The 57,671-nt window shown below is 64.7% G+C and carries 41 protein-coding genes, 1 tRNA gene and 2 pseudogenes (2 of these 44 cut by a window edge); 26 read left to right on the forward strand and 18 right to left on the reverse strand.

The annotated features are described in order from the left end of the window. Positions 1-498, forward strand: partial view of a 3'(2'),5'-bisphosphate nucleotidase CysQ gene (gene cysQ / locus EN862_RS12855; RefSeq protein WP_189401803.1) — the 3' portion only. It extends 285 nt beyond the left edge of the window; 498 of the gene's 783 nt are visible here — the last part of the coding sequence; its start codon lies off the left edge, out of view; its stop codon occupies positions 496-498. A gap of 200 nt (positions 499-698) precedes the next feature. Here the strand turns inward: cysQ and EN862_RS12860 are convergent, their stop codons facing one another. The 4 genes from EN862_RS12860 to EN862_RS12875 all read right to left on the reverse strand — a co-directional run bounded on the left by EN862_RS12860 (position 699) and on the right by EN862_RS12875 (position 4,710). Then, positions 699-1,868 (reverse strand): DegT/DnrJ/EryC1/StrS aminotransferase family protein, encoded by a 1,170-nt coding sequence (locus EN862_RS12860; protein WP_127867132.1) that lies wholly within the window; start codon positions 1,866-1,868, stop codon positions 699-701. A 249-nt stretch (positions 1,869-2,117) separates the two neighbouring features. Continuing rightward, positions 2,118-3,041 carry a carbohydrate kinase gene (locus EN862_RS12865; RefSeq protein WP_127867133.1) on the reverse strand — a complete coding sequence of 308 codons (924 nt, stop codon included), beginning with the start codon at positions 3,039-3,041 and terminating at the stop codon, positions 2,118-2,120. Then, on the reverse strand, positions 3,038-3,484 hold the full coding sequence (locus EN862_RS12870; RefSeq protein ID WP_127867134.1) for an RbsD/FucU domain-containing protein: 447 nt from the start codon (positions 3,482-3,484) through the stop codon (positions 3,038-3,040). Before EN862_RS12870 ends, EN862_RS12865 begins: the two co-directional genes overlap by 4 nt. Before the next feature lie 2 nt (positions 3,485-3,486). Continuing rightward, positions 3,487-4,710: an ROK family transcriptional regulator gene (locus EN862_RS12875; protein ID WP_127867135.1), complete on the reverse strand. Its 1,224-nt coding sequence runs from the start codon at positions 4,708-4,710 to the stop codon at positions 3,487-3,489. Positions 4,711-4,975: 265 nt separating this feature from the next. Between EN862_RS12875 and EN862_RS12880 the strand changes: the two genes are divergently transcribed. The 10 genes from EN862_RS12880 (at position 4,976) to EN862_RS12925 (ending at position 21,497) form a co-directional block, all read left to right on the forward strand. Then, on the forward strand, positions 4,976-5,953 hold the full coding sequence (locus EN862_RS12880) for a sugar ABC transporter substrate-binding protein (protein ID WP_189401805.1): 978 nt from the start codon (positions 4,976-4,978) through the stop codon (positions 5,951-5,953). A gap of 158 nt (positions 5,954-6,111) precedes the next feature. Beyond that, a complete protein-coding gene (locus EN862_RS12885) occupies positions 6,112-7,176 on the forward strand; it encodes an ABC transporter permease (protein ID WP_127867136.1) in 1,065 nt (354 codons plus the stop codon). Between the two features lie 2 nt (positions 7,177-7,178). Beyond that, positions 7,179-7,961: an ATP-binding cassette domain-containing protein gene (locus EN862_RS12890; protein ID WP_189401809.1), complete on the forward strand. Its 783-nt coding sequence runs from the start codon at positions 7,179-7,181 to the stop codon at positions 7,959-7,961. A 138-nt stretch (positions 7,962-8,099) separates the two neighbouring features. After that, complete coding sequence (locus tag EN862_RS12895) at positions 8,100-10,562, forward strand: glycogen/starch/alpha-glucan phosphorylase (protein WP_127867137.1); 2,463 nt, start codon at positions 8,100-8,102, stop codon at positions 10,560-10,562. A gap of 155 nt (positions 10,563-10,717) precedes the next feature. Beyond that, positions 10,718-12,931, forward strand: coding sequence for a 1,4-alpha-glucan branching protein GlgB (gene glgB, locus EN862_RS12900; RefSeq protein WP_127867292.1), 2,214 nt, complete (start codon positions 10,718-10,720; stop codon positions 12,929-12,931). 63 nt (positions 12,932-12,994) lie between these two features. Further along, positions 12,995-14,260, forward strand: coding sequence for a glucose-1-phosphate adenylyltransferase (gene glgC / locus EN862_RS12905; protein WP_127867138.1), 1,266 nt, complete (start codon positions 12,995-12,997; stop codon positions 14,258-14,260). A gap of 136 nt (positions 14,261-14,396) precedes the next feature. After that, the gene (gene glgA / locus EN862_RS12910) at positions 14,397-15,842 is read left to right on the forward strand and encodes a glycogen synthase GlgA (protein ID WP_127867139.1); all 1,446 of its coding nucleotides are present in this window, start codon (positions 14,397-14,399) and stop codon (positions 15,840-15,842) included. Between the two features lie 3 nt (positions 15,843-15,845). Further along, positions 15,846-17,474, forward strand: coding sequence for an alpha-D-glucose phosphate-specific phosphoglucomutase (locus tag EN862_RS12915; RefSeq protein WP_127867140.1), 1,629 nt, complete (start codon positions 15,846-15,848; stop codon positions 17,472-17,474). Between the two features lie 367 nt (positions 17,475-17,841). Beyond that, positions 17,842-19,842 carry a glycogen debranching protein GlgX gene (glgX, locus tag EN862_RS12920; protein WP_127867141.1) on the forward strand — a complete coding sequence of 667 codons (2,001 nt, stop codon included), beginning with the start codon at positions 17,842-17,844 and terminating at the stop codon, positions 19,840-19,842. Then, positions 19,839-21,497, forward strand: coding sequence for an alpha-glucosidase family protein (locus tag EN862_RS12925; protein ID WP_189401764.1), 1,659 nt, complete (start codon positions 19,839-19,841; stop codon positions 21,495-21,497). Before glgX ends, EN862_RS12925 begins: the two co-directional genes overlap by 4 nt. A 7-nt stretch (positions 21,498-21,504) precedes the next feature. On the opposite strand, the gene EN862_RS12930 is transcribed toward EN862_RS12925, so the two are convergent. Together EN862_RS12930 and EN862_RS12935 are read right to left on the reverse strand one after the other, a co-directional pair. Further along, positions 21,505-23,247, reverse strand: a complete 1,743-nt coding sequence (locus EN862_RS12930) for a pilus assembly protein TadG-related protein (protein ID WP_245519565.1) — start codon at positions 23,245-23,247, stop codon at positions 21,505-21,507. 20 nt (positions 23,248-23,267) lie between these two features. After that, positions 23,268-23,633, reverse strand: coding sequence for a TadE/TadG family type IV pilus assembly protein (locus EN862_RS12935; RefSeq protein WP_245519566.1), 366 nt, complete (start codon positions 23,631-23,633; stop codon positions 23,268-23,270). Positions 23,634-24,009: 376 nt separating this feature from the next. Here EN862_RS12935 and EN862_RS12940 point away from each other — a divergent pair, with 376 nt between their 5' ends. From EN862_RS12940 to EN862_RS12955, 4 genes are all read left to right on the forward strand, one after another. After that, complete coding sequence (locus tag EN862_RS12940) at positions 24,010-25,602, forward strand: peptide ABC transporter substrate-binding protein (protein WP_127867143.1); 1,593 nt, start codon at positions 24,010-24,012, stop codon at positions 25,600-25,602. A 178-nt stretch (positions 25,603-25,780) separates the two neighbouring features. Continuing rightward, entirely contained in the window at positions 25,781-26,704 is a 924-nt protein-coding gene (locus EN862_RS12945) for an ABC transporter permease subunit (RefSeq protein ID WP_127867144.1), read from the forward strand. Next, positions 26,697-27,821: an ABC transporter permease subunit gene (locus EN862_RS12950; RefSeq protein ID WP_127867145.1), complete on the forward strand. Its 1,125-nt coding sequence runs from the start codon at positions 26,697-26,699 to the stop codon at positions 27,819-27,821. Before EN862_RS12945 ends, EN862_RS12950 begins: the two co-directional genes overlap by 8 nt. Position 27,822: 1 nt before the next feature. Continuing rightward, a complete protein-coding gene (locus EN862_RS12955; protein WP_127867146.1) occupies positions 27,823-29,439 on the forward strand; it encodes an ABC transporter ATP-binding protein in 1,617 nt (538 codons plus the stop codon). A gap of 27 nt (positions 29,440-29,466) precedes the next feature. On the opposite strand, the gene EN862_RS12960 is transcribed toward EN862_RS12955, so the two are convergent. Beyond that, the gene (locus EN862_RS12960; RefSeq protein WP_127867147.1) at positions 29,467-29,802 is read right to left on the reverse strand and encodes a hypothetical protein; all 336 of its coding nucleotides are present in this window, start codon (positions 29,800-29,802) and stop codon (positions 29,467-29,469) included. A gap of 198 nt (positions 29,803-30,000) precedes the next feature. Here EN862_RS12960 and EN862_RS12965 point away from each other — a divergent pair. Next, a pseudogene (locus EN862_RS12965) lies at positions 30,001-30,293 on the forward strand (type II toxin-antitoxin system ParD family antitoxin). 4 nt (positions 30,294-30,297) lie between these two features. Continuing rightward, positions 30,298-30,663 carry a type II toxin-antitoxin system RelE/ParE family toxin gene (locus EN862_RS12970; protein WP_127867148.1) on the forward strand — a complete coding sequence of 122 codons (366 nt, stop codon included), beginning with the start codon at positions 30,298-30,300 and terminating at the stop codon, positions 30,661-30,663. Between the two features lie 30 nt (positions 30,664-30,693). Here the strand turns inward: EN862_RS12970 and EN862_RS12975 are convergent. Beyond that, positions 30,694-30,770: transfer RNA gene (locus EN862_RS12975), tRNA-Pro, on the reverse strand. A gap of 202 nt (positions 30,771-30,972) precedes the next feature. Here EN862_RS12975 and EN862_RS12980 point away from each other — a divergent pair. Further along, on the forward strand, positions 30,973-33,210 hold the full coding sequence (locus EN862_RS12980) for an AGE family epimerase/isomerase (protein WP_127867149.1): 2,238 nt from the start codon (positions 30,973-30,975) through the stop codon (positions 33,208-33,210). 34 nt (positions 33,211-33,244) lie between these two features. Here the strand turns inward: EN862_RS12980 and EN862_RS12985 are convergent. From EN862_RS12985 to betI, 6 genes and pseudogenes are all read right to left on the reverse strand, one after another. After that, positions 33,245-33,939: pseudogene (locus EN862_RS12985) on the reverse strand (YoaK family protein). Positions 33,940-34,032: 93 nt separating this feature from the next. Continuing rightward, the gene (gene betB, locus EN862_RS12990) at positions 34,033-35,496 is read right to left on the reverse strand and encodes a betaine-aldehyde dehydrogenase (protein ID WP_127867150.1); all 1,464 of its coding nucleotides are present in this window, start codon (positions 35,494-35,496) and stop codon (positions 34,033-34,035) included. Positions 35,497-35,545: 49 nt separating this feature from the next. Continuing rightward, positions 35,546-37,198 (reverse strand): choline dehydrogenase, encoded by a 1,653-nt coding sequence (betA, locus tag EN862_RS12995; protein ID WP_127867151.1) that lies wholly within the window; start codon positions 37,196-37,198, stop codon positions 35,546-35,548. Further along, positions 37,191-38,195 carry a threonine/serine dehydratase gene (locus tag EN862_RS13000; protein ID WP_189401767.1) on the reverse strand — a complete coding sequence of 335 codons (1,005 nt, stop codon included), beginning with the start codon at positions 38,193-38,195 and terminating at the stop codon, positions 37,191-37,193. Before EN862_RS13000 ends, betA begins: the two co-directional genes overlap by 8 nt. After that, a complete protein-coding gene (gene betC / locus EN862_RS13005; RefSeq protein ID WP_127867152.1) occupies positions 38,192-39,721 on the reverse strand; it encodes a choline-sulfatase in 1,530 nt (509 codons plus the stop codon). The genes EN862_RS13000 and betC overlap by 4 nt, the downstream gene beginning before the upstream one ends. Beyond that, a complete protein-coding gene (gene betI, locus EN862_RS13010; RefSeq protein WP_127867153.1) occupies positions 39,718-40,308 on the reverse strand; it encodes a transcriptional regulator BetI in 591 nt (196 codons plus the stop codon). The genes betC and betI overlap by 4 nt, the downstream gene beginning before the upstream one ends. A 188-nt stretch (positions 40,309-40,496) precedes the next feature. Here betI and EN862_RS13015 point away from each other — a divergent pair, with 188 nt between their 5' ends. The 3 genes from EN862_RS13015 (at position 40,497) to EN862_RS13025 (ending at position 43,619) form a co-directional block, all read left to right on the forward strand. Next, positions 40,497-41,663: an acetyl-CoA acetyltransferase gene (locus tag EN862_RS13015; RefSeq protein WP_127867154.1), complete on the forward strand. Its 1,167-nt coding sequence runs from the start codon at positions 40,497-40,499 to the stop codon at positions 41,661-41,663. Positions 41,664-41,709: 46 nt separating this feature from the next. Next, a complete protein-coding gene (locus EN862_RS13020; protein WP_127867155.1) occupies positions 41,710-42,711 on the forward strand; it encodes an asparaginase in 1,002 nt (333 codons plus the stop codon). 95 nt (positions 42,712-42,806) lie between these two features. Next, positions 42,807-43,619: a methyltransferase domain-containing protein gene (locus EN862_RS13025; RefSeq protein ID WP_127867156.1), complete on the forward strand. Its 813-nt coding sequence runs from the start codon at positions 42,807-42,809 to the stop codon at positions 43,617-43,619. Here EN862_RS13025 and EN862_RS13030 read toward each other — a convergent pair. Beyond that, the gene (locus tag EN862_RS13030) at positions 43,616-44,992 is read right to left on the reverse strand and encodes a TIGR03808 family TAT-translocated repetitive protein (RefSeq protein WP_127867157.1); all 1,377 of its coding nucleotides are present in this window, start codon (positions 44,990-44,992) and stop codon (positions 43,616-43,618) included. The two genes, EN862_RS13025 and EN862_RS13030, sit on opposite strands and share 4 nt — an antisense overlap. Before the next feature lie 106 nt (positions 44,993-45,098). Here EN862_RS13030 and greA point away from each other — a divergent pair, with 106 nt between their 5' ends. Next, positions 45,099-45,581 (forward strand): transcription elongation factor GreA, encoded by a 483-nt coding sequence (greA, locus tag EN862_RS13035; RefSeq protein WP_127867158.1) that lies wholly within the window; start codon positions 45,099-45,101, stop codon positions 45,579-45,581. 376 nt (positions 45,582-45,957) lie between these two features. Here the strand turns inward: greA and EN862_RS36825 are convergent, their stop codons facing one another. The 3 genes from EN862_RS36825 to EN862_RS13050 all read right to left on the reverse strand — a co-directional run bounded on the left by EN862_RS36825 (position 45,958) and on the right by EN862_RS13050 (position 49,815). Beyond that, the gene (locus EN862_RS36825) at positions 45,958-46,104 is read right to left on the reverse strand and encodes a hypothetical protein (protein ID WP_245519567.1); all 147 of its coding nucleotides are present in this window, start codon (positions 46,102-46,104) and stop codon (positions 45,958-45,960) included. A 148-nt stretch (positions 46,105-46,252) separates the two neighbouring features. After that, entirely contained in the window at positions 46,253-48,376 is a 2,124-nt protein-coding gene (gene scpA, locus EN862_RS13045) for a methylmalonyl-CoA mutase (protein WP_127867159.1), read from the reverse strand. Next, the gene (locus EN862_RS13050; protein ID WP_127867160.1) at positions 48,373-49,815 is read right to left on the reverse strand and encodes a methylmalonyl-CoA mutase subunit beta; all 1,443 of its coding nucleotides are present in this window, start codon (positions 49,813-49,815) and stop codon (positions 48,373-48,375) included. Before EN862_RS13050 ends, scpA begins: the two co-directional genes overlap by 4 nt. A gap of 256 nt (positions 49,816-50,071) precedes the next feature. Between EN862_RS13050 and EN862_RS13055 the strand changes: the two genes are divergently transcribed. The 4 genes from EN862_RS13055 to EN862_RS13070 all read left to right on the forward strand — a co-directional run. Continuing rightward, the gene (locus tag EN862_RS13055) at positions 50,072-51,595 is read left to right on the forward strand and encodes a helicase HerA-like C-terminal domain-containing protein (RefSeq protein ID WP_127867161.1); all 1,524 of its coding nucleotides are present in this window, start codon (positions 50,072-50,074) and stop codon (positions 51,593-51,595) included. A 443-nt stretch (positions 51,596-52,038) separates the two neighbouring features. Next, positions 52,039-52,461, forward strand: a complete 423-nt coding sequence (locus EN862_RS36830; RefSeq protein ID WP_245519568.1) for an AraC family transcriptional regulator — start codon at positions 52,039-52,041, stop codon at positions 52,459-52,461. Between the two features lie 197 nt (positions 52,462-52,658). Continuing rightward, positions 52,659-53,114 carry a hypothetical protein gene (locus EN862_RS13065; RefSeq protein ID WP_127867162.1) on the forward strand — a complete coding sequence of 152 codons (456 nt, stop codon included), beginning with the start codon at positions 52,659-52,661 and terminating at the stop codon, positions 53,112-53,114. After that, positions 53,111-57,671: the 5' portion of a YadA-like family protein gene (locus EN862_RS13070; protein WP_127878546.1), read on the forward strand. Its footprint extends 98 nt past the window's final position; the window shows 4,561 of its 4,659 coding nt (coding positions 1-4,561); its start codon is at positions 53,111-53,113; the stop codon falls past the right edge of the window. Before EN862_RS13065 ends, EN862_RS13070 begins: the two co-directional genes overlap by 4 nt.

Genomic DNA, 57,671 nt, shown 5'->3' on the forward strand with positions numbered 1-57,671 from the left:
GACTTCACCGTCAACATCGCGCTGGTGCGCCATGGCGTGCCGGAAGTCGGCGTTGTCTACGCGCCGTGCACTGGGCGCTTCTTCAGCGGACGGCCTGGCAGGGCCGAGGCGCTGGAGGTCGATGCCGATTATCGCATTGCTGGCCGCCGGCCGATTAGCGTGCGGGAAGGGGGCAGCCCGCTCGCCGTCGTCGCCAGCCGCTCGCACAACACGCCTGAAACCGACGCCTTCATCCGCGACCTCGGCGCAGCTGAGATCGTCTCGGTCGGCTCGTCGCTGAAATTCTGCCTGCTCGCCGCGGCAGAGGCGGACATCTATCCGCGCTTCGGCCGCACGATGGAATGGGACACGGCGGCGGGCGACGCGGTGCTGCGCGCCGCGGGCGGCATGACCCGCACGCTGGACGGCCTGCCGCTCGTCTACGGCAAGCGCAACCAGGCCAGCGACAGCGATTTCGCCAACCCGCATTTCATTGCGACGGGGAAGGGGGCGGCTTAAAGCATTAGCGATTGGCGCCGCCAGTTGTCGCGTCGTCATCCTAGGGCGGAGCAAGGAGCGAAGCGACGCGCGCAGACCCTAGGATCCATGCCGTTACGCTAAAGCATTGCAGCGGTTACAGAATTCTGCACCGTTGTGCTCCACGCTTCAGGTCACGGCATGGATCCTCGGGTCAAGCCCGAGGATGACGAAGGTGCCGTTCAAGCCGCCGCGACATGCGCCGAGTTCGAGCCGATGTAGTTGCGGATCGTCTCGATGATGCGGTCCTGGTCGGCTTCGCTGAGATAGGCGTGCATCGGCAGGCAGAGGATCTGCTTCGGCAGCGTTTCAGAGACGGCAAGGCCGGTGGGCGTGCGCGGATAGTCCTTGTAGGCCACCTGCTCATGCAGCGGCTTCACATAGTAGATCACCGACGGGATGCCCTTTTCGCCGAGATGCGCTTTCAGCCCGTCGCGCTTCGGGGTCTCGATCGCGTACTGCGCCCAAGCCGAGCGGCTGTGGCCCAGGTTGCGCGACGCCTTGACGATGTCGCCGAGACCCTTGGCGTAACGGTCCGCCACGACTTGCCGCGCCACCATCTCATCCTCGAGGATGGCGAGCTTCTCGATCAGGATCGCCGCCTGCAGCGTGTCGAGGCGCGAGTTGATGCCGATGCGGACATTGTCGTATTGCGTCTCGCCCTTGCCGTGGAAGGCAAAGGACCGCAGCTTGTCGGCCAGCGCGCCGTCATTGGTGAACATGGCGCCGCCGTCGCCGTAGCAGCCAAGGGGCTTGGCCGGATAAAAACTGGTCGAGCCGACATGGCCGAAGGCGCCGCACATTTTGGCGTCGGCGGAACCGCCGATCGCCTGGACGTCGGCCGAACCGCCCATTGACTGCGCGGCGTCCTCGATCACAAGGAGGTTCTCGCGCTTGGCAATCGCCATGATCGCGTCGTAGTCGGCGGCGAGCCCGAACAGGTCGACCGGGATGATCGCCTTCGGCTTCAGCCGTCCTTCCTTCTTGATCATCTCGATCGCCGCCTCGAGGCTGGCGATGTCGATATTGTAGGTGCTTTGATCGACATCCACGAATACCGGCTCGGCCTTGGCCAGCGCCACGACTTCGGCCGTGGCGGCGAAGGTGAAGCTCGGCACGAACACCGCGTCGCCCGGGCCGATGCCGGCGGCAAACAGCGGCAAAAGCAGCGCGTCGGTGCCGTTGGCGCAGGCGACCACATGCTTGACGCCGATATAGGCCGCGAGCTTGTTCTCGAATTCGGTGACCTGCGGGCCGAGGATATAGCGGCCGTCCTCGACCACACGGTCGATCGCGGCCTTCAGCCGGTCGTGGATTCGTTCGCGCTGCGCGCCTAGATCGATGAACTGCATGTCGGCCTCAAAATGCCAATAAACCGGCCCGCTGGTATCAGACTTGGCGCGGCTGAGAAAGCCGGCCGGGTCCGGGGCAAATTGCTTATGTGTCGCAGCCTGTTACCGCTCTTTGCCGGCGCAATGCCCGAAGAAGCCGGAAAACCGGGCTAAAACGAGCATTTTCAATGGTTTTTATCGCGCCGTTCCCAGCTTTGGAAACATAAAGTGATCGGCTGCGGAGGCCTTTCGGCCAATCCGGACAACCGCTTACGCGATCTCGTGCCGCCAGGGCGGGTTGGCGCCGGCCCGCGAAACCGTCACCGCCGCCGCCCTGGCGCCGAGCTCCAGCGCCTTGCGGATGGCGTCTTCGGAGAGCTCGCCGATCGCCGCCTTGGTGAGCAGGCCCTGCTCATGCAGCGAGGCCAGGATGCCGGCATTGAAGGTGTCGCCGGCGCCGACCGTGTCGACCACCTTCACCTTCTGCGGCATGACCGTGACCTTGTGCGCCTTGCTGTAGCCGACGGCGCCTTCGCTGCCATGGGTGACGACGATCAGCTTCGGCCCGCGATCCAGCCAGTTGCGCACGACATCCTCATGCGAGCCCGCCTCGTCGAACCATTTGAGGTCCTCGTCCGACAGTTTGACGATGTCGGCCATCGCCATCATCTCGCGGATGCGTCTGAGATGCTTGGCCTTGTCCGGGATGAAGTTCGGCCGGATGTTGGGGTCGAGCATCATCACGCGGCTTTCGTGCTCGCGGCGCATGAATTCCTCATAGGCCGAGCCCGCCGGCTCCGAGATCAGGCTGATGGCGCCGAACAGCATCGCCTCGATCTCCGCGCCGAGCTTCGGCAGGTCCTCGATGGTCAGCATGCGCCCGGCGGTGTTCTCGTCATAGAAAGTGTAGGTCGCCTGGCCGTTGGTGAGCCGCACGAAAGCGAGCGTCGTCGGACGCGGCGAGGTGTGCGCATAGGTGGAGCTCACCTTGCTGGCGCCGAGCGCGTCGCGGAACTGGCCGCCGAACAGGTCGGAGGAGAGGCCCGAGAAGAAGCCCGCCGGGGCGCCCAGCCGTCCAAGCGCGATCGCGGAGTTGAACACCGCGCCGCCGACATAGGGCGCGAAGGCGGCTTCGCCTTCCGTCGTGATGCGCGGCAGCATGTCGATCAGGGCTTCGCCACAGCAAAGGATCATGTCGTCTTGGTCTCCGGCGGATGGATCACGCCCTTGCGGATGATGATGTTGGCAAAGAGCCTGGGTTCGCTGGTCGCCACGATCGCGTGCGCGGCCTTGACGCGTGCATAGAAGTCAGGCCCGGCCAGCGCAACCACCTTATGGCCCGGCGCGCGTCTGGCGCAAACCGCTTCCATCTCGCGATGCACGGGGTCGGCCAGCGCCGGGTCGCCGTTGACCGAGGCGCGGAACAGCGCTTCCGGCACCGCCTCGTCCACCGGCAGCACGCTGAGCACGGCGTCAAGCACCGGGATGATAGGGTGGCCATCCGCGCGGATCAGCCGGCGCGCCTGTTCCTCGGCCGGATAATTGCCGTCGACGATGGCGATCTCGTCGCCATGGCCCATGGCCCTGAGCGTCGCCAGGAACTGCGGCCCGAGCAGTGAGGGGATGCCGATCAGCATGGTCAGGCGCCCCCGGATGTGTTCGGCCCGATCAGGAAGCGCTCCGAAAGCGGCAGGCTGGCGCCGCCCAGCGCCCGCGCATGGATGCCGACGGTCCCCTCGCGCACGAAGGGCAGCTTCAGTCCCTCGGCGTCGATGCCGGAAATGGCTTGCCGGATCGCCTCGACAAGACGGCGCCGCACATCGAGCGGCATCCAGCCGTCGATCACCGCCGCTTCGAAATCGATGACGGACGAGGCCGCGACGATGGCATAGGCAAGCGCGCGCGAGGCGCTGACGATCCATTCGTCGAGCTCGGCGCCGATGTCGCCCCATTCCTGCGGCGAAGTCCATAGATAGGAGCCGTCGATGCCCTTGGCGGAAAGCGCCTTCTCCAGCATCGCGATCGAGGCGACGTCGATGAGCTGCGTCGGCTTGCCGTCCGGCCCCGGCACCGGCATCGAGCCCAACGCGCCGGCGTTCCCCTTCGGCCCGCTGTAAAGACGGCCGTTGAGAACGATGCCGCCGCCGGCAAAGGCGCCGATATAGAAATAGACGAAGTCGCGCGCCGCGCCCGCCTGGCCGAAGACAAGCTCGGCGCCGCAGGCCGAAGTCGCGTCATTCTGCAGGTAGACGGGGAACTCGCACTGCGCCTGGATGTCGGCGCGTATGTCGCGATGGCGCCATTCCTCCATCACGTCGCGCGGGGCGCCGGCCGTGTCGGCCCAGTTCCACAGTTCGAACGGCATGGCGACGCCGAGCCCGGCAATGCGCTTGTCCTGCGCCGGCGTCAGTTCGCCGCGCATAGTCCTGATGCCGGCGGTGACGAACTCGACGGTCTCGCGCGGCGCGGGATAGCGGTAGGAGTGCTGCAGCATGGCGCGCACATTGCCGAGGAAGTCGATCAGCACCAGCTCGGCGCTGCGGCGACCGATCTTGAGGCCGATGAAGAAGGCGCCTTCCGGGTTGAGCGCCATCGGGATCGAAGGCTGGCCGATCTTGCCGCGCAGCGGCGCCTGGCGGACCAGCAGCTTGTCTTCCTCGAGCTCGCGCATGATGACCGACACCGTCTGGGCCGACAGCCCGGTCATGCGCGCGATATCGGATTTGGCCAGGCTGCCGTGCTGGCGCACCAGGGACAGCACCAAGCGCTCGTTGTGGTCGCGCATGCCGCTTTGGTTGGTGCCGCGATGCAGCCGGCGCTCCAAAGCCTCGGGCGAACCGTGCCTCGCAATGCCGGTCTCCACCCTGTTCCTCCCGTTTGTTTCCCCGCGATGCTTTTCGTTCAGAATGAGTGAACGACGCAAGAGTGTCAATAATAAATAAGAGTGATTTAATTATTGACAGCCGTTCTGTCCTGGTGTTTTTTGAGATGTGTCCACGCTGGGAGAAAAGGTGGACGCGCTTGAGGCGCCGGGTGGCCGGCGTCCGCAACAGTTCCATTGGGAGGAAATCGTGACCAAGAAATCACTGCTGAAGTCTACCGTGTTTGCGGCCGCCGGCTTGGGCCTGATGGCGTTCGCTTCGTCGGCATCGGCCGCCGGCGTCGGCGCCTGCCTGATCACCAAGACCGACACCAACCCGTTCTTCGTCAAGATGAAGGAAGGCGCGACCGCCAAAGCCAAGGAGCTTGGCGTCGACCTCAAGACCTATGCCGGCAAGATCGACGGTGACAGCGAAAGCCAGGTGGCGGCGATCGAAAGCTGCATCGCCGACGGCGCCAAGGGCATCCTGATCACCGCGTCCGACACCAAGGGCATCGTCCCGACGGTAAAGAAGGCGCGCGACGCCGGCCTGCTGGTGATCGCGCTCGACACGCCGCTCGATCCGATCGATGCCGCGGACGCCACCTTCGCCACCGACAACCTCGAAGCCGGCAAGCTGATCGGTGCCTGGGCTGCCGCGACGCTCGGCGACAAGGCCAAGGACGCCAAGATCGGCTTCCTCGACCTCACCCCCTCGCAGCCGACCGTCGACGTTCTGCGCGACCAGGGCTTCATGATGGGTTACGGCATCGACGTGAAGGACCCCAACAAGATCGGCGATGAGGACGATCCGCGCATCGTTGGCCATGACGTCACCAACGGCAACGAGGAAGGCGGCCGCAAGGCGATGGAGAACCTTCTCCAGAAGGACAACACCATCAACGTCATCCACACCATCAACGAGCCCGCCGCTGTCGGCGCCTATCAGGCGCTCAAGGCCGTTGGCCTCGAAAAGCAGGTGCTGATCGTTTCGGTCGACGGCGGTTGCCCGGGCGTGAAGTCGGTTACCGAAGGCGTGATCGGCGCTACCTCGCAGCAATATCCGCTGCAGATGGCCGCGCTCGGCATCGAGGCCATCGCCAAATACGCCAAGGACGGCACCAAGCCGAAGCCGACCGAAGGCAAGAACTTCTTCGATACCGGCGTCAACCTCGTGACCGACAAGCCGGCCAATGGCGTGAAGTCCATCGACACCAAGGAAGGCCTCGCCAAGTGCTGGGGCTGATGCCCGCCTGAGCGCACAAACCTTGCGGCTGGGGGCTTGATCCCCGGCCGCATCGGGTGGACGATGCATTTTCGTAAGCGCTGATAAGCCCGGCGAGAGACCGGAATGCGTAAACGCGGCACGGAGCCATGACGAAGTTCCGTGAGACGGGAGGAGATATGTCCCAGATCCAGGAATTCGAGAAGGTTCTCTCGGGCAGCGATACCAACGTCGCCGCCTTCGAGGAGCACGGCAAATCGTTTGTGAAGCGCGCCCAGCATTTCCTGCATTCCACGCCGGCGGCGGTGCCGCTGATCGTGCTGGTGCTGTCGATCATCATTTTCGGCATCGCTATCGGCGGGCGCTTCTTTTCGTCCTACACGCTGACGCTGATCCTGCAGCAGATCGCCATCGTCGGCATCCTGGGCGCCGCCCAGACGCTGGTCATCCTGACCGCCGGCATCGACCTTTCGATCGGCGTCATCATGGTGATCTCGGCTGTGATCATGGGCAACTGTGCCATCACCTACGGCATGCCGACCCTCCTGGCCGTGTTGCTCGGCCTTGCCGCGGGCGCGGCCTGCGGCCTGCTCAACGGCCTGCTCGTCGCCTATATGAAGCTGCCGCCTTTCATCGTCACGCTCGGCACCTGGAACATCGTCATGGCGACGAATTTCATCTATTCGGCCAATGAGACGATCCGCGACGCCGATGTCGACGCCCAGGCGCCGCTGCTGCACTTCTTCGCGCTGAGCTTCAGGGTCGGTTCCGCGGTGTTGACGGCCGGCGTTATCGCCATGGTCCTGCTGGTCCTGCTGCTTTGGTATGTACTGAACCACACAGCCTGGGGCCGCCACGTCTATGCCGTCGGCGACGATCAGGAGGCCGCGAAACTGTCCGGCATCCAGACCAAGAGGGTGCTGGTGACGGTCTACGTCCTTGCCGGGCTGATCGCCGCCTTCGCGGCCTGGGTCTCGATCGGCCGCAACGGCTCGATCTCGCCGTCCGCCGCGGTCACCGACTACAATCTTCAGGCCATCACCGCGACGGTGATTGGCGGCATCTCGCTCTTCGGCGGCCGCGGCTCGATCCTCGGCACGCTGTTCGGCGCCATGATCGTCGGCGTCGTCTCGATGGGCCTCAATATGCTGGGCGCCGATCCGCAATGGAAAGTGTTGCTCACCGGCGTGCTGATCATCGGCGCCGTGGCGGTAGATCAATGGATCAGAAAGGTTTCGGCATAGCCATGACCCAGGACCCAATCCTCACTGCGCGCGGTCTTACCAAGCGCTATGGCCGCGTCACCGCCCTCGACAATGCCGATTTCGACCTCTATCCGGGCGAAATTCTGGCGGTGATCGGCGACAACGGTGCCGGCAAATCATCGCTGATCAAGGCGATTTCCGGCGCCGCTGTGCCCGACGAAGGTGAAATCCGGCTTGAAGGCAAGCCCGTTGCCTTCAAGTCGCCGATGGAGGCACGAGAAGCCGGCATCGAGACCGTCTACCAGAACCTGGCGCTGTCGCCGGCGCTGTCGATCGCCGACAACATGTTTCTCGGTCGCGAGATCCGTAAGTCCGGCCCACTCGGAAGCTGGTTCCGGATGCTCGATCGTCCAGCGATGGAAAAGCGCGCCCGCGATAAGCTGACCGAGCTCGGGCTGATGACCATCCAGAACATCAGCCAAGCGGTGGAGACGTTGTCCGGCGGCCAGCGCCAGGGCGTGGCGGTGGCGCGCGCGGCCGCCTTCGGCTCGAAAGTGGTGATCATGGACGAGCCGACCGCGGCGCTCGGCGTCAAGGAAAGCCGCCGCGTGCTGGAGCTGATCCTCGACGTCAAGAAGCGCGGGCTGCCGATCGTGCTCATCTCGCACAACATGCCGCATGTCTTCGAGGTGGCCGATCGCATCCACATCCACCGGCTCGGGCGCCGGCTCTGCGTCGTCGACCCCAAGCAGATTTCGATGTCGGATGCCGTCGCGCTGATGACCGGCGCCAAGAAGCCGCCGGAGGATGCACTGGCGGCCTGATCTCCAGGATAGGTCAATTGCAGCAGGCAGCTGACGGCTCGATCACCAAATCGATTGAACGCATGTTGCAATGCGATAGGATAGGCTGGGAGGAACGGCGAAAGCCGCTATGATCAGGCCAAATGAACGAGAGGCGAAATGACATCCGCCATGACGATCGAAGTCCCTGTCCTCGACCATCCCGATCCCAAGACGCTCGCCGAAGAAGTCTTGATGTCGCTCAAATACCGGGTCGGCAAGGACACCACCGTCGCCACGCCCTATGACTGGCTGACCGCCTCGATCAAAGTGGTGCGCGACCGCATCGTCGACCACTGGATCCAGGCGACCAAGGAAGCCTACGACCAGCAGGAAAAGCGCGTCTATTACCTTTCGCTCGAATTCCTGATCGGCCGCCTGATGCGCGACGCCTTCTCCAATCTCGACTTGATGGAGAACATGCGCGAGGCGCTGTCCTCGCTCGGCGTCGATCTTGACCTGATCGCCGGCCTCGAACCCGACGCGGCGCTCGGCAATGGCGGCCTCGGCCGTCTCGCCGCCTGCTTCATGGAAAGCATGGCGACCGTCGACATCCCCGCGCATGGCTACGGCATCCGCTACGCCAACGGCATGTTCCGCCAGGAAATCCAGGGTGGCTGGCAGGTCGAGCTGCCGGAGACCTGGCTCGACCACGGCAATCCCTGGGAGTTCGAGCGGCGCGAACGCTCCTTCGAGGTCGGCTTCGGCGGCTCGGTGGAATCGATCACCGCGAAGGACGGCCGGCTCGAGCGCCATGTCTGGAAGCCGACCGAGCACGTGCTTGCCGTCGCCTATGACACGCCGGTGGCCGGCTGGCGCGCCAGGCGCGTCAACACGCTGAGGCTCTGGTCCGGCATGCCGATCGACCCGATCCTGCTCGACAAGTTCAATGCCGGCGACCACATCGGCGCGCTGGCCGAGAGCAACAAGGCCGACGCGCTGTCGCGCGTGCTCTATCCGGCCGATTCCCACATGGCCGGCCAGGAGCTGAGGCTCAGGCAGGAGTATTTCTTCTCCACCGCTTCGCTGCAGGACATCGTCCAGCGGCATTTGAGCCAGTATGGCGACCTGAAGTCCTTGCCTGACAAGGCGGCGATCCATCTCAACGACACCCATCCCGCGGTCGCCGTGCCGGAGCTGATGCGGCTGCTGATGGACGTCCATGGCATGGATTTCGACCTGGCCTGGGACATCACCAAGCGCACCTTCGGCTACACCAACCACACGCTGTTGCCCGAGGCGCTGGAAAGCTGGCCGGTGCCACTGTTCGAACGGCTTTTGCCGCGCCACATGCAGATCGTCTACGCCATCAATGCGCAGGTTCTGCTGGAGGCGCGGGCCACCGGAAAATTCTCGGGCGAGCAGATCGCACGGATTTCGCTGATCCAGGAAAATGGTGACCGCCGCGTGCGCATGGGCAACCTGGCCTTTGTCGGCTCGCATTCGATCAACGGCGTCTCGGCGCTGCACACCGAGCTGATGAAGGAGACGGTGTTCGCCGATCTCCACAAGCTCTATCCCGACCGCATCAACAACAAGACCAACGGCATCACGCCCCGCCGCTGGCTGATCCAGTGCAATCCGGGGCTGACCTCGCTTGCCCGCGAGGCGATTGGCGACCGCTTCATGGACGACATCGAGAAGATCAAGGATCTCGATCCGCTCGCCGAAGACGCGGCCTTCCGCGAAAAATTCGCCGCCGTGAAGCGACAGAACAAGGCAAGGCTGGCCAATCTCGTCGCCGACCGGCTCGGCATCAGGCTCGACCCGTCGGCCCTGTTCGACATCCAGGTCAAGCGCATCCACGAATACAAGCGGCAGCTGCTCAACATCCTCGAGGCGATCGCGCTTTACGACCAGATCCGCTCGCATCCCGAGCGGGATTGGATGCCGCGCGTGAAATTCTTCGGCGGCAAGGCGGCGCCGAGCTACCACAACGCCAAGCTGATCATCAAACTGGCCAACGACGTCGCAAAGGTCATCAACGGCGATCCGTCGGTGCGCGGCCTGCTGAAGGTCGTGTTCGTGCCGAACTACAATGTCAGCCTGGCCGAGGTGATGATGCCGGCCGCCGACCTTTCGGAGCAGATCTCGACCGCCGGCATGGAAGCTTCCGGCACCGGCAACATGAAGTTCGCGCTGAACGGCGCGCTGACCATTGGCACGCTCGACGGCGCCAATGTCGAGATCAAGGAACATGTCGGCGACGACAACATCTTCATCTTCGGCCTCACCACGGCCGAAGTCGCCGAGCGACGCAACAACGGCTACAATCCGCGCGAAGTGATCGAGGCCTCGCCGGAACTGTCACAGGCGGTGTCCGCCATCTCCTCCGGCGTCTTCTCGCCCGACGATCCTGGCCGCTACCGCGACTTGATGAACGGCCTCTACCAGAGCGACTGGTTCATGGTGGCGGCCGACTTCGATTCCTACGCCGCCTGCCAGCGCGAGGTCGACGCCGTCTGGCGCAACAGCCCCGACTGGTACGCGCGCGCCATCCGCAACGTCGCTCGCGTCGGCTGGTTCTCGTCCGATCGCACAATCCGCCAATATGCGAAAGACATCTGGAACGTGCCCGTCTGATATGATTGCATGAGCCACAAGAAGTGTGGCCCCGGTGCATGCCGCCCAAAAGTGCAGAGCGGTTTTGGGATCACGGCATGCACCAAGACAAAGAACAGCGCATGCCGCACCAAGGCATGCGCCAGAACAAGATGCCCGGGGAGGGCGACCGCTTGATGAGGAAGCCGCGCGCGACCGCTGCGACAAGCGGGCCGGACGGACTGGCGCCAGCCGGAGATGTCGCGGCGATTGTCGCCGGAACGCATGGCAATCCTTTCGCGGTTCTGGGCGTGCATGAGGCCGGCAAGGGCTTCGTCGCCCGCTGCTTCGTGCCCAACGCCGAATTCGTCACCGCCTATACGTTGACCGGCAAGGAGGCGGGCGAGCTGTCGCGCCGCGACGATGCCGGCTTCTTCGAGGGCAAGGTCTCCATCCGCAAGCGCCAGCCGTTGCGCTATCATGCCAGGAATGCCGGCGGCGACTGGTGGCTGACCGATCCCTATTCCTTCGGCCCGGTGCTGGGACCGATGGACGACTATTACATGGCCGAGGGCTCGCACTTACGGCTATTCGACAAGCTCGGCGCCCACATCATCGACCATGAAGGCGCCACCGGCGTGCATTTCGCGGTCTGGGCGCCCAATGCCAGGCGCGTCTCCGTGGTCGGGACCTTCAACGACTGGGACGGCCGCCGCCACACCATGCGCGACCGCAAGGACACCGGCATCTGGGAGCTGTTCATTCCCGATATCGGCGCGGGCCAGCCCTACAAGTTTGAGATCATCGCGCCCGACGGCGTGCGCCTGCCGCTCAAGGCCGACCCGTTCGCCTTCGAATCGGAACTGCGACCGGCGACCGCCTCGGTGACGGCGCCGCCGATGGCGCATCAATGGGGCGACGAGGCGCATCGCGGCTACTGGCGCAAGGCCGATCCCCGGCGCGAGGCGATCTCGATCTACGAGGTCCACGCCGGCTCCTGGCAGCGCCGCGACGACGGCACGTTCCTCTCCTGGGACGAGCTTGCGGCGCGGCTGATCCCTTATGCGGTCGACACCGGCTTCACCCATATCGAGTTCCTGCCGATCTCGGAGCATCCTTACGACCCGTCCTGGGGCTATCAAACCACCGGCCTTTACGCGCCGACGGCGCGCTTCGGCGACCCTGACGGCTTCGCCCGTTTTGTCGACGGCGCGCACCGCGCCGGCATCGGGGTCATCCTCGACTGGGTGCCGGCGCATTTCCCGGTCGACGAGCATGGGCTGGTGAAGTTCGACGGCACCGCGCTCTACGAGCATGCCGATCCGCGCCAGGGTTTCCATCCCGACTGGAACACCGCGATCTACAATTTCGGCCGCCGCGAGGTGGTATCGTTCCTCGTCAACAACGCGCTGTTCTGGGCCGAGAAATACCATGTCGACGGATTGCGCGTCGACGCGGTCGCCTCGATGCTCTACCTCGATTATTCGCGCAAGGCGGGCGAATGGATCCCCAATGAGAAGGGCGGGCGCGAGAACCTGCAGGCCGTCAGCTTCCTGCAGAAGATGAACAAGGAGCTCTACGGCCACCACCCCGGCGTGATGACGATCGCCGAGGAATCGACCTCATGGCCGAAAGTGTCGCGTCCCGTGCATGAGGGCGGGCTCGGCTTCGGCTTCAAGTGGAACATGGGCTTCATGCATGACACGCTGGAGTACCTTTCCAAGGAGCCGATCTTCCGCAAGCACCACCACAATGACATCACCTTCGGCCTGGTCTACGCTTTCTCGGAGAACTTCGTGCTGCCGCTGTCGCATGACGAGGTCGTGCACGGTAAAGGCACGCTGCTCCACAAGATGGCCGGCGACGACTGGCAGAAGTTCGCGACGCTGCGCGCCTATTATGCCTTCATGTGGGGCTATCCCGGCAAGAAGCTCCTGTTCATGGGCCAGGAATTCGCCCAGCGCCGCGAGTGGAGCGAGGAACGCGCGCTCGACTGGAACCTGCTCGAATTCGCGCCGCATCGCGGCGTCTGGCAGACGGTGCGCGACCTGAACTATCTCTACCGTTCGCGCCCGGCGCTGCACGCGCGCGACTGCGAGCCGGAAGGCTTTTCCTGGCTGATCGTCGACGATCGCGACAATTCGGTCTTCGCATGGTTGCGCAGCGCGCCGGACGGCAACCCGATCGCCGTCATCTCCAACTTCACGCCGGTGCCGCGCGAGAACTATCGCGTGCCGCTGCCGAGGGCGGGAAAGTGGCGCGAGATCATCAATACGGATGCCGCCGACTATGGCGGCTCCGGGATGGGCAATGGCGGCGCGGTCAAGGCGAGCGGGGAAGGGGGCGGCGTATCGGCGACGATGCTTCTGCCGCCGCTCTCGACGATCATGCTGGAATTCGTCACGGATTGAAGCAGATGATGTGCCATCCTGCTCTTGCAACGATCCGGGCAGCTTATTTGGGAGGGTAACAAAATGGCAGAACTCAAAAGAACCCAGCCGCTGGCGCGCGACGCCATGGCCTATGTGCTGGCCGGCGGCCGCGGCAGCCGCCTCAAGGAGCTGACCGACCGGCGCGCCAAACCCGCCGTCTATTTCGGCGGCAAGACGCGCATTATCGACTTCGCGCTCTCCAACGCGCTGAACTCCGGCATCCGCCGCCTCGGCGTCGCCACCCAGTACAAGGCGCATTCGCTGATCCGCCACCTGCAGCGCGGCTGGAACTTCCTGCGGCCTGAGCGAAACGAAAGCTTCGACATCCTGCCCGCATCGCAGCGCGTTTCGGAAACGCAGTGGTACGAAGGCACTGCCGACGCCGTCTACCAGAACATCGACATCATCGAGGCCTATGGCCCCGAATACATGGTCATCCTTGCCGGCGACCACATCTACAAGATGGACTACGAGCTGATGCTGCGCCAGCATGTCGATGCGGGCGCCGACGTCACCGTCGGTTGCCTGGAGGTGCCGCGCCTAGAGGCGACCGGCTTCGGCGTCATGCATGTCGATGCCAAGGACAACATCATCGCCTTCGTCGAAAAGCCGGCCGATCCGCCGGGCATCCCGGATAAGCCGGAATTCGCGCTCGCCTCGATGGGCATCTATGTCTTCAAGACCAAGTTCCTGATGGAGCAGCTGCGCCGCGACGCAGCCGAACCCGGCTCCAGCCGCGACTTCGGCAAGGACATCATCCCCTATATCGTGCAGCACGGTAAGGCGATCGCGCATCGCTTCGCAAAGTCCTGCGTGCGCTCCTCGCATGAGTCCGAGCCCTACTGGCGCGACGTCGGAACCGTGGACGCCTATTGGGAAGCCAATATCGACCTCACCGACGTCACACCGGAACTCGATCTCTACGACCGCGACTGGCCGATCTGGACCTATGCGGAATTGAAGCCGCCGGCAAAGTTCGTGCATGACGAGGACGGCCGCCGCGGCGAGGCGATCTCCTCGCTGGTCTCCGGCGACTGCATCGTCTCCGGCGCCTCGCTGCGCCGCAGCCTGATCTTCACCGGCGCGCGCATCAATTCCTACTCCAAGCTCGAGGAGGTGGTGATGCTGCCCGACGTGACTGTCGGCCGCAACGCGCGCCTCAAGCGCGTCGTCATCGACCATGGCGTGCAGATCCCGGAAGGACTGGTGGTCGGCGAGGATGCGGCGCTCGACGCCAAGCGCTTCCGTGTTTCGGAGAAGGGCATCTGCCTGATCACGCAGGATATGATCAACAAGTTGTCGACCTGATAGGGTTGATCAAGCCGTCCACCCGCTAGGGTTGATCGGCAAAGTTGTCGACCTGATAAGGTCGATCAGCAAGCCGACGACTTGATCAACAGATTGTCACTTTGACCTGTCACGTTGAAATCGGAATGTGGAGCGCATGCAGGTTCTGTCGGTCACGCCCGAAATCTTCCCGCTGATCAAGACCGGTGGTCTCGCCGACGTGACCGGCGCCTTGCCGATCGCGCTGGCCGGGAAGGGCGTGGCGATGCGCACGCTCGTTCCCGGCTATCCCGTGGTGATGGCGGCCTTCGCCAAGAAGAAACCCGTCTACCAGTACCCGCTGCTGCAAGGTGGCAAGGCCTCGGTCCATGCCGTCAAGATCGGCGATCTCGACCTCTTCGTGTTGGACGCGCCGCATCTCTTCGATCGTCAAGGCGGCCCTTACGGCACGGCATCCGGGGCCGACTGGCCGGACAACTGGCGTCGCTTCGCGGCGCTGAGCCAGGTCGGCGGCGATATTGCCGGCGGCGCGATCTCCGGCTACCAGCCTGACATCGTCCATGCCCATGACTGGCAGTCGGCGATGACGCTTGCCTATATGCGCTACGGCAAGGCGGTCGGCGTGCCGTCGCTGATCACCGTGCACAACCTTGCCTTCCAGGGTCAGTTCGGCGCCGGCATCTTCGGCGAGCTCGGCCTGCCGGGCGTGGCGATGCAGCTCGACGGCGTCGAATATTATGGCGGCGTCGGCTATCTGAAGGCCGGCCTGCAGGCCGCCTGGGCGATCACCACGGTGAGCCCGACCTATGCGCAGGAAATCCGCTCGCCGGAATTCGGCATGGGCCTCGACGGCCTGATCAACATGCGCGCCACCGACCTCTACGGCATCGTCAATGGCATCGACGTCGACATCTGGAATCCTCAGACCGACAAGCATCTGGTCGCCAAATACTCTGCGGCGACTCTCGAAGCCCGCGCCAAGAACCGCAAGGCGGTCGAGGACCGTTTCGGCCTTGCGGCGGACGGCAGCCCGATCGTCTGCGTCGTCAGCCGGCTGACCTGGCAGAAGGGCATGGACATTCTGGCCGCGGTCGTCGACGGCATCGTCGCCGCCGGCGCGCGCCTCGCCATTCTGGGCTCCGGCGACGCCGGCCTCGAAGGCACGCTGCTTGCCGCCGCGGCTCGCCATCGCGGCCGTGTCGGCGTCGTCGTGGGTTATGACGAGGGGCTTTCGCATGTCATGCAGGGCGGCTGCGACGCCATCATCATCCCGTCGCGCTTCGAGCCTTGCGGGCTGACCCAGCTCTACGGCCTGCGCTATGGCTGCGTGCCGGTCGTCGCCCGCACCGGCGGCCTCGCCGACACCATCATCGACGCCAATGAAGCAGCGTTGTCGGCCGGCGTCGCCACCGGTTTCCAATTCGCGCCCAACAATGGCGGCGCAATGCTGCATGCCATCCAGCGGCTGGTCGAGCAGCACGCGCGGCCGGCCACCTGGGCCTCGATCCAGCGCCAGGGCATGAAGGCCGATGTCTCCTGGGACAAGAGCGCCGAAAAATACGTAGAACTCTATCGCTTGCTGCTTTCGAAAAGGGCTGCCTGAGGCATGATAAAAACCGTCCCCACCAAACCCTATACCGACCAGAAGCCCGGCACGTCCGGCCTGCGCAAGAAGGTGCCGGTATTCCAGCAGGAGCACTATGCCGAGAACTTCATCCAGTCGATCTTCGACGCGCTGGACGGTTTTCAGGGCAAGACGCTGGTGATCGGCGGCGACGGCCGCTTCTACAATCGCGAGGTCATCCAGAAGGCCATCGCCATTGCCGCCGGCAACGGCTTCGGCAAGGTGATGGTCGGCCAGGGCGGCATCCTTTCGACGCCGGCCGCCTCCAACGTCATCCGCAAATACAAGACCTTCGGCGGCATCATCCTGTCGGCCAGCCACAATCCCGGCGGCCCGCATGAGGATTTCGGCATCAAGTACAATGCCGGCAATGGCGGCCCGGCGCCCGAAAAGATCACCGACGCGATCTTCGCCAGGTCGAAGGAGATCAAGAGCTTCAAGATCGCCGATATCGGCGAGATCGACATCGACACGATCGGCACCGTCAAGGCCGGCGACATGACGGTCGAGATCATCGACCCGGTCAAGGACTATGCCGAATTGATGGAGAGTCTGTTCGACTTCGACGCGCTGAGGAAGCTGTTCAAATCGGGCTTCCGCATGCGCTTCGACGCCATGCACGCGGTGACCGGTCCCTATGCCAAGGAGATTCTGGAACGCCGGCTCGGCGCGCCGGACGGCACCTGCCGCAACTTCAAGCCGCTGCCGGACTTCGGCGGTCATCATCCCGATCCGAACCTCGTGCACGCCAAGCATCTCTATGACGAGATGATGGGCCCCGACGCGCCCGACTTCGGCGCGGCCTCCGACGGCGACGGCGACCGCAACCTGATCATCGGCAAAGGCATCTTCGTCACCCCGTCGGACTCGGTGGCGATGCTTGCCGCCAATGCCAGACTGGCGCCGGGCTACAAGGACGGCCTGAAGGGCATTGCCCGCTCTATGCCGACCAGCGGCGCCGCCGATCGCGTCGCCGAAAAGCTTGGCATAGGCATCTACGAGACGCCGACCGGCTGGAAGTTCTTCGGCAACCTGCTCGACGCCGGCATGGCGACCATCTGCGGCGAGGAAAGCGCCGGCACCGGCTCCAACCATGTGCGCGAGAAGGACGGATTGTGGGCGGTGCTTCTGTGGCTCAACATCCTCGCCGCGCGCGGCGAGAGCTGCAAGGACATCGTCACCGAGCACTGGGCAACCTACGGACGCAATTACTATTCGCGCCACGACTATGAAGAGGTCGAGAGCGACCGCGCCAACGCGCTGGTGGATGAGCTGCGCGCCAAGCTCGGTTCACTCCCCGGTACGAGCGTGCGCGGCCTGAAAATCGCCAAGGCCGACGATTTTGCCTATCACGATCCGGTCGACGGCTCGGTGAGCAAGAACCAGGGCATCCGAATATTGTTCGAAGGCGGCTCGCGCGTCGTGCTGCGCCTTTCCGGCACCGGCACCTCGGGAGCGACGCTGCGCGTCTATATCGAGCGCTACGAGCCGGACAAGGCCAGGCACGAGCTCGATACGCAGGAAGCGCTCGCCGACTTGATCGCCGCCGCCGACGACATCGCCGGCATCAAGAGCCACACCGGCCGCAACAAGCCGAGCGTGATTACTTGAGGGGGGCGAGGCGCGCCTTTCCTTCCCCCCTTGTGGGGGAAGGTGGATCGGCGCGTAGCGCCGAGACTGATGAGGGGTGTTGGCCGGATCGCCGGCTTTGGCGATTGGCCGAAATGTCCATCGCTTCGTCATCCACGGGCGGAGCAAGGAGCGAAGCGACGCGGCGCAGACCCGAGGATCCATGCCGTGACTTCAAGGCGTTGCGGCGGTTCAGAATTCTGCTCCGCTGCGCCCCACGCTTGAGGTCACGGCATGGATTCCAGGGTCTCCGCGACGGAGCTCCGCTCCTGCTTCGCCCTGGAATGACGACGTCGCGGAGGCTCAAGCCAATCTCCAGCGTCTACGGCACGTCATGAGGTTGGCAAGCGTGAGCAATCTGGGCGCCACCATCACCGCCGAAGGCATCCGCTTTGCCGCCTGGTCCCCATCGGCGCGGCGCCTCTGGGTCTCGCTTTTCGATGGCAGCGGCAACCGCGAGATCGACCGGCTGGAGCTGAAGCCGGAAGGCGAGGGCGTGCATGCGCTCCTTGTCCCCGGCCTCGGCGACGGCATACGTTACGGCTTTCGCGCGGACGGCCCTTATGCTCCCGATCAGGGCCTTTGGTTCGACCCGGACAAGCTGCTCACCGACCCCTACGCCATAGAAATCGACCGGCCATATCAATATCACTGGCGTCTCGCCGCCAAACGCAACGAAGGCGCAGACACCGCATACCTGATGCCCAAGGCAATCGTGGTGGCGCCGCCCGAGGCCGTGGCGCCTTTGCCACCCCTCTTCAAGCCCGGCGGCCTGATCTACGAACTGAATGTCCGCTCCTTCACCAAGCTCCATCCCGACATTCCGGAAGCGCAGCGCGGCACCATCGCGGCGCTCGCCCAGCCCGCCATCATCGAGCACCTGAAGCGTCTCGGCGTCTCGGCCGTCGAGCTGATGCCGGTCACCGCGTCGATTGACGAGCGGCATCTGCCGCCGCTGGGCCTCAGCAACGCCTGGGGCTACAACCCCGTCACCTTCATGGCGCTCGACCCGCGCCTGGCGCCGGGTGGTCTCAAGGAACTGCGCGACACCGTCGCCGCGCTCCGCAAGGCAGGCATCGGCACCATCCTCGACCTCGTCTTCAACCATACCGGCGAGAGCGACCGGCTCGGGCCGACGCTGTCGCTGCGCGGGCTCGATGCGCTGGCCTATTACCGGCATCGGCCGGACGGCAGCTTGGCCAACGACACCGGCACCGGCAACACGGTCGCCTGCGACCATCCGGTGGTGCGCGAAATGGTGCTCGACACGCTGCGCCACTTCGTCCGCTTTGCCGGCGTCGACGGCTTCCGTTTCGATCTGGCGCCGGTGCTCGGCCGCGTCGACGGCGCCTTCGATCCGGAGGCGCCGCTGCTTCGGGCCATTGCCGATGATCCCGTGCTCGCCGACCGCGCGCTGATCGCCGAGCCCTGGGATATCGGTCCGAACGGCTACCAGCTCGGCAATTTCCGCCCGCCCTACCTGGAATGGAACGACCGCTACCGCGACGATGTCAGGCGCTTCTGGCGCGGCGATGCCGGCGCGATCGGCGCCTTGGCCACCCGTCTTGCCGGCTCGTCGGACGTGTTCGGCAGGGAAGGCCGGCCGACGAGCCGTAGTGTCAACTTCATCGCCGCGCATGACGGCATGACGCTGGCCGACATCGTCGCCTATGAGCGCAAGCACAACGAGGCCAATGGCGAGCAGAACCGCGATGGCCATAACGACAATCTGTCCTGGAACAACGGCGCCGAGGGCGAAACGGACGAAGAGGCGATCAGCCTGGCCCGCTCCAATGACCGGCGCGCGTTGCTTGCCACGCTTTTCGCCTCGCGCGGCACCATCATGCTGACCGCTGGCGACGAGTTCGGCCGCACGCAGAAGGGCAACAACAACGCTTATGCGCAGGACAACGCCATCACCTGGCTCGACTGGGCCGGCCGCGATCACGCGCTGGAGCAATACGCATCGTCGCTTGCCGCGCTGCGCCGCGCCTTCCCGGTGCTGGGGGATACGCAGTTGCTGACCGGCGCGCCCGCCGGCGGGTCGGAGATCCCCGATGTGTCCTGGCTCACCGAGACCGGCGTGCCGCTCGGCGAGGCCGACTGGAACGATGCCGGCCGACATCGCCTCGTCATGCTGCTCGGCGATAGCGAGAGCAAGCGCTTGGCGGTCATGATCAATGGCGATCGCCGGCAATGCGTCTTCACCTTGCCCGCGCGGGAAGGCTTCGAGTGGCGCCCGGCGGTCGAGACGCAGCCGGTCGATCTGGCGAGGCCGTTACCCGGTCGAAGCGTCGGTTTCATGATCGAGCGGCGTGCCGCTGGATCGCGCAACAGGAAAGGCTCATGATGGCTGGCGACAATTCCGGGCAAGGGAGCGAATGGTGGCGCGGCTGCGTCATCTATCAGGTCTATCCGCGCTCTTTCCAGGACACGACCGGCGACGGCAGCGGCGACCTCAAGGGCATCACCGCGCGGCTCGCCCATATCGCTTCGCTCGGCGCCGACGCGGTCTGGCTCTCGCCCTTCTTCAAGTCGCCGATGGCCGATATGGGTTATGACGTATCCGACTACCGTGACGTCGATCCGATGTTCGGCACGTTGGAGGATTTCGACGCGCTCATCGCCGAGGCGCATCGGCTCGGCCTGAAGCTCATCATCGACCAGGTGATCTCGCATTCTTCCGACAAGCACGAATGGTTCGTCGAAAGCCGCGCCAGCCGCGACAATGCCAAGACCGACTGGTACGTCTGGGCCGATGCGAAGCCGGACGGCAGCGCGCCCAACAATTGGCAATCGCTGTTCGGCGGCCCCGCCTGGGAGTGGGACGCCACCCGCCGGCAGTACTACATGCACAATTTCCTGGCCGCCCAGCCCGACTTGAATTTTCACAATTCGGAGGTCCAGGATGCGCTGCTCGACACGGTGCGCTTCTGGCTGGAGCGCGGCGTCGACGGCTTCCGGCTCGACACCGTCAACTACTATGTCCACGACCGCTGGCTGCGCGATAATCCGCCCTTGGCGTCAAGCGTCGCCGGCACCAACGGCGCCACCAGCACCTACGCGTTCCAGGAGCATCTTTTCGACAAGACGCGTCCGGAGAACCTCGACTTCCTGAAACGCTTCCGCTCGCTGCTCGACGAGTATCCGGACCGCGCCGCGGTCGGCGAGGTGGGCGACGAGGACCGTTCGCTGCAGACGCTCGCCGCCTATGTCTCCGGCGGCGACAAATTGCAGATGTGCTACACGTTCGACCTGCTCAGCCCGCAATTTTCCGCCGCTCATGTGCGCGGCTGCGTAGAGGCGTTCGAGACAACCGCGCCGGACGGCTGGGCCTGCTGGGCCTTCTCCAACCATGACGTCATGCGCCACGTCAGCCGCTGGACACGCCCCGGCGAGAACCCGGACGCGATGGCCAAATTCTCGATCGCGCTGCTGTCATGCCTGCGCGGCTCGATCTGCCTCTACCAGGGCGAGGAACTGGGGCTGGAGGAAGCCGAGCTCGCCTATGAGGATCTGCGCGATCCCGTTGGCATCCGCTTCTGGCCGGGCGTGAAGGGCAGGGACGGCTGCCGCACGCCGATGGTCTGGCAGGCAGAGGCGGAAAATGCCGGCTTCTCGACGGCCAAGCCCTGGCTGCCGGTGCCGCTGGCGCATCGCGGCCGCGCGGTCGACATTCAGGATGGCGAGGGCGGTTCCGTGCTCGCGGCCTACCGTTCGATCCTTGCCCTGCGCAGGCGTCATCCGGCGCTGATCGCCGGCTCGATCCGTTTTCTCGAGGCCGAGGGCGATGTGCTGGCCTTCATCCGCCAGCAGGAGGACGAGAGATTGCTGTGCGTCTTCAACTTCGCCGCGGAACCGGCGAGCTGGGTGCTGCCGGCCGAGATCGGGGACGCCGAGATAACGCCTCTTGCCGCTGATGTCGCCGGGGTTCTTGGCGGCGTTGTCGAGGAGAGCGCGTTGGCGTTGCCGCCCCTGGGCAGTTTCGTCGGAAGGATTGGCTGATAGCGGCCTACTGGACGAGCACCGAACGCCCGCATGTCGCGCCGGTCACGCGCACATCGGCCTCGCCTACATGGACGCCAAGTGCTCCAAGCACATTGTAGACCAGGTCGTCGACCGGCGCGGTCACGCCGTTGAGCAGGGTCGTCACCGCCGGCTTGACTGCGCCGAGCAGGGCGGTCACGTCGATGCCGAGCCCCAGCGCGTTGACCGACAGCGACAGGTTGTTGATCAGCGATGTCGTCAGCGACTGCGTCAGGTTCTTCGTCGACACCGTCTTGATCGCCTTGTTGGCGATGTCGGTGGCGTTGAAGGTCAGGTTGGTCGGCGTCATGTTGGTGACCGAGAAGGCCGACTGTCCATTGATCTGCAGCAGGTTGAGGTTGATCAGGAGCAATTTGAGGCTGACATCCGCGATCTCGGCGTCCGAGAAGGATTGCGGTTTGGTGAAGTCGGCGAAACCGCTGGCGCTGCTCTTGGCAAGATGAGCCTCGACGACACCCGGCTGCGCGGCGATCGAAACCTTGATGCTGGAGGGATCGGTCGGACAGGTGATATCGGTCAGCTTGGCCTCGGCATAGGCGACCTCGATGTTGAGCGGCAGGTTGACGGCAAGCAGATTGATGCCGCCGCCGAGATTGGAATTGCCAAGCGTGACGCTGGCGTTGAGCTTGATGCGCGTCTGCGCCGTGCGCACCACGGTGCCGGCTTCTCCCACCGCCAGCCAGGCCGAGTTCTGCATCGGCTCGCCGATGGCTATCGAAAGCGTCGTCGATGTCAGCCCGGGTATGGTGGCGCCGAGATTGACCGCAACCTGATTGGTGCCATTGGCCAGAGCGGCCGCCGCGGTGACCATGCTGAGCGCGCTGGCCGTCACGTTAAGCCCAGCCGGCTTTTGCCCGATGCCGAGATCGCCGACCGAGCCGAGGTCGATCAGGGTGCTGAGCGGAATCTTGACCGTGCTGGTGGCGCTGGAAGCCATGGTCTGCAGGGCGATCTTGGCCGTGTGGTCGAGCCCGGGCACATTGGCCATGGCGGTGGCGATCTGGCCGATCGTTGCCTTGGAGGCGAGCACGTCGGAATAGCTCACGCCGGTCAGGTGCAATTGCGTCGCCAGCGCATCGCTGAACGAAAGAACGTCGACATCAGCCGACACCAGTGAATTGTAATCCATCACGCTGAGCGAGATGTTGCCGCCGAGAAGGCCGCCAAGAAGCGCGTTGAGAATGCCGCCATTGAGGCTGGCGAGTCGCGAACCGACCGAGAAAGCCGCTTGCGGCTGCGCGCTGGCGATTGCCGTCGTGCCGAGCGTGGGCGGCGCCATGATCGAGCCGGCGAAATAGAGCGTGCCTTGCTTCTTCAGCGACACCTGCACGGCATTATAGGGCAGCTTCCCCGCCTCGAATCGGCTGCCGGCGGCAATGGTGCTGACGCCTGTGTAGCGCCCCGGCACGATCTGGACGACCGCCTTGGTGGCGGTTGGCGCCACGTTGGCGCCTTGTTGCTGCACCGCGACCGAGGTGATGCCGTTGTCGGCGAGCGTCGTCAGCACCGCCTGCTGGGCATTGGTGATGTTCGAGGCCGCGGTGATGGCCGCGAGGTCGACGATCGACTGCGCGGCGCGGCGTTCATTGTAAAGTGAGCCCTCGTCGATCGCGAAGGCGGTCAGCGCCAGCGCCACCGGCGTGCACAGCGCCGTCATGACGGCGAAATTCGCCCTGCGGTCGGCGAGCAGCCTCCGCGTCGCCGACATCAATCCCCCCTTGGCGGGCATCATATGCCTCCGACACGGATCGTCGACTGGCGCTTTATCGTCGTGCCCGGCAGGGGCAGCGTCTTGAACAGGTTCCAGATCGGCAGGTTACGCGCATCATAGGTGACGGAGACGACGAACTGGCTGCCATCAACGACACTGTCCTGTGCGTTGACGGTCAGCTTGTTGGGATCGACGAACGGATAGCCCGAGACGTCGTGGGCAATGAAATCGGTGACCAGTGCCTGCCGTTCGGTCTGGTTGAGGCCGGCGATCGCCGTCCGCGCCGCATCGGCGGCGATCTGCTGCACTGAGTGGCTGGCGCCGAAATAGATTCCGTATGCAACCATGCCGAGCAGAAGCAGGATGAAGATCGGCGCAAGCATGGCGAATTCGACCGCCGACGTGCCCGTGGCGTCTGTGCGGAAACAAGACCAAGAGACAAGGAATTTTCGGTTTTTCAGCATGTTGCGGAGAATGCCAAACCCTGCCTGCAAAAACAGAGAACACGTCGAACAACCGGCAGGTGTGCCAAGTTGAAAGCAAGCGCTAAGTATTAGTTTTCGCTGTTTTAGCGAGGCGACGCTCACTTAGCGTCAAGCGGGCAAATGGTTGAAATAAGATTTCGCTCTGTCTAGTGTCCTGCCACCAGCCGCCGGAAGGAACCGGCGGCACGCCTGAAACGGGGCTGTTTCAACGGTTCCAGGGCGTCAACACCTAAGAAGGCACGGCTGAGGGGCTGCGCCGACCGGGAGAGACTTCATGCTGAAAAACATGCTGAAGGCGACGGCGTTCGCCACCACCTTGGCTCTGGCCACGGGCTCCTTCTACACCCATGCTTTCGCCGAAACCGTCTACAACCGCGGCGCCGCCGCGGAGGCGGAGACGGTCGATCCGCACAAGACGTCGACGACCTACGAGGCCGACATCATACGCGACCTGTTCCAGGGTCTCGTCATGCATGACCAGAAGACGAACCTCATTCCGGGCGCCGCCGAAAGCTGGACGGTGTCCGACGACGGCACTGTCTACACCTTCAAGCTGCGCAAGGACGGCCTCTGGTCGGATGGCAGCCCGGTGACGGCGGACGACTTCGTCTATTCGTTCCACCGGCTCGAAGATCCGGCCACCGCTGCGGAATACGCCTCGATGCTCTATCCGGTGAAGGGCGCCGAGGACTTCAACACCAAGAAAGGCAAGGCCGAGGACATGGGCGTGAAGGCGATCGACGCCAACACGCTCGAAGTCACGCTGAAGGCTCCGACGCCCTACTTCCTGGAGATGCTGACCCACCAGGCGACCTACCCGGTCAACAAGGCTTCCATGGACAAGCTCGGCGCCGACTGGATCAAGCCGGGCAAGCTGGTTTCGAACGGCGCCTACACGCTGGCTGAGTGGGTTCCCAACGACCATATGAAACTGGTCAAGAACCCGAAGTTCTGGGACGCCGCGAGCGTCAAGCTGGACGTGGTCAACTACATCCCGACCGAGGATCGCTCGTCGGCGATGAAGCGCTTCGAGGCCGGCGAGCTCGACAGCTATGGTGACCTGCCGACCGAACAGCTCGCCGATCTCAAGACCAAATTCGGTGATCAGGTCCGTGTCGGGCCATATCTCGGCACCTATTATTTTGCGATCAAGACCGACAAGGCGCCTTGGGACAATGTCGAGCTGCGCAACGCCATCTCGATGGCGATCGATCGCGACTTCCTCGCCGAGAAGGTCTGGCAGAACTCCATGCTGCCCGGCTATTCGATGGTGCCTCCGGGCATCGAAGGCTACACGCCGGCACTGGCCAAATACGCCGACACGCCGCAGATCGACCGCGAGGACGAGGCCAAGAAGATCCTGGAGAAGCTCGGCTATACGCCCGAGCATCCGCTGAAGATGGAGATCCGCTACAACACCTCGGAGAACCATAAGAATACGGCGGTCGCCATCCAGGAACAGCTGAAGCCGCTCGGCGTCGAGGTGACGCTGCTCAACACCGACACCAAGACCCACTATGCCTTCCTCGAGCAGAAGGGCAACTACGACGTGGCCCGCGCCGCCTGGATCGCCGACTACAAGGATCCGGAGACCTTCCTCGGCATCTCGCGCAAGGCGAGCGGCAACAACTACTCGAACTACAACAGCCCGGCCTATGAAGCCGCGATGGACAAGGCCGCCGCCGCCGGCGGCAAGCCGGAAGAGCGCATGAAGGACCTCGCCGAGGCCGAGCGCATCCTCATCGACGACGTTGGCGCGATCCCGCTGCTCTACTACAGCTACCACGACATCGTGTCTTCGAAGGTGCATGGCTTCGACGACAATGTGATGGACATTCATCCGTCCCGCTTCATCTCCAAGGACTGACAAGCAACCTTGGCCGTGCCGCCGCTCCCCCTTTTTTGGGGAGCGGCGGTCACGGTCTGTCGTCGTGCCGGGCCGAAAGTCGGGTTGGATTTTCGAGTGCCCCGGTGCGAAGATCAGAGATGCCAGCGCGCCACGATCTCGTCTGGAGAGCCGTCGCCCTGGCTGAAGCGGGGCGCCGATGCTGCGTTATGTCTTCCGGCGGCTGTTGACCGCCATCCCGACGCTGTTCGTCATCGTGACGGTGGCGTTCTTCCTGATCCGCGTCGCGCCTGGCGGCCCGTTCAACCAGGAGCGGGGGCTGAGCCCCGAGATCAGGGCCAATCTTGAAGCCCAGTTCGGCCTCAACGATCCGCTCTGGCTGCAATATGTCCACTATCTCGGCAATCTTTTGCGCGGCAGTTTCGGCCCGAGCTACAACCTGCCGGATTTCACCGTCACCGAACTTTTCGCCAAGGGCCTGCCGATCTCCGTTCAGCTCGGCACGTCGGCATTGGTGCTGGCGCTGCTTCTCGGTTCCATCCTGGGCACCATCGCGGCGCTCAACCAGAACAAGCTTGCCGACTATTCGGTGATCGCCCTGGCCACCGCCGGCAGCACCATCCCCACCTTCGTCATCGCGCCGGTGATCCAGCTCGTCTTCGGGCTGTCCTGGAAGCTGTTGCCGATCGGCGGCTGGGGTGACGGCGCCTTGATCAACAAGGTCGGCCCGGTGCTGACGCTGGCCTTGCCGCAGATCGCCATTGTCGCGCGCCTGATGCGCGGCTCGATGATCGAGAGCCTGCGCTCGCACCATATCCGCACTGCTCGCGCGCTCGGCCTCTCCGACTGGTCGGTGGTGGTCAAGCACGCGCTGCGCGGCGCCGTGCTGCCGATCGTCTCCTTCACCGGTCCCGCAGCCGCAGCCCTGCTCACCGGCTCGATCATTGTCGAGACCATCTTCTCGATCCCTGGGGTCGGCCGCTACTTCGTCGACGCAGCGCTCAACCGCGACTACACGCTGGTCATGGGAACCGTGGTGGTGATCGCGCTCTTCACCATCGTCTTCAACCTGATCGTCGATCTTCTCTATGCGGTCGTTGATCCGAGGGTGCGCTATGACTGATCTCGCCGTCGCCGTGCCCGAGCCTATCGCCGGCCGCTCGCTCTGGGGCAACGCCTGGGCGCGACTGAAGCGCAACCGCGCCGCCATGTTCAGCCTCTACTATCTGGCCTTCATCTCCGTCATCAGCGTGTTCGGCCCAATGGTCGTGCCGCATGAATACACCACCATCTACGGCGACTATGTGCGCATGCCGCCGAGCCTGTCGGCCTATCCGAAGCCCGACATGATCCAGGGCGCGCTCACCGATGCCATCAAGCGCATGCGCGCCGACATCAAGGAATGGCACCAGGACGGCAATCGCGTCATCGTCACCGTCACCTCGACCAAGCCGATCGACGACCGCAACATCCGCTATCTCGACCGTTCCGACGCCTTTGACGACACCAGGATCGAAAACAAGTCGCCCGACGGCCGCGAAGTGACGATGAGCTCGGCCGTGAAGCAGCAATATTTCTTCTTCGGCACCGACAACACCGGCCGCGACCTGCTCTCGCGCACGCTGATGGCCGGCCGCATTTCGCTCGCCATCGGCCTGCTTGCCGGCGTCGTCGCCGGCGTCATCGGCGTCATCTACGGCGCGACGGCCGGCTTTGCCGGCGGCAGGGTCGACGAGGTGATGATGCGCATCGTCGACGTGCTCTATTCGCTGCCCTTCATCTTCTTCGTCATCATGCTGGTCGTGTTCTTCGGCCGCAACTTCGTGCTGATGTTTTTAGCGGTCGGCGCCGTGCTGTGGCTCGACATGGCACGCATCGTGCGCGGGCAGGCGCTGTCGATCCGCAGGCAGGAATATGTCCAGGCGGCGGAAGCGATGGGCGTCGGCCAGCGCGGCATTCTGCTGCGCCATGTGATCCCCAATCTGCTTGGCCCGGTCGTCATCTACATGACGCTCTTGGTGCCGCAGGTCATCATCCTGGAGAGCTTCCTCTCCTTCCTCGGCCTCGGCGTGCAGGAGCCGATGACCAGCTGGGGCGTGCTGATCTCGGTCGGCGCCAAGAACATCGGCTACGCCAACTGGCTGCTCCTGTTCCCGGCCTTCTTCCTTGTCTCGACGCTGTTTGCCCTCAATTTCGTCGGCGACGGACTGCGCGACGCGCTTGACCCGAAGGACCGCTGACATGCCAACCGAAACGATCCTCAGCGTCAAGGACCTGCGCGTCCGCTTCCAGACCCTCGACGGCACCGTAGAGGCCGTCAAAGGCATCAGCATCCAGGTCAATGCCGGCGAGACGGTCGCCGTCGTCGGCGAGTCCGGCTCCGGCAAGAGCCAGACGATGATGGCGGCGATGAACCTCTTGTCCTCCAACGGTGAGGCGAGCGGCCAGGTCGACTATCGCGGCCAGAACCTTCTGGCCATGTCGAAGAGCGAGCTCAACAAGGTGCGCGGCCGCAAGATCAGCATGATCTTCCAGGAGCCGATGACCTCGCTCGACCCGCTCTACACCATCGGCAACCAGTTGATGGAGCCGATCCGCCGCCACCGCGGGCTTTCCGGGGCGGCGGCGCGCGACGAAGCGCTGAAGCTTTTGCGGCTGGTGCACATTCCCGATCCCGAGCGGCGCATGAAATCCTACCCGCACGAAATGTCGGGCGGCCAGCGGCAGCGCGTCATGATCGCCATGGCTTTGGCCAACGATCCCGACATCCTGATCGCCGACGAGCCGACCACGGCGCTCGACGTCACCATCCAGGCGCAGATCCTGATGCTGCTTGCCGAACTGCAGCGCAAGCTCGGCATGGCGATCGTCTTCATCACCCACGACCTCGGCATCGTGCGCCGTTTCGCCGACCGGGTCTATGTCATGCGCCAGGGCGAGGTGGTGGAGGAGGGCGCAGCGGAAGCGCTCTTTGCCAATCCGCAGCACCCCTACACCAAAATGCTGCTCGCAGCCGAGCCGACCGGCAGCAAGGCAGCGCCGCCGGCCAATTCGCCGGTATTGCTCGAGGGCCGCAATGTCGAGGTCGTCTTCAAGATCGGCGGCGGCTTCCTTGGCGGCGAGCCGCTGATGCTGCGCGCGGTGGACAAGATCTCGGTCCGGCTGAAGCGCAACCAGACCATCGGCATCGTCGGCGAGTCCGGTTCAGGCAAGTCCACGCTTGGCCGCGCGCTGCTCAGGCTCTTGCCCAGCGACGGCGTCATCCGCTTCGGCGACCGCGACATCTCAGAGGCCGACCGCCAGGCGATGCGGCCGCTCAGGCGCGAATTGCAGCTCGTCTTCCAGGATCCGTTCGGTTCGCTGTCGCCGCGCATGACGGTCGGCCAGGTGATCACCGAAGGCCTCTTGGTGCATGAGCCCGCGCTAACCGGCAAGCAGCGCGACCAGCGCGCTGTCGAGGCGCTGCGCGAGGTTGGCCTCGATCCCAACGCCCGCAATCGCTACCCGCACGAATTCTCCGGCGGCCAGCGCCAGCGCATCGCCATTGCCCGCGCCATGATCCTGAAGCCAAAGGTGGTGGTGCTGGACGAGCCGACCTCGGCGCTCGACCGCTCGGTGCAGAAGCAGATCGTGGAACTGCTGCGTAAGCTGCAGGCCGACCACGAGCTGTCCTACCTGTTCATCAGCCACGACCTCGCGGTGGTGCGCGCCATGGCCGATTACATCATCGTCATGAAGCAGGGAAAGATCGTCGAGGAAGGCCCGACGCAGGAGATCTTCGACAATCCGCGCGAGGCCTACACGCAGACGCTGATGAACGCGGCGATCGACTCGACACGATTCCGCGTCAGCGCTTGAGGCCGGCGAGCCCGACAGGGCGCCGGCTCACTGCGCGGAGGGGCACCGTTGCTTTCTGGCTGTGACGATCGCCTGCTGCTGTTGCTGCAGCCGTTCGATCCGAGCGCTTTCGCGATTGGCAACCACCGTCTTCACACGTTCGCCGCCGAGCAGCCAGTTCGGCACGCTGGTGCTGGCGACCTTGCCGCGGGCGATTGCGGTGCGCGAAATATCCGTGGCGGTGTCGCCCACCGCATTGTTGAGCTCGGCGCAGTTCATCTTGTCGTATTTCGCCGGACTGATCGAAGCGGTGGTCGACGAGCAGCCTGCCGTGGACAGGAGGAATACGAGTATGGGTAGAATGCCCGTCGGCGTGAATTTCATACTCTCGACCCTGGTTCGCCGTCCTGTAGTCCCACGCATCCCGAGCAAAGCGGTTGCCATTAGGCCAAAGTGAGAGACCATTGTCGAGCATTGTCGCACGATTCTGTTTCCGAAGATCAGCCCGTCGTGCTCACCCTGCTGTTGGCATAATATGCTATATGCCTGTATCATGCCTGTTGAATTGGAGCTGATATCGCGATGCCGACACGCAATGTTGTGCTGACGGAACACCTCGAGAAGTGATCGATCGGCTGGTGAAAACCGGGCGTTATCAGAACGCAAGCGAGGTGTTGCGTGACGGCTTGCGGCTGGTCGAGCAGCGCGAGGCGAGGGAGACGGCGAAGCTCGCGGCACTCAGGGAGGCTGCCAATATCGGCTTCCACGACATCGAACAAGGTCGCTTCGAGGACATTGCCGAAGACGACCTCGAAGAATTCATAAGCGGCCTGGGGCAACAGGCAAGCGCACGCGCGAAAAAAGCCGGCCTGTAAGACCATGGCCCCATACCGGCTTTCCGGGGCCGCGAAGGAAGACATCGTTCAGATACTCGCCTACACGGAAGTCAATTTCGGTGACGTCGCGCGTGTCCGGTACGAACGGCTGTTGATCGTGGCTCTGCGCGACATAGCCGCCGATCCAGAGCGGGTGGGCAGCACCGTCCGTGCGGAGTTGGGAAACAATATCCGCAGCTGTCACCTGCGCTACAGTCGGGATCGCGCGCGGACCGAACATGGCATCGTGCTACGACCGCGCCGTTTCTTGCTCTACCGGACGACACTTCAGGTCATCGGAATTGGCCGCGTTCTTCACGACGCGATGGAACTACGGCACCATCTGCCGGAGAGTTACGGTGACGATTGATTTCGGGAAAAGCCAAGTGCTTGTTTTTTCTGGTCGGAGTGGCAGGATTTGAACCTGCGACCCCCTCGTCCCGAACGAGGTGCGCTACCAGACTGCGCTACACTCCGTGACCAGACGGCGGGCTTATAGCCGCCGCTTTTCGATACTGCAAGCGGCAATGGCAGCACTTCTGTCGCATTTCGTCGGCTTTCGTCGCGCCGGTTGGGCCGGCAGCGGATCGAGGCAGTTCGTGAGAGGCGAGTTCCAGCCTTGTGCGACCGACCATGACCCCGCTAAAACGGGTCCCGCGGCCGCCTGGAGTTCCGAATCTTGCCTCAGCGCATCGTCAGTTTCGTCATGAGTGGCGGCGTAGGGTCGCGGCTGTGGCCGCTGTCGCGCGAGGACAACCCCAAGCAGTTCCACGATTTTTCCGGCGATGGCTCGATGCTGGCCAGGACGCTGCGTCGGCTGGCGGCGCGGCCGGACGGCGAGACACCGATCTTCCTGATCGCCGCGGAGCGCCACGCCGAGCGCGTCCATGCCGACCTTGCCGGCATCGATCTCAAGGGCGGCGGGCCGCTGTTCGAGCCGACGGGCCGCAACACGGCAGCAGCCGTCGCGCTGGCCAGCCTGCGCACACTCTCCGAATATGGCGACGAGCTCGTGCTGGTGGTGCCGTCGGATCATGAGATATCCACGCCTCGCCAGTTCTGGCAAAGCATAGAGGCTGGCGCGGCCGCGGCAAATGCCGGCCGGCTCGTTGTGTTCGGCCTCAAGCCGACTCAGCCCGAGACCGGCTACGGCTATATCGAGGTCGGGGCGGACAGGGCCGGCGTGTTCGACGTCTCGCGCTTCGTCGAGAAGCCGGATCTCGCCACGGCCCAGACATATCTCGGTGCCGGCAATTTCTACTGGAACACCGGCATCTTCCTGTTCCGCGCCCAGGCCATGCGCGATGCCTTCGCCGCTTTCGAGCCAGGGATCTGGCAGGCGACTGAGGCCGCCTACAACGCGGCAACCAGCGATCTTTCGGGCCTTTACATGCCGCTGGAGCTCTACTCGGCCATTCCGTCGACCTCGATCGACTATGCCATCATGGAGCGCGCTAGGGACATCGCCATGGTGCCGGCCGGCTTCCGCTGGAACGACCTCGGTTCCTGGCAGTCGCTGCTCGATGTCGGCCCGTCCGACAAGGACGGCAACGTCATCCTCGGCGATGTCGTCGCCATCGATTGCGAAAACTCCTATATCCGCGGCGATGGACGCCTGCTGTCGGCGATCGGCATGAAGGATGTCGCTATCGTTTCGACGGCCGACGCCACCTTCGTCGCGCCGGTCAGCCATAGCCAGCACGTCAAGAAGATCGTCGAGCAACTGGAGAAATCCGGCCGGCTGGAGACGAGATTCACGCCGGCGCATGATCGCGTCATCGAGAGCGGCGCCTGGCGGCGGCGCGTGCGCCACTGGCTGTTCGAGGAGACACTGCCGCTGTGGTCGACGGTCGGCGTCGATGAGCGCCATGGCGGCTTCCACGAAGCGCTCGGCTTTGACGCCGCGCCGTTGATGAAACCCAAGCGAATGCGCACGCAGGCGCGCCAGGTCTACGCCTTCGCGGTGGCCAAGGAGCGTGGCTGGGACGGTCCGGCGGACAGGCTGATCGCCCACGGCATCGACTTCATGGCCGGGCAGGGCCGAACGAAGCGCGGCGGCTGGGTCCGCACGCTCAACATCGATGGCTCGGTCGCCGATCCTGTCGAGGATGCGTACGATCATTCCTGCGTACTTCTGGCGCTGGCGCACGCCCACATTTCGGGCCATCCCGACGCGTTGCGGCTCGGCGAGGAGACGTTTGCCTTCCTCGACGCGCATCTGGAAGATGCCCGCATGACCGGCTTTCTGGAAACCTCCGACGGGGCGGAAGAGCGGCGCTCCAACCCGCATATGCACCTGCTCGAGGCCTTCCTCGCTTGGCACAAGGCGACGGGCGAGCGCGCTTATCTGCGCCGCGCCGCGCGCATCATCGACCTCTTCCGCAGTCATTTCTTCGATGCCGAAAGCTGGACGATCGGCGAGTATTTCGACAAGGGCTGGAAGCCGGTAGCGGGCGAGAAGGGGAGCTGGACCGAGCCTGGCCATCATTTCGAATGGGCCTCCTTGCTGGTCGATTTCGCCGCCCGCAGCGGCCAGAGCGAACTCACCGCTTTCGCCCGCAAGCTTTATGCCTCGGCCATTGCCAATGGCCTTAACCGCTCCACCGGCCTTGCCTATGGCGCGGTCTCGCGCCAGGGGCTGCCGCTGGATACGGTCTCGCGCGGCTGGCCGCAGGCCGAGGCGATCAAGGCGGCGATCGCGCTGGACGGGTCGGGCGGGCCGGACCTCAAGCCCGAGATCGAGGCGCGCGTCGGTCGCCTGTTCCGCTGGCACATCGATCCGGCGCCGCTCGGCCTCTGGATCGATCGCATCGACGAGCGCGGCCGCTCACTGGCGACCGAGGTGCCGGCCAGCATCTTCTACCATCTGGTCTATGCGCTGACGCAGTATCTGGACGGGACGGCGCAGAAGGGGTGAGCCGTTTCCGGCCCGGCCTGACCAAGCATCGTCGTCACGGCGTCGCGGTCCCGCGGACGATCAGCGACAGCATCGCGACGACCGGCGGCGCCGCGAATGACCAGACACCGATCTGCACATGGAGAGCCGCGGCCGTTCCGCATCCGAGAGCGAAGACGGCACCACGCCCGACATCCGCGCGAGGCGCGCCCGTGACGCGGCGGCGGCTTCGGCGGACGAGCCGTAGACCAGGTCGGCCAGATCCAGCATGATCTGGGTCGTGGTGCCCGTCATCAACGTCGACGGCGGCAGGCTGGGGAGATAGACGCGGTGAGCGGCGTTCTGCACCGCCATGGCCGAAACCAATATCATTCCCGTCACGATGGCGGCCCAATGGTCGCCATCCGGGAAAGGCCCGAGCCGGACCGCCAAAACGGCGGCCGCGATCAATAATACGAGCTTGATCGACAGCAGGTAACGAAATACCGGCGCCTCCCGGTGTCTCAGCGCGTTCGACAACAGCCGGCTGAGGATGACAACTGCGCAAAAGACCGGCAGCGCAAGCAGTTTCGCCAGGGCGCCCGACGTGCCGAGCGCCAGGGAGGCGCCGAGCGTCACGAAGTTGCCGGTGACATGCGCGGTAAACAGCCCCTGCAGCGCCAGGAAACCCATCGTGTCGACATAGCCGCCGTTGAAGCCGAGCAGCAGCGGCAAGACGACTGGTCGCTTGTCCTTGGCTTCACCAGCCATCTTGGCTTCCTTTGCCTTCGGCGCCGCCGGCAAGCTTATGGCAAACCAGGGCAAGGAGAACAACGCGATGATCTGCCGGAGCGAATCGCGACATCAATAAGGCGCCGCCACGTCACCCGTCTCGACATAAACCGCCTTGAGCTGCGAATAATGCGCCAGCGCGGCCAGCGAATTCTCGCGCCCGATGCCGGATTGCTTGACGCCGCCGAAGGGCATTTCCACAGGCGTGAGGTTGTAGGCGTTGATCCAGCAGGTGCCGGCCTGCAGCTCGGCGATCACCCGATGCGCGCGCGGCAGATCGCGGGTGAACACGCCGGCCGCCAGCCCGAATTCGGTGTCGTTGGCGCGCTCGATCACCTCGTCCTCGCTGTCGAACTTCAAGACGCTCATCACCGGTCCGAAGATCTCTTCGCGCGCGATGCGCATCGTATCGGTGACGCCGGTGAACACGGTCGGCTCGATGAAGAAACCGCCCTCGAAGCCCCGCAGCGACGGTACATTGCCGCCGCAGGCGAGGCTCGCGCCTTCCTGCTTGCCGGCTTCGATGTACGAGACGACCTTCTCCTGCTGCAGCCTGTTGACCAGCGGCCCCATCTGCGTTTCCGGATCGAGCGGATCGCCGATGCGGATCGTCTTGGTGCGCTCGACCAGCCGCTCGACGAAGCGGTCGTGCAGGCCTTTCTGCACGAAGACGCGCGTGCCGTTGGAGCAGATCTGGCCGCTGGAGTAAAAATTGCCGAGCATGGCGCCGCCGATGGCGTTTTCGAGATCGGCGTCGTCGAAGACGATCAGCGGCGACTTGCCGCCGAGCTCCATGGTCGCGTGCTTCATCTTGGAGCCGGCAAGCGACAGCACCTTTCGGCCGGTCGGCACCGAGCCGGTCACCGAAACCTTTGCCACCACATCATGGCCGACGAGGCCGGCGCCGACATCGCCATAGCCCTGCACAACATTGAACAACCCGTCCGGCAGTCCGGCTTCCGAGTAGATCTCGGCCAGCGCCAGCGCCGACAGCGGCGTGTTCTCAGACGGCTTGAACACCATGGCGTTGCCCATGGCCAAAGCCGGCGCCGATTTCCAGCCGGCGATCTGGATCGGATAGTTCCAGGCGCCGATGCCGACGCAGACGCCGAGCGGCTCGCGGCGCGTGTAGGCGAAAGGTCCGCCGAGATCGATCATCTCGCCGTTGAAGGCGGCGACCGCTCCGGCGAAATATTCGAGGCAATCCGCGGCCGACGGCGCGTCCGCCACCAGCGTCTCCTGGATCGCCTTGCCAGTGTCCAGCGTTTCGATGCGGGCGAGGTCGGCATTGCGCGCGCGCAAAATGTCGGCGGCGCGGCGCAGGATGCGGCCGCGCTCGACAGGCTTCAGCCGCGCCCATGCCGGCTGCGCGGAGCGGGCCGCCTCGATCGCCAGCTCCAGCACGTTCGGCGTCGCCGAATGCAGGGTGGCGATGGTCTCGCCGGTTGCCGGATAGATCACCGGCAGCGGCGTGCCGCCCACATCCTCGATATAGCGACCGTTGACATAGTGCGATGCGGTCGGCTGGGCGCGCATGGCTTTCTCCAAGTCTGTTCGCCGGGAGGGCGGTCAGCCCGACAATGCCCTATCGGTCCGCCACCTGCCAGCGCGGATTGATCCAGGGTTCCTGGTTGGATGGCGCCAGCGGCGTGCGGCCGAGGATATGGTCGGACGCTTTTTCGCCGGTCATGATCGACGGCGCGTTGAGGTTGCCGTTGGTCACACGCGGAAAGATCGAGGAGTCGGCGACGCGCAGTCCTTCGACGCCGATCACCCGGCATTCGGGATCGACAACGGCGGTTAAATCGTCGGCGCGTCCCATCCGGCAGGTGCCGCAGGGATGGTAGGCGCTCTCGGCATGGTCTCGGATGAAGGCGTCGAGCTCGTCGTCGGTCTGCACATGAGAGCCCGGCGAAATCTCCTTGCCGCGAAAGCCGTCGAAAGCCCTCTGCCCGAAAATCTCGCGCGTCAGCCGGATGCAGTGGCGGAACTCGCTCCAGTCGTCCGGATGCGACATGTAGTTGAAGCGGATCACCGGCTTGGCGCGGGCGTCGGGCGAGCGCAGCGTCACGGAGCCGCGCGACTTCGAGCGCATCGGCCCGACATGCGCCTGGAAGCCGTGCGCCTTCGCCGCCGCCTTGCCGTCATAGCGCACCGCCGCGGGGATGAAGTGATATTGGATATCGGGGTAGTCGACGCCGGCCTGCGAACGCACGAAGGCGGCCGCCTCGAAGTGGTTGGTGGCGCCCAGCCCGGTCTTGAAGAACAGCCACTGGGCGCCGATCAATGCCTTGGAGAAAGGATTGAGCACCGAGTTCAGCGTGATCGGCCTGGTCGATTCCTGTTGGATATAGAGCTCCAGATGGTCCTGCAGATTGGCGCCGACGCCCGGCCGGTCAGCGATCACCTTTATGCCGTTCTCCTGCAGATGCGCGCCTGGGCCGATGCCGGATAACATCAGGATCTTCGGCGAGTTGATCGACGATGCCGCGACGATCACTTCACGCCGCGCCTTAACGACCTGAATCTTTTTGTTAGCTTCGATCTCGACGCCGACCGCGCGTTGATTCTCGATCACCACGCGCCGGGCGAAGCCTTTGACCAGACTCACATTCTTGCGTTTCAGAGCCGGCTTCAGATAGGCGTTCGCCGCCGACCAGCGGCGACCGCCAAGAATGGTCTGCTCCATCGGCCCGAAGCCCTCCTGCTTGGAGCCGTTATAGTCGTCGGTGAGTTCGAATCCGGCTTGGCGGCCCGCCTCGACGAAGGCGCCGTAGAGCGGATTCTTCCGTGTGCCGCGCTGCACATGCAATGGTCCGCCGTGGCCCCGCCAGCCATCCTCGCCGCCGTCGGAATCCTCCATGCGCTTGAAGTAGGGAAGCACGTCGGCAAAGCCCCAGCCGGTCGCGCCCTGTTCCGCCCAATGGTCGAAGTCATGCGCATGTCCCCGCACATAGACCATGCCGTTGATCGAGGACGAGCCGCCGATCACTTTGCCGCGCGGCGTCGCCAGCACGCGACCGCCGAGATGCGGCTCCGGCTCGCTGGCGAACCCCCAGTCGTAAAGGCTCATATTGAGCGGGATCGACAGCGCCGACGGCATCTGGATCAGCGGCCCCATATCGGTGCCGCCGAACTCGATGACGATCACCGAGTGCTTGCCGTCTTCCGACAGGCGATAGGCCATGGCCGAGCCGGCGGAGCCGGAGCCGATGATGACGAAATCCGCTTCAAGCATTGTTCATATGCGCCATGAAATCGGCGAGCGAGACATTGCCGCCGGTTGCAACCACAAGGACAGTCTTGCCCTTCACATCCACCTTGCCGCCGAGAAGGGCGGCGAGCGACGCCGCGCCAGAAGGCTCAAGCACCAGCTTCATCCGCTCGAAGGCGATCTTCATCGCCCGCCGCACCGCGGCATCGTCGACGGTGACGCCGCGCACGCCGGCGGCGCTCACCGCCGCGAAGGGCGCGTCGCCGGGCTTGCGGGCCATCAGCCCGTCGCAGATCGATTTCGGCCCGATCGGCATCGTCTCGATCGCACCATGCGCCAGCGATGAACCCATGCCGTTGAAACCCTCCGGCTCGACGGCGATGATTTCGGTCTTCGGCGACACATAGTGGAAGGCGAGCGACACGCCGCCGATCAGCCCGCCGCCGCCGACTGAACAGAACACCAGGTCGGCATGCGCCTTCTTCGCCGCCAACTGGTCGAGCGCCTCCAGCCCGGCGCCGGCCTGGCCGGCGACGATCTCGGGATCGTCGAAGGGATGCAGCAAGGTGAGGTGCTCGGTCTCGGCGATCTCGCGCGCCTTGGCGGCGGCGACCTCCTCACGCGCTCGGTCGCCATGGTCGGTCAGCACCACGCGCGCGCCATAACCGGCCGTCGCGTCGCGCTTGGCGGCGGGCGCGTCGATCGGCATGACGATGGTGACCGGAATACCCAGCGCCTGGCCGGCGGCCGCCAGCCCCTGCGCGAAATTGCCGGAGGAATAGGCGACGACGCCTTGCTTTGCCTCGTCGGGCGAGAGCCGCTTCAGCCGCCAATAGGCGCCGCGCACCTTGAAGGAGCCGGCCCATTGCAGCGACTCCGGCTTGACGAAGACGCGCGCGGCGCCGGTTTCCCTGGCTAAGGCCGCCGACTCCAAGAGCGGCGTCACCTGCGTCGCCGTCGAGGTGACGGCATAGGCGTGCTTCAGATGATCAAGGGTAGGGACGAGAATGTCTGCCATCATTCGCCTCTCGGATACCGTTTGCTCTCTTCGAGATTGTCGAGGTTCATGTGATTGCGCATGTAGCGCTCCGACGCCTTCTGCAGCGGCTGGAAATCCCACGGGTAGTAGGCGCCGTTGCGCAGCGCCGGGTAGACGACCCAGCGGCGCGCCTGGCTTTCGCGCACGGCGGCGTCGAAGCTGGCCATGTCCCAGCGGGCGCGGACCTTGTCCATGAAGGCCGAGACCAGATCGGCGTTCGCCGGATCGTCTGCGAGGTTGTCGCGCTCGAGCGGATCGGCTTCGAGATCGAACAGTTGCGGGGCATCCAACTCGCAATGGACGAACTTGTATTTGCCGTCGCGGATGGCGACCAGCGGCGCGTAGGAGCCTTCCGCCGCATACTCGATCAACACCGGCGCCGTGCGCGCCTTGCCGTCGAGCAGAGGCAGCAGCGACTGGCCGTCCGTCCACGGCGCAATTGCCGCGATGTCGATGCCGGCGAGGTCGCAGAGCGTCGGCGTGACGTCGAGGTTAGAGACCGGCGCCTTGATCAGCCCGGCCGGCACGCCCTTGCCGGCGATCATCAGCGGCACGCGCGCGGAACCCTCGAAGAAGCTCATCTTGAACCACAGGCCACGCTCGCCCAGCATGTCGCCGTGATCCGAGCAGAACAGGATGATGGTGCCGTCGAGCATGCGGGTGCGCTTGAGAACGTCCAGAAGCTCGCCGAGCTTGTCGTCGACATAGGAAATGTTGGCGAAATAGCCACGCCGCGAACGGCGCACCTGCTCGGGCGTGATCTCGAAGGATTGATAGTCGCTGGCGCGATAGAGCCGCTGCGAATGCGTGTCCTGCTCGTCATGCGCAATGAACGGTGTTTCCGGATCGAGCGCCTGGCAGTTCTCGTAGAGATCCCAGTACTGCTTGCGCGCGACATAGGGATCATGCGGGTGCGACAGCGAGACGGTCAGGCACCACGGCCGGCGGCCCGGATCGTCCTGCTCCCGCGAGAGCTGGTAGAGCTTTTGCGAGGCCAGGAAGGTGACCTCGTCGTCATATTCCATCTGGTTGGTGGTCTCGGCGACGCCGGCGCCGGTCACCGAACCCAGATTGTGGTACCACCAGTCGATGCGCTCGCCGGGCTTGCGGTAGTCCGGCGTCCAGCCGAAATCGGCCGGATAGATATCGGTGGTCAGCCGCTCCTCGAAACCGTGCAGCTGGTCCGGCCCGACGAAATGCATCTTGCCCGACAGACAGGTGTAGTAGCCGGCGGACCGCAGGTGATGAGCAAAAGTCGGGATCGAGGACACGAACTCGGCGGCGTTGTCGTAGACACCTGTTCGCGACGGCAATTGCCCGCTCATGAAGGAGGCGCGGCCAGGCGCGCAGAGCGGCGAGGCGGTATAGTTGTTGGCGAAGCGCGCCGAGTGGGCGGCCAGCGCCTTCAGATGCGGCACGTGCAGGAAGTCGGCCGGTCCATCGGGAAAGAGCGTGCCGTTTAGCTGATCGACCATGACGATCAGGAAATTGGGTCGCCGGGAGGTCAAGGCAGGCTCCGTCCACTGAGCTTAGTTTCGAGATAGTCTTCCACAAGCGCGATCGCAGTCTGCGCGTCCGGCACGCCGTCCTTCAGCGCGCGGCGGATGTAGAGCCCGTCGATCAGCGCCGCGGTCGCTTCCGCCACGCGGTCGGCCTCTGTGCGGGGCAGGATGCCGGTCAACCCGCTCATCAGGTTCGAATGCAGCCGCCGCGCATAGATGCGCAGCAGCCGCCGCAGCTCGGTCGATTTCTGCGCCTCGACATAGAAGGCGAGCCATGCGGCGATGATCTCGGCCTGGAACTGATCGTCGGAGAAGCTGACCGCGACCACGGACGAGACGCGCTCACGCGCTGTGCCGGCGGTGTGAAGCGCGCGCCTGGTGTCGATGTTGAGCTCCGTCAGGATGTGCCGCATCGTCGCGAACAGCAGCTCGTCCTTGGCGCCGAAATAGTGATGCGCCAGCGCCGACGACACGCCGGCCCGGCCGGCGATCTCCGACATCGTCACGTCCAGCGATCCGCGCTCGCCGATCGCGGAGATCGTCGCGTCGATCAGCGCCTTGCGGCGCACGGGTTCCATTCCGATTTTCGGCATTTTGGGGGTCCGGTTCGGGTCGAGATTATTTTTTATTGACGCATCAATCAATAAAAAATCGACACCGGGATCAACCGATCGTGTCGTTCTGGCCCATGGCATGGGCTGGAAAACGGTTCACTGTTGAACAATATTGAATCACGTGCCGCCAAGGATCGTGCTAGGCTGCGGCGCAAATGGAGGCTGCCATGACCGCATGCATCGTCGGCTGGGCGCATTCGCGCTTCGGCAAGCTCGAAGGCGAGACGCTGGAGGGCCTGATCACCAAGGTTGCCGTCGAGGCGCTCGACCATGCCGGAATCGGCCCTGACGATGTCGACGAGATCGTGCTTGGCCATTTCAACGCCGGCTTCTCGCCGCAGGATTTCACAGCGAGCCTCGTGCTGCAGGCCGACGACCGGTTGCGTTTCAAGCCGGCGACGCGCGTCGAGAATGCCTGCGCCACCGGCTCGGCCGCCGTCCGGCAAGGCATCCGCGCCATTGACGCCAACGCCGCCCGCATCGTGCTGGTGGTCGGCGCCGAGCAGATGACGACCACGCCGGGTCCCGAGATCGGCAAGAACCTGCTCAAGGCATCCTACCTGCCGGAAGACGGCGAAACGCCGGCGGGCTTTGCCGGCGTCTTCGGCAAGATCGCGCAGGCCTATTTCCAGCGCTATGGCGATCAGTCGGATGCGCTCGCCATGATCGCCGCCAAGAACCACAAAAACGGTGTCGACAACCCTTATGCGCAGATGCGCAAGGATTTCGGCTATGAGTTCTGCCGCCAGGAAAGCGAGAAGAACCCCTTCGTCGCCGGTCCGCTGAAGCGCACCGACTGCTCGCTGGTCTCGGACGGCGCGGCCGCTCTTGTGCTCACGGATACCGCCACGGCGCTGAGGATGCGCCGTGCCGTCACCTTCCGCTCCAACGAGCATGTCCAGGACTTCTTGCCGATGTCGAAGCGCGACATCCTCGCCTTCGAGGGTTGCGAGCACGCCTGGAACCAGGCGCTGAAGAAGGCCGGCGTGACGCTCGACGACCTCTCGTTCGTCGAGACGCATGACTGCTTCACAATCGCCGAACTGATCGAATATGAGGCGATGGGTCTGGCCAGGCCCGGCGAGGGCGCCAGGCTGGCGCTGGACGGCACGACGGCCAAGGACGGCCGCCTGCCGGTCAATCCATCCGGCGGCTTGAAGGCCAAGGGCCACCCGATTGGCGCCACCGGGGTCTCGATGCATGTGCTGACCGCCATGCAGTTGACCGGCGAGGCCGGCGGCATCCAGGTGCCGGGCGCGAAGCTCGGCGGCATCTTCAACATGGGCGGTGCTGCCGTCGCCAATTACGTTTCCATTCTCGACCGCATCAGGTAGAAGCGGCCCGCATTAAAAGCGCCCTAAGGCGCGTGCGGGAGGCAGCATGTCCAATCCGGTTCTGATCGAAGTCACGCGCGGCGCGGTGGTCGAAAGCAGGCATCGCGGCGCGATTTCGGTCTTCGACGCCGACGGCAAGGCCGTCTGGGAGATCGGTGACACGGACCGCCCTGTATTCCCGCGCTCGGCCGTGAAGGCGATTCAGGCGCTGCCGCTGGTCGAATCAGGCGCCGCCGATGCCTACGGCTTCGGCAATCGCGAACTGGCGCTGGCGTGCGCCTCGCATTCGGGCGAGCCCGCCCATGTCGAGCTGGCCTCGGCGATGCTCGCCAAGGCAGGACTCGACAAGACGGCGCTGGAATGCGGCGCCCATTGGCCCAACCATGAGGCCACCATCGCGCTTGCCCGCGCCGGCGCTGTGCCGAGCGCGTTGCACAACAACTGTTCCGGCAAGCATGCCGGCTTCCTCTGCACATGCGTGCATGCGGGCATCCCCCATCGGGGCTACGTTAGGGAGGGACATGCGCAGCAGGAAATGGTGCGTGACGCCATGCAATCCGTCACCGGAGCCGCCCACAACGCCGACAATAGCGCGACCGACGGCTGTTCGATCCCGACCTACGCCGTACCGTTGAAGAGTTTTGCACAGGGCTTTGCCCGCATGGCGACGGGCAGGGGCTTTGCGCCCGAGCGCGCCAAGGCGGCAAAGCGGCTGCTATCGGCCTGCATGGCCGAGCCGTTCCTTGTCGCCGGCACCGGCAAGGCCGATGTCGCGCTGATGCAGGCAGCACCCGGCCGCATCTTCGTCAAGACCGGCGCCGAAGGCGTCTATTGCGCGGCATTGCCCGAACTCGGCCTCGGCATCGCCTTGAAATGCGACGACGGCGCCGGCAGGGCGGCGGAGGTGATGATCGCCGCGCTGCTGGCAAAGCTGCTGCGCGCCGATGAAGCGGTCGCGGCAAAGCTCGCTCAACTCGCGCGTCCCCCGGTCGAAAGCCGCATCGGCGCCAAGGTCGGCCTGCTGCGGCCGACGGCGGCGCTCAGCTAGCGAGGTTTAACCGGCACCGATATGCCGTGCGGGTAAGCTGGGACAAAAATTATGTGCTAGCTTCCTCCCTATCAACGGGGCGTCGGGTTTTGGCCATGCTGGAAGCGGACAAGGTGTTTGCCGGGTCGATCCCGGAAAATTACGATCGCCATATGGTGCCGCTGATTTTCGAGGCCTTTGCCGAAGAGACCGCGCGGCGGGCGGCGTCCTTCTCACCCTTGGCCCTATTGGAGACCGCCGCGGGCACCGGGGCCGTCACCCGCGCTTTGGCGCCGAAACTCTCTCCCGATGCCAGCTACATCGTGACCGACCTCAACCAGCCGATGCTCGATTATGCGGCATCGCGCCAGAGGCTCGACAGCCGCATCACCTGGCTCCAGGCCGACGCCCTGAAGCTGCCCTTCGACGATGCGTCTTTCGACCTCGTCTGCTGCCAGTTCGGCGCGATGTTCTTTCCCGACCGTGTCGCCGCCTATCGCGAGGCAAAGCGCGTCCTGAAGCCCGGCGGGCACTTCCTGTTCAGCGTATGGGATCGCATCGAGGAGAACATATTCGCGGACGACGTGACGAATGCCCTGGCCAGGATCTTTCCGCACGATCCGCCGCGTTTCCTGGCGCGCACGCCGCACGGCTATCACGACAAGGATCTGATCCGCAGCGATCTGTCAGCCGCCGGCTTATCCAATGTAGCCATCGACACCAGGGCCGAGCAGAGCTGCGCATCCTCGCCGCGCGTTCCGGCCGTTGCGTATTGCCAGGGCACGCTGCTTCGCAACGAGATCGAGGCGAGGGGGGCCGGGAGCTTGGCATCCGCGACCGACTATGCGGAAGCCGCGATCGCCGAGAGGCACGGCCGCGGCGCGGTTGCCGCCAAGATCCAGGCGCACATTATCGTGGCCGTTGCTTAGCTCACCTTGTTGCGCTCGACGGTCAGATGCGCATAGCCGCTGTCGCTTGCCTTCGCGAGGTCGCCGGTCACCGGATCGGCCCAGCGCTGACCGATGATGGCGCCGTTTCGCGCGCCGTCGATGACATTGTCCGAGATGACCGCGGTGCCGGCGCCTTCGACGACCGAAACGACAATGCCGGTGCCCGCCTGCCGGATGATGTTTCCGCTCGCCACGACATTGCGCAGATACGGTCCCCAGCCGAGTTGCATGCCGTAAAGCGGCGCGTTCTCGACCACATTGCCTGAAACCGTGGTGTCGGCCTCGGCGCTGATGCCTACGCCGAAGCCGGGCGGGTCGGCCGCGTAGGGACCAACCGTCGTGAGATTGCGCACGATGTTGTTCGAGCAGACCGCCATGCGGCCGCCCTCGTTGAAATTGACGATCGAGATGCCGTTGGCGGCGCCGTCGACCAGATTGTTACTGAGGATCGCGCCTTCGAAGGAGAACTCCGAATAGATCCCGGTCTCGCCCGAGCGCGAGCAGGTGTTGCCGGTGATCTGCAAATTGCTCGCGCTGTTGGCGCGGATCGCGGTGAAGGCGCAGTCGGAGACGACATTGCCCGAGATGATCACGTTGCCGGCGCGAAAGGCGTTGATGCCGTTGCCGTTCTGGCCGGTGCCGCCGCTTCTTGCGCCGATCCTCTGGACGCGGTTGCCGCTGACGATGGTGCCGTCCTCCGCCGCCTGCCAGCGATGCACCAGGATGCCGCCATTGGCGCAATCGGAAACGCTGTTGCCGGAAATCTCCAGCCCGCCGGCCTCGACCGAATAGATGCCGGCGTCCGCCGCGCCGGAAATGTCGCAGCGGCCGATGCGGCCGACGGCGTGCTCCAGCGCCAGCCCATTCTTTCCGCTGCCGGTCACCTGGCAATTGTCGATGATGAGATGGCCGACGCGGCGCAGATCGAGCAGCCCTTGCGTGTAGTCGGCCAGCCAGCGGTTGCTGCCGTCGAAGACGAGGCCGGTAAGCTCGATATGCTCGGCCTGCTCGGCCATCATCAGATGGCCGTTGCCGCCATAGACGATGCGCGTCGCGCCCGGCACGCCCGACAGGTGCACTCGGGCAGGCAGCTTGAGGTTGGAGACGAGATAGGTGCCGGGCGGCAGGAACACCGGCTGGTCGCGGTCGCTGGCCTCGGCCAGCATCTTGGCGAAAACCTTGCTCTGGTCGTCGACCGCGCCCGGCTGCACGCCGATCTCGGTGGCGTCGATCGAGCCGCGCATCGCAGCCATCTCTATGCCGGGCAGCGATTTCGCCGCTGCCTTGCCGGCACAGACGCCGGCGACGGCGAAGCCGGCGGCCTGGGCAAGCAACGTTCGTCTGTTCAACATCGGCACAGGTCCTGGCGTTTTGCCCCGTCCATCGCAGGAATCGTGCCAGGGTGAACTCACCGGCAAGCCGCTTGTGCAGTCGCCTCGCCAAGCCTAAGTTCATTGGATGAGCAGAGCTTTTACCCGGGAAGAAGACAGCGAAAACGCCATTGCCGGCGTCGGCGAACGTCCAGTCAGCACGCATCGCAATCTTGTGACCGAGCGTGGTCTCGCCATGATCGAGGAGAATCTCGCTGATCTGCGCGACATAATGGCCAAGGCCGAAAGGAAGGGCGATCGCGAGCGCCTCGCGGTTGTTTCACGCGACTTGCGCTACTGGACCGCGCGGCGCGAGAGCGCCGAGCTTTCGGTGCCGGAGCCGGGCAGCGACGTGGTCCGCTTCGGCATGGGCGTCACGCTGGAAGGCGATGACGGCAAGAAGGTGCATTGGCGCATCGTCGGCGAGGACGAGGCCGATCCGTCGAAGGGCAGCATTTCCCATGTCTCGCCGATGGCCGTGGCGCTGTTCGGCAAGAAGGTTGGCGATGTGGCCGCCGTGAACGGCAAGGAATGGGAGATCGTCAAGCTCTCGGACAAGGCTGAGAACTAGTTCCTCAACACAGAAGTTTTGACCGGTTGGTTGGTGTGCGTTGCAGCTCCTCTGCCTTGGCGATTGGCCGAGACGCCTATCGCGGTTGTCATCCACGGGCGGAGCAAGGAGCGAAGCGACGCGCGCAGACCCGAGGATCCATGCCGTGACTTGGAAGCGCCGCGGCGGTCCAGAAATTCTGCACCGTTGCACACTTCGGTCCAGGTAACGGAATGGATTCTAGGGTCTGCGCGCGTCGCTGCGCTCCTTGCTCCGCCCTAGAATGACGAGGTTCAGAAGCCTCCAGCTCATCGCCAACGTCTGCGCTGACTACCCAGCGGATGTTGATAGCCTTGCCCTTGAAGCCTGCAATCTTCAAAATCACTGTGTCGACGAACTAGCCGTTAGCCAACGTTGAAAGCTTGCGCAGCGCATCTTCGTATTTGTCCATGACAGCCCGAGCAGTGTTCATTTGCCGTTCGTGGCTGTCGTGGCGGATTGGCCTTAGAATGAGGCCATCGTCGGTTTCGATGATCATCGCCAACCTGAAGGTCCAGGCTGTCAAGCATTTCGCGTGGCAGCAGCAGGGCTCCCGATCCGTCCTCGAGCCCGTGGATGATTGTCGTGAACATTATCGCGCCATGGTTGTATCTATTTCCATGGAACAACCTTTCAGCCAAATCAGCAAGCCCTCACTGATCGGCCAGCAACCGATCCATCAGCCGGTTCGCCGCTTCCGGGATAACCGTCCCCGGCGGGAAGATCTCCGCCGCACCCGCCGCCAGCACCGCGTCATAGTCCTGCGGCGGGATGACGCCGCCGGCGACGATCAGCATGTCGCCATGGCCGAGCTTCTTAAGCGCCTCCCTGAGTTCGGGGATCAGCGTCAGGTGTCCGGCCGCGAGCGATGACGCGCCGATGATGTCGACGTCGTGCTGCACCGCAAGCTTTGCGATCTCGTCCGGCGTCTGGAACATCGGCCCGACGGTGACGTCGAAGCCGAGATCGGCGAAGGCGCTGGCGATCACCTTCTGGCCGCGGTCATGGCCGTCCTGACCCATCTTGGCGACCAGGATGCGCGGCTTGCCGCCGGATTTCTTCTCGAACGCCTCGATCTTCTCCTGCAGCGGGTCGAGCGCCGGATTGTCGCCGAGCGCGTCCCGGTAGACGCCGGAGATCGTCTGCACCGCAGCCGTATGCCTGCCGAACACTTTTTCCAGCGCCAGAGAAATCTCGCCGACGGTGGCGTTGGCGCGCGCCGCGCGGATCGCGAATTCGAGCAGGTTCTCGCCGCTTTCGGCGGCGCGAGTCAGCGCCGCCAGCGCGTCCTCAAGTGCTGCGACATCGCGGGTGCCCTTCAGCCGCTGCAGCTTCGCCAATTGCCGGGCTTTCACTTCGGCATTGTCGATCTTGAGCACATCGACTTCGATGTCGGTCTGAGGCCGATGTGCGTTGACGCCGACCAGAATTTGCTCGCCGGAATCGATGCGCGCCTGGGTGCGCGCCGCCGCTTCCTCGATGCGCAGCTTCGGAATGCCTTGCTCGATCGCCGCCGCCATGCCGCCGAGGCTTTCGACCTCCTCGATATGGGCGAGCGCGCGCGCCGCCAGATCATGCGTCAGCCGCTCGACATAGGCCGAGCCGCCCCACGGGTCGATCATGCGCGTGGTGCCGGATTCCTTCTGCAGGATGAGCTGCGTGTTGCGGGCGATCCGCGCCGAATGGTCGGTCGGCAGCGCCATCGCCTCGTCGAATGAATTGGTATGCAGCGACTGGGTGTGCCCCTGCGTCGCGGCCATCGCCTCGATCATCGTGCGGGTGATGTTGTTGTAGGGGTCCTGCGCCGTCAGCGACCATCCGGAAGTCTGGCAATGGGTGCGCAGCGACAGCGAGCGCTCGTCCTTCGGCGCGAAATTCTTCTGCATCAGGCTCGACCACAAAAGCCGCGCGGCCCTGAGCTTGGCGACCTCCATGAAGAAGTTCATGCCGATCGCCCAGAAGAACGAAAGCCGCGGCGCGAAGCGGTCGATGTCGAGGCCTGCGGCGACGCCGGCGCGCGCATATTCGATGCCGTCTGCGATCGTATAGGCAAGCTCGAGGTCGGCCGTCGCTCCGGCTTCCTGCATGTGGTAGCCGGAGATCGAGATCGAGTTGAACTTCGGCATGTTATGCGAAGTGTAGGCGAAGATGTCCGACACGATCCGCATCGATGGCTTCGGCGGATAAATGTAGGTGTTGCGGACCATGAACTCCTTCAGAATGTCGTTCTGAATGGTTCCGGCGAGATCCTTTTGCGCGGCGCCCTGTTCCTCCGCCGCGACGATGTACAGCGCCATAATCGGCAGCACGGCGCCGTTCATGGTCATCGACACGGTCATCTCGCCCAGCGGAATGCCGTCGAAGAGCTGGCGCATGTCGAGGATGGAATCGATCGCCACACCCGCCATGCCGACATCGCCGGCGACGCGCGGATGGTCGCTGTCATAGCCGCGATGCGTGGCGAGGTCGAAAGCGACCGACAGGCCTTTCTGGCCGGCCGCGAGATTGCGCCGGTAGAACGCGTTGGACTCTTCCGCCGTCGAGAAGCCGGCATATTGCCGGATCGTCCACGGCTGCTGGACATACATCGTGGGGTAGGGGCCGCGCACGAACGGCGGCAGGCCCGGATAGGTGTCGAGATTGGCGAGCCCCCTGAGGTCGCCCTGCGTGTAGAGGTGTTTCACGGCGATGCCTTCCGGCGTCATCCGCTGGCCCTTGAGCTCGACCGGCGCGCGGCGCGGCGCCGACCAGCCGATCTTGCTGAAATCCGGGATCATGATCCGGCTCCGATCGACTGGTCGATGCGCAGCGGAAACAGCGGCTCGCAGGTCGCTACGCCTTCCGTCAGCGCCGGCCGCCGCTCTTGCGGCAGCGTCTCGACCGGGCGCTCCGTGCCGACGCGGTACAGCGTCGTGCCGACAATGCCGCGTCCGCCCGACCGGTAGGCGCCGTTGCGCTTGGCGGCGGCGGTCTGCACGCGGTTCTGGATATAGCCCTGCTGCAGGCTGGCAAGCACGCCGCCTTCGGCCTCTATGCGCTGGAATTCTTCCCAGGCGGCAGTGCAGAGATCGTCGGTCAACGCCTCGACCGCGCCCGAGCCGCTGGCAGGGTCGGCAACATGGCCGAGATGGCTCTCCTCGGCCATGATGAGCTGGGCGTTGCGGGCGATGCGGCGGGCAAAGCCGGCAGGCAATCCATGCGCGATCGTGTGCGGCAGGATCGAGATCGAATCGGCACCGCCGGTTGCCGCCGCGAAGGCCGCGATCGCCGTGCGCAGGATGTTGGTCTCCGGGTCGGCCATCGTCATCATGCGGTAGGAGGTCTCGGCATGGATGCTGGCGGTCGAGGCCGGGATCGAGCAGGCTTCCTGGATGCGCGCCCAGAGCTTGCGCAAAGCCCGCACCTTGGCCATCGACAGGAACTGGTCCTGATCGACGCTGAGCGCGAAGCCAATATATGGTGCTGCATAGACCAGCGGCTGGCGCGCCTTCTCGAACATCCTGAGATAGGACACGACGGAGGCCATCATCGTGCCGAGCTCCTGCGCCTCGGTGGCGCCGGCATTGTGGAAGACGCGGCCGTCGGCCTCCAGCAGCACGCCCGGCACGCCCATCGAGAAGAAATGCGCCAGCGACTGCGGCATCGATTCCTGCAGCGCCTCGATCGAGGTGCGCAGCCTCCCGGTGCCTGCGAAGATCGCCGCCGGGTCGATGCCGAAGGAGAGGTTGAGCTTGGTCGGATCGGAGCGGCGTTTGCTCAGGAAGGCGAGCAGCCAGTCGGCCACCGCGCGGCTCCAGGGATGCACGTCGATGCGCACCTGCACGCGGTTGAGCGGCACGCCGTCGAGCACCGCTTCCAGTGCTTTCGCGGTGCGCGGCAGGCCGTAGCCGAAGGCATTCGGCGCGCCCTCGAAGACAAGCGACAGGCCGGTGGCGCCTTGGGCGATGTCTTCCAGGGCTTGCGCGCTGGCCCGGGCGATGTCCGGGTCGTCGACACGCTGGCTGACGATCCAGGGTGCGGTCGGATTTGTGCGCAGCAACGGCTCTGCAGCCGTCGAACGCTGGCTGAGCGGCTCGATGCGGATGCCGTCATCGGTGTGGGAGACCAGCTTTTCCTCGAAGGAACCGCCGGCAAGCGCCTTTTCCGCCAGCGCCCGCCAACGCTTGGCATCCGGGTTCGGAAGGTCGACATCCCTTGTCAAGGCGCCGGCGCCCATCGCTCCTCCTCGCTTCTCGGCCGCATCAGCCTGTCCAGCCAATCTAAGGTCGGGAACCGGATATCACAATGCGTTATCCGTCCGGGTTCTCTCGCGGTCAGCCAATCGATTGCCAAACATGCGCAAAATCCGCAAGCGCCAATGGCCAAATTCCGGGCCGGTCCCAAACGCGATGCTGGGCATTGCCGCATGCGACGAGCGTTACTATACCTCCTTGTGAGGCCCTTGAGCGGAACAGATTGCGGAGACCGGACATATGGCTGACGAGACCAGCATCTTCATCGGCGCCAGCCGCAAGCCCGACGATTCCTACCAGCGCGCCGAAGAGCTGCTGCTGCGCTACGGCAACCGCCACGGCCTCGTCACAGGCGCCACGGGCACAGGCAAGACAGTCAGCCTGCAGATACTGGCCGAGGGCTTCTCGAATGCCGGCGTGCCGGTGTTCTGCGCCGACATCAAGGGCGACCTTTCCGGCATATCCATGATGGGCGAGGCCAAGGATTTCCTGGTCAAGCGCGCCGGCGAGGTGAAGCTCGATCCCTACCAGTTCCAGGAATTCCCGGTCATCTTCTGGGATCTGTTCGGCGAGCAGGGCCATCCGATCCGCGCCACCATCTCCGAGATGGGGCCGTTGCTGCTCTCGCGGCTGATGAACCTCACCGAAGCGCAGGAAGGCATCATGAACATCGCCTTCCGCATCGCCGACGAGGAAGGCCTGCTGCTGCTCGATCTGAAGGACCTGCAGGCGCTGCTCGCCAACATCGCCGAGCGCGCCGACGAGCTCAGCGCGCGCTACGGCAATGTCACCAAGCCCTCCGTCGGCGCCATCCAGCGCACGCTCCTGGTGCTGGAGCAGCAGGGTGCCGCGAACTTCTTCGGCGAGCCGGCGCTGCGTATCGCCGACATCATGCGCACCACGCGCGACGGCCGCGGCGCGATCGGCGTGCTCGCCGCCGACAAGCTGATGATGAACCCCAGGCTTTACGCCACCTTCCTGCTCTGGCTAATGTCGGAACTCTTCGAGGAACTGCCCGAGGTCGGCGATCTCGACAGGCCGAAACTGGTCTTCTTCTTCGACGAGGCGCATCTTTTGTTCGAGGACGCGCCGAAGGTGCTGATCGACCGCGTCGAGCAGGTGGTGCGGCTCATCCGCTCCAAGGGCGTCGGCGTCTATTTCGTCACCCAGAATCCGCTCGACATTCCGGAGAAGGTGCTCGCCCAGCTCGGCAACCGCGTCCAGCACGCGCTGCGCGCCTATACCCCGCGCGAGCAGCAGGCGGTGCGCACCGCGGCCGAGACCTTCCGGCCCAATCCCGATTTCGATTGCGCCACGGCCATCACCCAGCTCGCCACCGGCGAGGCGCTGGTCTCGATGCTGGAGGACAAGGGTGTGCCGGCCATGGTCCAGCGCACGCTGATCCGGCCGCCGTCATCGCGGCTCGGACCGATCACACCCGACGAGCGCCGCAAGATCATCGCCGAGAGCCCGGTCGCCGGCCAGTACGACCAGGTTGTCGATCGCGAATCGGCCTTCGAGATGTTGCAGAAGAAAGCCAAGGAGGCGCAGGACGCCGAGGCGCAGGCACAGCAGCAGAACAGCGGCGGCTCGCGCTGGACCATTCCCGGCTTCGACGATGTTTTGGGAACAGGCAACCGGCGGTCTTCCAACCGCCAGACGGTGGCCGAAGCCGCCATCAAGTCGGTGGTGCGCTCGGTCGGCTCCTCCGTCGGCCGCGCCATCGTGCGCGGCATCCTCGGCAGCCTGGCGCGGGGGCGCTAGAGCGCCGCGGCGAGCGTCCGCGTCTCAGCCTGCCAGGTCAAACACGCGACCGTCCTACCGCGGTATGCTCGCCGTCGTGGGCGGGCAGCTTCCGCATTCCGGCGATTGGTCTGACGCTCGCCTCCCAAGCGAATTGCTTATGGCGCCCTGACCCGTCAGAGGCTACTTTTTGTTACCTCACGACGAAAAAATCTTACTTGAGAACAAGCAGATAGCATCAGCCTCATCTAAAGTTTTCGTGAGAGACGTTTTTCCTCGCCGAACCGCAATTTCGTGAAATACCGGATGCCTCAAATCATGGCTGTTGCATGGTTGCCGTCGGATCGGGATCCGAGGGCTTCTACCAACCATGCGCTTGATCACGATTTGTTTTGCCTGGGGAACCGAAAACACGTGTTGAGGTTGGGCCAAGACGGGCGGAGGCTGAGCATCAGGAGGCCCGGTTGCGGCGCGACGATGACTTACCGGCCCTGTTGTCGGAGATCGCTTCCGACAGGGCTCCCTTGCCGAACGCGAAAGGCGGATTGTCGGCAAGGCATACCCAACAAATCCAGCAATTCCTGGAGGAGAATTTCTCGCGCAAGCTGTCGCTGGCCGAGATGGCGGCGGTGTGCGACTTGTCCCCTTACCATTTCGCCCGCGCTTTTTCGAAGACGTTCGGCGTGTCGCCGTATCAATATGTTCTGGGCCTTCGCCTCGACCTTGCCCAGAAGCTGCTTGCCGACAGCCGCATGTCGATCACGGACATTGCCGATCTGGCCGGCTTTTCGAGCCAGAGCCACTTCACCACGATGATGAGGAAATATCGCCATGCGACACCTCAGCAGGTGCGCACGGGGCAGCGCGGCTCACGATCGAAAAAATAAGATCATTCTAAATTAGCAGTATGCAAGTTGAATGCCTCCTAATTAAAGTTATTGCTTGAGTAACTCACTGTTAACTACCGATTTCTCACTGGATATTTTTAGACAGAACAGCAATTTATTGGAATACCTCAGTTCAAAAACATGACCTCTTGAAGCAATTCCGGCTGTTTCGGATTCTGATTTGGCTGCGAGGGGACATGAGCGACGACACGGCGATTCGCCGAAGCCTTTCCGAGGAGATCGGTTATTGGCTGGAGTCGGCCGCAAGGACGCTCGAGAAGCGCTATGGCAATGGCGTTCCACAGGCCAAGCAAGACATCCTGCTTGCGCACTATCTCTATGGCCTCACCGCTGTCGTCCATGCCGGCGAGACACCTCACTCCCATCTCGCCGTTATGCGCTCCTATCTCGGCCGTCTTCTTCCGGAAGATCGGGTCGCCCAGGCGCTCCGGGCCGTGCCGGAAGAGGGAGACTCCTGGCTTGAAAACACGCTCGATCGCGTCGAGGCGATCGGCGAGAAGCAAGGCCATGCGTTGCTGGCCCAAGGCATCGATATCGTCATTCCATTTCCTAGCAGACACGCATCGGCGGCAGGGTCGGCGGAACCTGCCATGATCGAGCGCGACTCACCAAAGGAGGCACTCTCGCAATGAATCTCGGGCAAGCACGAATCATCCGGCATGGATCGGCCGGCTTCGCTGAAAGCTGGATCTCGGGCGCCGCCGACAGCCGTTCGCTTCGGCGCCGCCTGATGGCGATGCTCCGCAAGGCGCATCGCGTGCTCGGCATGCGGCGCAGGGGCATGGGGCTCGGGACATTGGGTGCCGGCGGAACCTTGGCGGTGGTGCTGGCGGCAATCGGCGTCGTCGCCCTCCCGCAGAGCGCCAGCGCCGCGGACTACGCCGCGGGCGGTGGAACCGCGACGGCGGGCTCCGGGGTGGCGATCGGCGGGGGCAGCCAGGCGACTGGCTCGGGCAGTCCCGTGGCCATCGGAACGAGCGCCAACGCATCCGTGACCACCGGAGCCGGCTCTCCGATCGCCATCGGCATCGGTGCCACTGCAAGCGGAGCCGCCGGCGTGATGACTCCAGGTGGCTTTACGGCCTTTGAAGCGATTGCGATAGGCAATGGCGCGAACGCAACGGGGCAGGTCAGTACGGCGACAGGCAGCCGAGCTCGAGCGACGGGGAACTTCAGCACGGCGACTGGCTCGTTCGCCACTGCGACGGCTGACCGCGCCACGGCGATGGGTATCCAGGCCAATGCGGGAGCTGTGAGCGCCATAGCGATAGGTGACCAGTCCGCTGCAACCGGGCTGCGCGGCATCGCGATTGGAGAGCAGGCGGCGGCGTCCGGGTTGGATTCCCTTGCTCAGGGTAGCCGCACGATTGCAAGCGCCCAGAATGCCGTCGCGCTCGGCTTCCAGGCGAACGCGACCGCGATAAACTCCGTCTATCTTGGCGCGCGCACCGTCCCGACATCGGGCGCTCTCGCGGAGAGCGCCATCGCCATTGGCACGGATGTCACGGCATCGGTAGCCGACGCCACCGCGATAGGACGCCAAAGCGTGGCGTCGGCCCAGTTTGCCACCGCGATCGGGACGAGTTCCACCGCGAGCGGGATAAGCTCGGCAGCATTCGGCCCCAATGCCAATGCGTCGGCCAACTTCGCGCTGGCCTTGGGCAATGCGTCCGTATCGAGCGGAGTAGGTTCGGTCGCGGCTGGCTCGGGATCCCAGGCCACGGGCGTGTCAGCCACTGCGCTCGGCAACAACGCCGCGGCGACCGCCGCGAACGCAACCGCGCTGGGGCTGGGCGCCACTGCGAACGGTGTAGACGGCACGGCAATCGGCAAGCAAGCCAATGCGAGCGCGCAAGACGCCATCGCCATGGGCACGACCTCAAAGGCGAGTGGCACCGCCAGCACGGCGGTTGGTAACGTCGCCGTTGCCAGCGGCGCCAACGCCTCCTCATTCGGATCCGGAGCGAATGCGGCAGGAGACAATTCTCTCGCTGCCGGCGTCAGCGCCAGCGCTGGAGGAAGCGCCAGCACCGCTCTCGGCATCGGGACCGTAGCCAGCGCCGACAATTCCACTGCCGTCGGACGCGAAGCCCGCGCCACCGGACTCAACAGCACCGCGCTCGGCCGCGGTGCCCAAAGCACCGCCCAGAACTCCATCTCTCTCGGCGCAGGCACGAGGGCGACCGGGATAGGTGCCGTCTATGTCGGCTCGAGCACCTTTGCAACGAGCGCCAGTGGAGACAACGCCATTGGCATCGGCACGGACGTGACGTCATCCGCGGGCGACGCCCTCGCAATGGGACGCGAGAGCCAGGCGACGGCAACCAACGCCATTGCGGTCGGTCTGCAGTCCGCTGCGCTCTCCGCCGACTCCATCGCCATGGGCACGGGCGCGACCGCCGATGGCGGCAAGGCCGTTGCCATCGGCGCCGGCAACACAGCCTATGGTGACGGCGCGGTCGCCATCGGCGATCCGAGCTATGCCAGCGGCACCGGCGCCTTCACCGGCGGCGCCAACAACATCGCCAACAGCGACGGCACGGCCACCGCCACCGCCGCCAATATGGCCAACGGTGCCGTCGCCATCGGCAACGGCAACAAGGCGATCGGGCAGGGCTCGGTCGCGCTCGGCAACGGCTCCACCGCCGGCGCCGCTGGCTTCGTCGGCAATGTCGCGCTGGGCAATGGCGCCACCGCGGCGGCTAGCTCCGGCGACGTGGCGCTGGGTTCCGGTTCGGTGACCACGGCGGCGGTCGGCACGGCCAGCGCCGTAGTCAACGGCACGACCTATGCCTTCCAGGGCACCACGCCGACCTCGACGGTCAGCATCGGCGCGCCCGGCGCGGAACGCACGCTCACCAATCTCGCGGCGGGGCGCATCAGCGGGTCTTCGACCGATGCGGTCAATGGTTCTCAGCTCTTCGCGACCAATCAGGCCGTAGACAGCCTCGCCAGTACGGTCACCAACATCAACACCGGCGGCGGCATCAAATATTTCCATGCCAATTCGACGCTGCCGGATTCCCAGGCGCTCGGGACGGATTCCGTCGCGATCGGCCCGAATGCCGTGGCCAACAACGCCGGCGACGTGGCAATTGGTCTGAATTCGGTGTCCGGCACCACGACCGCGGTCGGCGGCACGACGATCGGCGGCGTCGCCTACACCTTCGCCGGTACCACGCCGGCCGGTGCCTTCTCGGTCGGCACAGTCGGGGCCGAGCGTCAGATCCAGAACGTCGCGGCCGGACAGTTGAGCGGCTTGTCGACCGACGCGGTCAACGGCTCGCAGCTCTTCGCCACCAACCAGCAGGTGACGAAGAACACGACCGATATCGCTGCCAACACCGCCGACATCACCAACCTCGGCAACACCATCAACAACATAAACACCGGCGGCGGCATCAAGTATTTCCACGCCAATTCGACGCTGGCCGATTCCCAGGCACTGGGGACGGATTCCGTTGCGGTCGGCCCGAATGCCGTCGCCAACAATGCCGGCGACGTGGCGATCGGCCTGAATTCGGTGTCCGGCACCACGACCGCAGTTGGCGGCACGACGATCGGCGGCGTCGCCTACACCTTCGCCGGCGGGACGCCGGCGGGCGCCTTCTCGGTCGGCTCGGTCGGCGCGGAGCGGCAGATACAGAACGTCGCGGCCGGACAACTGAGCAATGGCTCGACCGATGCCGTGAACGGCTCGCAGCTCTTTGCCACCAACCAACAGGTGACGCAGAACACCACCGACATCGCCGCCAACACAGCCGACATCACCACGCTCGGCAACGCGATCACCAACATCGCCGGCGACACCTCGACGGCCTATACCGACGCCAATGGCGACGGCATCCGCTATGTCCGCACCAACGACACGACGCTTCCGGTCACCGACGCCTTCGCGCAAGGGGTCGGCTCCTCGGCGCTCGGCTACCAGGCGACGGCCTCTGCCGCCAATTCGCTGGCGCTCGGCCGCGGCACCACGGTCTCCATCACCGACGGCGTGGCGCTCGGCTCCGGCTCGGTTTCCGATCGCGCGGTGGCGCCGGCATCGGGATCGATCCTCTCCGGCACCGGCCTCATCCCCTACAACACCGCGGACATGAGCCTGCTCGGCGCCGTCTCGGTGGGCACCTCGACCTCTTACCGCCAGATCATCAACGTGGCCGATGGCACGCAGGACCAGGACGCCGTCACGCTTCGCCAGTTGAAGGGGGCCCTGAGTTCCTTCGCGGTGACCGGCACCATGTACTTCCACGCCAATTCGACGGCCTCGGACTCGCTTGCCGTCGGCGCCGAATCGGTTGCGGTCGGTCCGCGCACGACCGTCAATGGCGACAACGGCATCGGCATGGGCAACGGCGCCATCGTCCAGCAGACCGCGCCTGGCGGCATCGCCATCGGCCAGACGGCGACCGTCAACCAGGCCGACAGCATCGCGCTTGGCACCAACTCGACCGCCAACGGCGCCCAGTCGATGGCGCTCGGCGCCGGCGCCACCGCCAACGAGCCGGGCAGTGTCGCGCTCGGCGCCGGCTCGAAGACGGCGGCCGCGGTCGCCACCACGGGCACCACGATCAACGGCGTCGCCTACACCTTTGCCGGAACCAACCCCACGAGCACGGTGAGCGTCGGCGACGTCGGCAAGGAGCGCACCGTCACCAATGTGGCGGCGGGTCGTATCAGCGCCACCTCGACTGACGCCATCAACGGCAGCCAGCTTTACGCGACCAATCAGGCTGTCGAAGCCGTGCAGGGAAGCGTCGGCAACCTCACCGAGTTCTCTGTCCAGTATGACAAGAACCCGGACGGCACCAAGTCCAACTCGCTGACGCTCGTCGGCGGCGACGTGAATGCGCCTGTCGTCATCCACAATGTCGGCGCGGGCACCGCCGACACCGATGCGGTCAACGTGCAGCAACTCAATCTTGGGCTGGCGACGACGCTCGACAACTCGAAGACCTACACCAACCAGGTGGCGGCCACGACGCTGCAGCAGGCCAATGCCTATACCGACTCCAAGCTCAGCCAGCTCAACATGGATATGGGCGAGGCTCGCGGCGAAGCGCGCCAGGCGGCCGCGATCGGCCTGGCGGCCGCATCGCTGCGCTATGACGACCGCCCGGGCAAGCTGAGCGTGGCGGCGGGCGGCGGCTATTGGCGCGGCGAGGGGGCTGTCGCCTTCGGCGCCGGCT

The sequence above is a fragment of the Mesorhizobium sp. M2E.F.Ca.ET.219.01.1.1 genome (assembly GCF_004016445.2).
In the GTDB taxonomy this organism is placed as follows: Bacteria; Pseudomonadota; Alphaproteobacteria; order Rhizobiales; family Rhizobiaceae; genus Mesorhizobium.

Coding starts and splice junctions, on each gene's coding strand:
- EN862_RS12860 (WP_127867132.1), bottom strand. CDS start 1,868: ATGCAGTTCATCGATCTAGGCGCGCAGCGCGAACGAATCCACGACCGG.
- EN862_RS12915 (WP_127867140.1), top strand. CDS start 15,846: ATGATAAAAACCGTCCCCACCAAACCCTATACCGACCAGAAGCCCGGC.
- EN862_RS12930 (WP_245519565.1), bottom strand. CDS start 23,247: ATGTCGGCGACGCGGAGGCTGCTCGCCGACCGCAGGGCGAATTTCGCC.
- EN862_RS13000 (WP_189401767.1), bottom strand. CDS start 38,195: ATGATGGCAGACATTCTCGTCCCTACCCTTGATCATCTGAAGCACGCC.
- EN862_RS12970 (WP_127867148.1), top strand. CDS start 30,298: ATGGCCCCATACCGGCTTTCCGGGGCCGCGAAGGAAGACATCGTTCAG.
- EN862_RS12925 (WP_189401764.1), top strand. CDS start 19,839: ATGATGGCTGGCGACAATTCCGGGCAAGGGAGCGAATGGTGGCGCGGC.
- EN862_RS13020 (WP_127867155.1), top strand. CDS start 41,710: ATGTCCAATCCGGTTCTGATCGAAGTCACGCGCGGCGCGGTGGTCGAA.
- EN862_RS12880 (WP_189401805.1), top strand. CDS start 4,976: ATGGCGTTCGCTTCGTCGGCATCGGCCGCCGGCGTCGGCGCCTGCCTG.
- EN862_RS12940 (WP_127867143.1), top strand. CDS start 24,010: ATGCTGAAAAACATGCTGAAGGCGACGGCGTTCGCCACCACCTTGGCT.
- glgB (WP_127867292.1), top strand. CDS start 10,718: ATGAGGAAGCCGCGCGCGACCGCTGCGACAAGCGGGCCGGACGGACTG.
- EN862_RS12885 (WP_127867136.1), top strand. CDS start 6,112: ATGTCCCAGATCCAGGAATTCGAGAAGGTTCTCTCGGGCAGCGATACC.
- betI (WP_127867153.1), bottom strand. CDS start 40,308: ATGCCGAAAATCGGAATGGAACCCGTGCGCCGCAAGGCGCTGATCGAC.
- EN862_RS13055 (WP_127867161.1), top strand. CDS start 50,072: ATGGCTGACGAGACCAGCATCTTCATCGGCGCCAGCCGCAAGCCCGAC.
- EN862_RS12945 (WP_127867144.1), top strand. CDS start 25,781: ATGCTGCGTTATGTCTTCCGGCGGCTGTTGACCGCCATCCCGACGCTG.
- EN862_RS13050 (WP_127867160.1), bottom strand. CDS start 49,815: ATGGGCGCCGGCGCCTTGACAAGGGATGTCGACCTTCCGAACCCGGAT.
- EN862_RS13065 (WP_127867162.1), top strand. CDS start 52,659: ATGAGCGACGACACGGCGATTCGCCGAAGCCTTTCCGAGGAGATCGGT.
- EN862_RS12865 (WP_127867133.1), bottom strand. CDS start 3,041: ATGATCCTTTGCTGTGGCGAAGCCCTGATCGACATGCTGCCGCGCATC.
- EN862_RS13025 (WP_127867156.1), top strand. CDS start 42,807: ATGCTGGAAGCGGACAAGGTGTTTGCCGGGTCGATCCCGGAAAATTAC.
- EN862_RS12955 (WP_127867146.1), top strand. CDS start 27,823: ATGCCAACCGAAACGATCCTCAGCGTCAAGGACCTGCGCGTCCGCTTC.
- glgA (WP_127867139.1), top strand. CDS start 14,397: ATGCAGGTTCTGTCGGTCACGCCCGAAATCTTCCCGCTGATCAAGACC.
- EN862_RS12890 (WP_189401809.1), top strand. CDS start 7,179: ATGACCCAGGACCCAATCCTCACTGCGCGCGGTCTTACCAAGCGCTAT.
- scpA (WP_127867159.1), bottom strand. CDS start 48,376: ATGATCCCGGATTTCAGCAAGATCGGCTGGTCGGCGCCGCGCCGCGCG.
- glgC (WP_127867138.1), top strand. CDS start 12,995: ATGGCAGAACTCAAAAGAACCCAGCCGCTGGCGCGCGACGCCATGGCC.
- betB (WP_127867150.1), bottom strand. CDS start 35,496: ATGCGCGCCCAGCCGACCGCATCGCACTATGTCAACGGTCGCTATATC.
- EN862_RS12935 (WP_245519566.1), bottom strand. CDS start 23,633: ATGCTTGCGCCGATCTTCATCCTGCTTCTGCTCGGCATGGTTGCATAC.
- EN862_RS12950 (WP_127867145.1), top strand. CDS start 26,697: ATGACTGATCTCGCCGTCGCCGTGCCCGAGCCTATCGCCGGCCGCTCG.
- EN862_RS13030 (WP_127867157.1), bottom strand. CDS start 44,992: ATGTTGAACAGACGAACGTTGCTTGCCCAGGCCGCCGGCTTCGCCGTC.
- greA (WP_127867158.1), top strand. CDS start 45,099: ATGAGCAGAGCTTTTACCCGGGAAGAAGACAGCGAAAACGCCATTGCC.
- EN862_RS12960 (WP_127867147.1), bottom strand. CDS start 29,802: ATGAAATTCACGCCGACGGGCATTCTACCCATACTCGTATTCCTCCTG.
- EN862_RS12895 (WP_127867137.1), top strand. CDS start 8,100: ATGACATCCGCCATGACGATCGAAGTCCCTGTCCTCGACCATCCCGAT.
- betA (WP_127867151.1), bottom strand. CDS start 37,198: ATGCTTGAAGCGGATTTCGTCATCATCGGCTCCGGCTCCGCCGGCTCG.
- EN862_RS13015 (WP_127867154.1), top strand. CDS start 40,497: ATGACCGCATGCATCGTCGGCTGGGCGCATTCGCGCTTCGGCAAGCTC.
- EN862_RS12870 (WP_127867134.1), bottom strand. CDS start 3,484: ATGCTGATCGGCATCCCCTCACTGCTCGGGCCGCAGTTCCTGGCGACG.